Genomic DNA, 55289 nt, shown 5'->3' with positions numbered 1-55289 from the left:
AACCTGGGCGGCTGTATTAAACGCTGAACTCATCCTCGTTCTGGGCTACGTCGTCAACACGGCCCAGCCCGCAACGGACCCGTTCCTGTTGCTGTTCCCGTTCATCTGGCTCAACATCGCCGGTTTCGTTGCCCTGCGAGTGCGGCCGGAACTGACCGGCCGTCGTCGGACGGTCGGCAGTGCGGTTATGGCTCTCGGCTATCTGCTCGTGTTGGGGTACGTTGGCGGCGTGTACGGCATGGGCGGCCAGGGGACTGGTCTCCGACTGGTCACGCAAGCCCCACCGGGATTCTCGCCAACGGTCGTATTCAGCGGTGCGACACTCAGTGTGGTGCTCATTCCTTGGAAGGTCGCCGGCTACCTAGCGCTCTCGTATCTGGTGTTCGTGACTGCCGTCGACGCAAGCGGCGGTGCGGTGGGCGGGGTCGTCGGCCTCTTTTCGTGTGTCTCCTGTGTCCTCCCGATTATCGCGTCGATACTGGGCGGATTTGTGGGCGTCGGGGCGACGCTGTCACAGGCGGCCCTGTCTCAGTCGTACGGGCTCTCGACGGCGGTGTTCGTCACCTCGGTCGGACTGCTGTACGGCGTCCATCGCTTCGACGTGACACTCGTCGGTCAGCTCCGAACACTGATCGACCGGCCATAGAGCTTTCAGGCCGACAGGCGTAGAAGCCGATATGAGCTCTGTCGAAATCGAATACTGTGTTCCATGTGGGTTCCGCGAGCGGGCATTACGTGCCCAGCAGGCGATTTTATCCGGCCTTGAGCGGGAACTCGACAGCGTCAGACTAGTCATGGGCGACCACGGCGTGTTCAGAATCAGTGTCGACGACGAGACTGTCTACGACAAAGCCGAGGCCAGCGAGGAGTTCGACGTAGACGCTATCGTACGCGAGATCCGGTCCCACGTCTTGTAACAGGCCACAGTGATATCATCGGCGGACCGCCGCGGTGAAGCTGCCACCCATTTGTGACACCATACCGCACAACAAACTATTTATTGTTTTGCTGTGACATCTTCGGCAAATGGCGACAAAAACTGAGTTCTGTGACCACTGTGAAGAGACGAACCCAGTCGTCACGGACAAGCCGTGGCTCCCCGCTGTCTGTCTGGAGTGTGGCCGAAACGTGTAGCCACAGCCGCGTGAGAACGGAACTGCTTTCGGCCACCCGACCGGACGAGGGCGCATGGACGAGGTACTGGTCGCGTCAGATGTCGGGCGGCGCTACGGCGAGACGGTCGCACTTGACGGCGTTTCACTGACGGCGACTGCTGGCGAAGTGCTCGCGCTGGTCGGTCCCAACGGGGCCGGCAAGACCACGCTGGTACGGGCGCTGACCGGAACAACGGACGCGACTGGCGAGGTACAGCTGTTCGGCCAGTCACCCAGAGCGGTCGCTCGCGACCGAATCGGGCTGTTGCCACAGTCCTTTTCACCCCACGAGCGGCTGACGGCCCGGGAACTGCTGGAATACTATGCCGGCCTGTACGACGATACCCGCGACGTCGAGGCCGTCCTCGACGATGTCGGGCTGGCCGATACTGCTAGCACGACCTACGAGAATCTCTCGGGCGGCCAGCAGCGCCGGACCTGTGTCGCGACGGCGCTCATCAACGATCCGGATCTCCTCGTGTTGGACGAACCGACGACCGGCATCGACCCGGCCGGTCGGCGTGACCTCTGGCGATTGCTGGAGGGGCTTGCCGACCGCGGCGTGACGATTCTCGTCACGACACATTACATGGAGGAGGCCCAGCGCCTCGCGGACCGCGTCGGCCTCCTCGCAGACGGGTCGCTCATCGCACTCGACTCGCCGGACCAACTCGTGGCCGAGCACGGTGGCGACAGCCAGCTCATCGTCGATGGCTCCTTCGACGAAGCTGCCGTCTCAGTCATCGACTACCCGGCAGAGACAGCGATCCGGAACGGCCGGCTGGTCGTCTACGGCATCCGCCCGGAGTCTATCGGTAACATCACCGAGCAACTGGGGCAGGCGGGCATCGAGTACGACAGCCTGACCTGGAAACAGCCTGACTTAGAGGACGTGTACCTCGAACTCACCGGGACGGCCGTCGGCCAGCGTGGTGAACCACAGCAGACGGACCCGGTCGCGGGTGGTGCCCAATGAGCCGACTTGGCAGACTCACGGCGGAGACGCGCGCGGCGTCGCTGGCCTTCCTCCGCCGGCGGACGGCCGTCTTCTTCACGTTCTTCTTCCCGGTCATCATCGTCGTTATCTTCGGCGTGCTGGTCCAGACCCAGCCGGGCGGTGGCGGGCTGTTCACCGAGCCACCGAGCTTCTACGCACCGGGGTATCTGGCCGTCGTCGTCCTGTTTACGCCGCTCTCGCGTGTCGGCAGCGAAGTGGCGCGGCACCGGGACGGCAACCGCTTCGAGAAGCTGGCGACGACGCCGCTGACCCGCATCGAATGGCTGCTGGCACAGACGCTCGTCAACGTCGTCATCATCGGTATCGCCGGCCTCCTCATACTCGGGATGATGGTGTGGCTGACCGGCGCGACAATCCACCCCTCCGTGTTCCTGCTCCCCTTCGTCGGCCTCGGTGTCGCGCTGTTCTGTGCCGTCGGTGCGATGCTAGGTAGTCTCGCGGACTCACAGGACGGTGTCATCGCGGCGAGCAACGGTCTCGCGCTCCCGCTACTCTTTCTCTCGGAAACGTTCGTCCCACAGACACTTCTGCCCGCGTGGCTGCCGACGTGGCTCTCGCCGCTGACGTACTTCTCGCGTGGCGTCCGTGCGGCGACGACTGGCACTGGCGATGCGCTCGGCCCGCTCGCTGTTCTCACCGCCTGTGCTGTGGTCGGCTTTGTGATCGGTGCGCGACTCCTCCCGCAGACGGACTGAGCCTCGACGGGGCCTTTTATAAATGTGCGACTGACGACAGCAGGTCGGACAGCTCCGTTTCAGTTGCGTTCCCCGCTTCAATAGCGTCTTTGGGGTCACGACCCATCTCTTGAACGGTCTCGATGGCACGGTCGGGGCCGTAGTCGTAGTGATACACCAGCCATGCGGCGAGCACCTGTCCGGTGCGGCCGATACCGGCCAGACAGTGAACGACGACCCGCTCCTCTGACTCACAGGCATCAACCAAGAACGGCAGGATATCGTCATGGAGGCGGTCTTGAGGGATAAGTCGGTGGTCGGGAACCGGTACGTGACGGACTGATGACGCTCCGAAGGCCTCCCGATAGCGCTGGATGTTGGCCCCAGCGTCGTCGAGCTGTTGGCCGGGAAGCAGACAGCAGATCCGCTCGATGTCGTGTGCCTGCATGTGTGCGATCCAATCATCGAGAGCGTCCTGCTGCGTGGCGGCCGTATGCCAGCCTGGTGCACAGGAGCCGTAGACGTACTCTTCGTTGGAGGCTGCAGGCGCGAAGCGGTGTGGATTCACGATGGGCATAGCACCCGTTACCCTGCCTATCCTACCGACCCCCTTCACTCTACCCACCCAGTTCTCAGCTGTGATTCTTCGAATAGAAGTCGGTCTCTGTGAGACCGCGTTCCAGCCCTATCCAGTTTCAGTGACCACGTTTATACTGTCAGTTCCCCCTACGTCGAGACATGGTGACGTTTCTTGCCGGCGGGACGGGAACGCCGAAGCTCCTCGCCGGTGCCGACAACGTGTTTTCGCCGGCGGCGACGACTGTCGTCGCCAACACTGGCGACGATATCGAGCTGGGAGGCCACCTCGTCTGTCCGGATCTGGATACTGTCTTATTCCTCGACGGGGAAGTCCTCGACCGTGAGACATGGTGGGGTATCGCCGACGATACCGCCGAGACACACACCGAACTGACGCGGCTTGCCGACGCCGCCGGACTCGATAGCGGGCCACGATATCTCCCCGACGACGCACAGACTGCGGGCAGAGACATCGCCCGCTGGCGGCGCTTCTCCGGCGTTGCGGAGTTTATGCACATCGGTGATCGAGACCGCGCCGTCCACGTCACGCGGACTTCGCTGCTTGACGAGGGGGACTCACTGACAGACGCGACGCGGGCGCTTGCGGACGCGTTCGGGCTGGAGCGGACACTGTTACCGATGAGCGATGACCCTGTCGCGTCCATCATTCACACGCCCAGCGGCCCGATGCATTTCCAGGAGTGGTGGGTAGGACGCAATGGAAAACCGGCGGTCGAGGACGTGGAGTTCCGTGGCTCCGAAGCTGCCAGCGCGACGGACGCCGTTCTGACCGCGCTTGACGATACCGTTGTCATCGGTCCGTCGAACCCTGTGACCTCACTCGGGCCGATGCTCGCCATCGACGATATCGAACAGGCACTGCACGAAACAACGGTCGTCGCCGTCTCGCCGTTCATCGAAGACACGGTGTTCTCGGGGCCAGCGGCAGACCTGATGGCCGGCGTCGGACTTGAGCCAAGCACTGCCGGCGTGGCCGAGGCCTACCCCTTTACTGACGCGTTCGTGCTGGATGAGGCGGATTCGACGACACTCGATGTCCCGGTCGTCCGAACCGACACTACCCTCGACGACGCGGCCGACGCCGAGCGAGTGAACTGTGCCGTCGAGACGGCGCTGTCGGAGGTGGCCTGATGTTCGAGCCACGCGTTGCTCTCGCAAGTCTGAGCGGCGAGGCCGACGCGGCGTGGGCCCGTGCGGTCGAGTCCCACATCGGGTGTGCGTTCCTCGGCGGTATCGCACTCGACGAACGAACCCGTGAGGCCGCCCGAGCGATGACGGACCGCGACCGCTCCGAGTTCCTGCCCGACGACCCGGTTGCGTTCGTCGACGATCAGTTGGCTGCGCTTGCGGACGCACCGCTACGTCCTGCGTTCAACGTCCGAAGCGCGACGCCCGGGCCCGTCGAGCGCGCCGCCACCGTCTGTCAGCATCACGACGCTATCATCGAGCTCAACGCCCACTGCCGGCAGGACGAGATGTGTGCCGCGGGGGCCGGCGAATCGCTGCTCCGGGAACCGGACCGACTGGCGGCGTTCGTGGAAGCAGCAGCGTCGACAGGGGCCACGGTCTCGGTGAAGGGCCGCGCCGAACTCGACGGCGTCTCGCTCTCGGCCGTTGCACGGGCCATCGAAGACGCCGGTGGTGATGTGTTCCACGTGGACGCGATGGACTCGGAGTCGGTCATCGCCGACGTGGCCGACGCTACCGACCTGTTCGTCGTCGCGAACAACGGTGTTCGTGGGACGGCGACCACACGAGAGTACCTCTCGTACGGTGCTGACGCCGTTAGTGTCGGTCGTGCGAGCGACAGGCCGGAGCTACTCGACGAGGTCCGGGAAACGACAGCGGAGTGGTTCGCCTCGGAGGTGTCACCGTGACCGAGCGGTCTGTTGCACAGAACGCCCAGCTGGCACTGCTACTGGAGGTCTCCGGCACGCCGAAGCCCGGCAACGTCGACCGCGAGCGTGAGCACGATGACCTCCGGTTCGAGCATTTCATGGCCGGTGCCGTGGGGGCACGGTCAGGGCTCGACCGCGCGGCCGTCGGCGACTCTATCGGCCCCGCGTTCGAGGCCGCTGTCGAGGGGATGGCAGGCCAATCGGGCGGGAACACCCAGCTGGGAGCCCTGCTGGTTCTTACGCCGCTAGTGGCCGCGGCCGCTGACGAGCGACTGTCACCGGCCAGCGCGGACACCGTGGTCCGTGAGACGACCGTCGACGACGCGGCGTCGTTCTACCGCGCCTTCGAGCACGTCGACGTGGCCATCGACGACCCGCCGGACGGACTGGAGCCGCTTGACGTCCGCCGCGGGAGTGACGCGATCCCGGAACTCCGCGAGCGCGAGATGACGCTGTTTGACGTGATGGAGTCCAGTGCCGATGTCGACGGCGTAGCCGCGGAGTGGGTCTCCGGCTTCGAGCGCGTGTTCGAGGCCAGCAAGACGTTACTGGAGGGGTCGGGTCCAGTTGCAGACCGCGCGTCAGACCTGTTTCTCGAACTGCTCGCGGCGGAACCGGACACGTTCGTCGTCACGCGGCAGAACCGCGAAACCGCAGATGAAGTTCAGGAGCGGGCACAGGAGGTTCTCGACGGTGAGGAGGATGCGACGGCGCTCGCCGAGGAATTCGTCGAGCGGGACATCAACCCGGGAACGACCGCAGATCTGGTCGCCGGCGCGCTGTTCGTCGCGCTGGAACGGGGGCTCGAAGTGTGACGGCGGGTTCGGCTGACGATAGTGAGCCAGACGCTGATGGCTCCGGGACGGGGTGGCCCGTCGCCCTCGCCGGCGTTACCGAGACGGTCGTCACCACGCTGGGGCCGAACAAGCGCTGGAACGTCGCCGCTCTCGGGGTCCATGCCCCGGACGGCAACGGCCCAGTCACCGCGACGACGTGGGGCCGGACCCGGACCTGGCGGAACTTCCGAGAGCGCGGCAGCGGCTACGTTCAGTTCACGCGTGACCCGGTCGATTTCGCCGAGGCGGCGCTGTCGGTCCGGGAGGAGGACGAGCCGATTCTCGACAGCGCGGACGCCTGGGTAGAGGTCGATATCGAACAGCGTGACTCCGGATCGGAGGGTGACACGCAGTGGGTCGAGTGGGCGCTGCGCCCCGTCGACAGCACCGTCGAGCGGCGCGTGGTACCGACGACGAACCGCGGCCACGCCGCCGTCGTCGAGGCGACGGTCGCGGCCTCGCGGCTGGACGTGCCGAGCTATGACCGCGAGATGTTGCTGGACCGCCTCGCGTACTTCGAGTCCGTGGTCGAGACGGCTGGCGGCGAACGCGAGCGAGTCGCGTTCGAGCGCATACGTGACCTGATCGACGCCGAGTGGTAGGGACTCCGTACAGAATTAGAGCGAACAGGCGACACACCGCAGTCGGTGACAGGCTGTGTCGCACTCCCGCGAAACCTGCCACGCCGACGGTCAGCGCACGGCAGCGGTTGGTTCCACCCCTCCTGATAAACGTTCGCGTGCGTGGTCCGTTCCGAACCCTTTTTGAGTGCGACCAAGCAAGTAGCGCGCATGGCAATCAAACCCGCCTACGTCAAGAAGACCGGGACGCTCCTCATGGAGCGATACCCCGACGCCTTCGGTGCCGACTTCGAACACAACAAAGACGTCGTCGAGGAACTGACCAACATCGAGTCCAAGGGTGTCCGCAACCGCATCGCCGGCTACGTCACCCGGAAGATGAACAACCCCGTCGAAGCGTAACTCGGTTCTTTCTCTCTGTCTCCCCCGACACCTGAGCGATTGCTGTCTTCAGTTGCTGGTCCGCTACTGTTCGGGCTGGGCGCGCTGGCTGTCGCTCTGTCGCTTCCGGTGGATGATACCCTGCATGTTGGCGGTACGGGCGGCGATGTCGCGGAACGACTCGCCGACGTCGCTGTCCTCGTCGAGGACGAGCGGCTCGCCGGTGGCTCCGCCCTCTCTGACTTCGGGGTCGAGCGGGATCTCGCCGAGGAACGGCATCTCAGTCTCGTCGGCGAACTCGCGGCCGCCGCCGCTGCCGAAGATGTCGTGTGTGCCGCCACAGTCGGGACAGACGAACGACGACATGTTCTCGACGATGCCCAGGACGGGGGTTTCGTGGCGACCGAACATCCGCAGGCCCTTCCGGGCGTCGTCGAGGGCGACCTCCTCCGGCGTCGTGACGATGACGGCTCCGGAGACGGGCACCTGCTGGAGCATCGTCAACTGCGTGTCGCCGGTCCCCGGCGGCAGGTCCACGACCATGTAGTCGAGTTCGCCCCAGAGCACGTCATCCCACAGTTGCGTGAGGACGTTGTCGACCATCGGGCCGCGGAAGATGACCGGGTCATCCTTGCCGACGAGGAAGTCCATGCTCATCAGCTTCATCCCGTGTTTCTCGACGGGAATGATTTCCTCGTCCTCTGTCGCGCGCGGTTGCTCGTCGGCGTCGAGCATCCGGGGGACGTTCGGCCCGTACACGTCGGCGTCGAACAGACCGACGCGCGCGCCGAGCCGCGAGAGGCCGGCGGCGAGGTTCACCGCGACGGTCGACTTGCCGACGCCGCCCTTGCCCGAGGCGACTGCGATGACGTTCTTGACCTTCGGCAGTGGGTCTTCCGCTTCCGGGACGCCGCGGTCGACACTCGCCGAGAGGTCGATCTCGCGGTCGATGTCGCCCAGCGCCTCGCGGACCTCGTTCGCGATGCTCGTCTCCGTCGGCGAGTACGGGGCACCGAGCGCCAGGTCGATGCTGACCTCGTCGTCAGTCACGTCGATGCTGTTGATCAGCCCGAGCGAGACGATATCGTCCCCAAGGTCCGGGTCCTCGACCGCTCGCAGGCGCTCGCGTACGTCGTCTGTATTCATGCACAGGGATAGGCTCCGGAGATGCGATAAGGATTGTGACCCGGTGAACGCGGGCAATCGGCTGCGTGGTCCGAATACGGTGGATAGCCTGTCGATAAGTATTCGATTCTCGCGTGCGCACAGAATCTGAGACTACGGGCGGCGGAACACGTAGACATTCACTACGGGCGGCGGAACACGTAGACATTCTCATCACCCAGTTCGACCCGGAGCTCCCCGCTGTCGTGGTCGAACACCAGCCCCTCTGGCGCTCCGTCGAACGAATGGAGCGGCATTCCTGTCTCAACCGTGCCGTCGGGGGCCACCGTGACGTGGGTCCGGCCGCTGAAGTCCGCCCGGAGCGTCCCGTCATCCGCCTCGGTAACGGTGCCGGTCCCCGCGAACCGCTCCAGGTGGTCGCGGACCGCCGGTCGGTCGGTCGGGTCGACGCTGCTGCCGCCATCGGTGACGCGCCAGTGCATGTGTGGACGCACGCAGCCCCAGGACGAATAACGTTGGGCCGACGTCCGGCCGTGCTGTGAGGCTTGGTATTACATGTCTCAGTGGCCATGTCGAACACTCACGCGGCCGGCCCCCTTCGTTGCGTTTAAATACAACCCCGGAATAGAATCGGATAGACTCGTGTAGGGGGACCAGCCCCCGAGTCCGCGTGCCGCGGGCGCGAGTGTCATAGAACGCGTGTCGTGGTAGCCAAGCCTGGCCCAAGGCGCAGGGTTGCTAACTCTGTGGCGTACAGCCTCCGGGGTTCGAATCCCCGCCACGACGCTCACCCATCAGTACCTACATATGAGTGCAGAAGACCCCAACGCGGGCGAGGACGCGGATGCCGAAGAGGAGGAGGACATCCGCTATTTCGTCCGTATCGGACAGACAGACCTCGACGGGACGAAATCCGTCGAGCGAGCACTGACAGAACTGAACGGTATCGGCCACCGGGCCGCCCGAATTATCGCCCAGAAGGCGGACGTCGACCGGCGCGCTGTCTTCGGCAAGCTCGACGACGACGTCATCGAGCGCGTCGTCGACCACGTCGAGAACTTCGCCGACGAGGTGCCCGCGTGGATGACCAATCACCAGAAGGACTACTTCACCGGTGAGACCACCCACGAGACCGGCAACGACCTCCAGCTCACCCGCCGGCAGGACATCAACCGCATGAAGATGATCGACTCCTACCGCGGTGTCCGCCACAAGCGCGGCCAGAAGGTCCGTGGACAGCGGACCAAGTCCACCGGCCGGACGGAGGGGACCATCGGCGTCAACGTCGAGGCGATCAAGGAAGAGCAGGCCGAGGAAGCCGCTGCGGAGGATGACGAATAATGGCGCTTGGTTCAAACACGAAGTTCTACGAGACGCCGAATCATCCCTTCCAGGGCGAGCGTATTGCCGATGAGGCCAACCTCATCGGCCGCTACGGCCTGAAGAACAAAGAAGAGCTCTGGCGCGCGCAGTCCGAGCTCCGTGGCTACCGCCGTGAGGCCCGGAAGCTGCTGGGCAGCGCCGGCGAGCACGAGACCGAGTCCGAGGAGTTCCTCGCTCGGCTCAAGCGCTACGGCATCCTCAACGAGCAGGACCAGCTCGACGACGTGCTGTCGCTCGACGTGACCGACGTGCTGGAGCGTCGCCTGCAGACGGTCGTTTACCGCAAGGGCTACGCGAACACGCCCGAGCAGGCCCGCCAGTTCATCGTCCACGGACACATCGTGCTGGACGACGCTCGCGTCACCCGACCCGGTATGACGGTGGAGACCGCCGTCGAGAGCTCGGTCGGCTTCGACGAGCACAGCTCGCTGTCGGACGAACTCCATCCTGAGCGCGCGGAGGCCCAAGAATGAGCGAAGAAACCGAAGACATCTGGGGCATCGCCCACGTACACGCATCGTTCAACAACACGATCATCACCATCACCGACCAGACCGGCGCGGAGACGCTCGCAAAGAGCTCCGGCGGGACGGTCGTCAAGCAGAACCGCGACGAAGCGTCGCCGTACGCGGCGATGCAGATGGCAGAGGTCGTTGCGGAGAAGGCCCTCGACCGCGGCGTCGAAGGCGTCGATGTTCGGGTCCGTGGTCCCGGCGGCAACCTCCAGACCTCGCCCGGTCCGGGTGCGCAGGCGACGATCCGCGCACTCGCCCGAGCGGGTCTGGAGATCGGTCGCATCGAGGACGTCACGCCGACCCCGCACGACGGTACTCGTGCACCCAAGAACTCCGGATTCTAACCAATGACACAGGACTACGAGGTTGAGTTCGTCGAACGCGGCGAGCGCGAGGCCCGAATCCTCGTGCGCGGCATCACGCCGGCCTTCGCCAACGGCATCCGGCGAGCGATGGTCGCGGACGTGCCGACGTTCAGTATCGACACCGTCCGCGTCATCGAGAACACCAGCGTGATGTTCAACGAGCAGATCGGTCTCCGACTGGGACTGGTCCCGCTGACGACCGACCTCGACGACTTCGAGATCGGCGACGAGGTGACGCTGTCGCTATCCGTCGACGGGCCGGCCACGGCCTACTCCAGCGACCTCGTCTCCTCGGACCCGATGGTCGAGGCGGCCGACGACAACATCCCGATCATCGATCTCAAGGAGGGCCAACGTCTCGAAGTCGAGGCCGACGCCGTCCTCGATACCGGTCGGGAACACGCCAAACATCAGGGTGGCGTGGCCGTCGGCTACCGACACCTCCAGCAGGTGGAAGTCGTCGGCGACCTCGGCGAGTTCGAGGACGACGACCCGAACATCCTGCGTGGCGTCATCGAAGAGCAGGCAGCCGAACACGCTGCCGGCGACGCCACTAACGGCGAACTCGTCGCGACAGACGAGTTCGACAACGACCTTCGGAACCGCTACCCCGGCAAGGACGTCGAGGTTTCGGACGTGCCGAACGCGTTCGTGTTCCACGTCGAGACGGACGGGTCGTTCACCACCGAGGAACTGGTCCTGCGCGCGGTCGAGACGCTGCGTGACCGCGCGACCGAACTGAAAGACGCAGTCCAACTGTAACGACACAATGCCCCGACACACCCCACCACTACCGATGACCGCCCGCTCCCCGAGCGCGAGGACCGAAAGGGGTTTTACGGGGCACGCAAAACGAACAATCGCGCGCAGGGATAGCCAAGTTTGGCCAACGGCGCAGCGTTCAGGGCGCTGTCCCGTAGGGGTCCGCAGGTTCAAATCCTGCTCCCTGCACTTTTCCCACAACGGAGGAATCATATGAGTAAGACGAACCCGAGACTCAGTAGTCTCATCGCCGACCTGAAGTCAGCCGCCCGCAGTTCGGGCGGTGCTGTCTGGGGCGACGTCGCCGAGCGCTTAGAAAAGCCACGGCGCACACACGCGGAAGTCAACCTCGGCCGTATCGAACGATACGCCCAGGAAGACGAAACCGTCGTTGTGCCCGGCAAGGTGCTTGGCTCCGGTGTCCTGCAGAAGGACGTCACCGTCGCCGCTGTCGACTTCTCCGGAACCGCCGAGACGAAGATCGACCAGGTTGGAGAGGCTGTATCACTCGAACAGGCAATTGAAAACAACCCAGAAGGCTCCCACGTCCGGGTGATCCGATGAGCGTCGCAGAATTCGACGCGGATGTCATCGTTGATGCCCGCGACTGTATCATGGGCCGCGTCGCATCACAGGTCGCCGAACAGGCACTCGATGGCGAGACGGTCGCCGTCGTCAACGCCGAACGCGCCGTGATCACCGGCCGAGAGGAGCAGATCGTAGAGAAGTACGAGAAACGTGTCGACATCGGTAACGACAACGGGTACTTCTACCCCAAGCGACCGGACGGCATCTTCAAGCGCACCATCCGTGGCATGCTGCCCCACAAGAAGCAGCGTGGCCGCGAGGCGTTCGAGAGCGTCCGTGTCTACCTCGGCAACCCGTACGACGAGGACGGCGAGGTTCTAGACGGCACGTCGCTTGACCGACTGTCGAACATCAAGTTCGTCACGCTGGGCGAGATCAGCGAAACGCTTGGAGCGAACAAGACATGGTAACGAACACGTCTGGCAAGAAGAAGACCGCCGTCGCCCGCGCGACCGTTCGCGAGGGTGAGGGCCGCGTGCGTATCGACTCGCAGCCGGTCGAACTCGTCGACCCCGAGCTGGCGCAGCTCAAGATGCTGGAACCGTTCCGCATCGCTGAGGACGACCTCCGCGGCGAGGTCGACGTGGAAGTGTCCGTCGAAGGTGGCGGCGTCATGGGGCAGGCAGACGCCGCCCGAACCGCCATCGCTCGCGGACTTGTCGACCACACCAACGACGCCGAACTCCGTGACGCGTTCATGGAATTCGATCGCTCGCTGCTGGTCAACGACGTTCGCCAGTCCGAACCCAAGAAGTGGGGCGGCCCCGGTGCGCGGGCCCGCTACCAGAAATCGTACCGCTAAGGTGATTCAGGTATGATGGTACCGGTTCGGTGTTTCACGTGCGGTAACGTCGTCGGCGAGCACTGGGAAGAGTTCAAAGCACGCACCCGCGAGGCCGAGGAGCCCGAGGACCCGGAGAAGGTCCTCGACGAACTCGGCGTTGAGCGGCACTGCTGTCGCCGGATGCTCGTCTCACATAAGGACCTCGTCGACATCGTCTCACCCTACCAATGAACGCACAGGAAAGCCGCTACGAGAAGGCCCGCAAACTCGGCGCGCGAGCGCTGCAGTTGGCCCACGGTGCTCCCGTGCTTATCGAGACGGAACACACCCAGCCGATACTCATCGCCGCCGAGGAGTACGACGCTGGCGTCCTACCATTCACGGTCAACAGGAGTGATTAACGATGACGCTCATCACTGACGTACGACTCCGCCGCGTCCTCGACTCCCGCGGGAACGCGACTGTCGAGGCCGACGTCCTCACCGAGAGTGGGGGCTTCGGTCGTGGCAAGGCACCGAGCGGCGCAAGCACGGGCGAGTACGAGGCCATCGAGCTCCCCGCCAACGAGGCCATCGCCAAGGCCCGCGAGGAGGCACTCCCGCGACTCATCGGTGAGGTCCACGCCGGGAACCAGCGCGATGTTGACGCGGCGCTCCACGCCGCCGACGGCACCGACGACTTCTCCGGCATCGGAGCCAACAGCGCTGTCGCCATCTCGATGGCGGCCGCAAAGGCCGGTGCTGACGTGCTGGGCGCACCGCTGTACCAGCACCTCGGCGGCACGTTCCGGGGCAACGAGTACCCGACGCCGCTGGGCAACATCATCGGCGGCGGCGAGCACGCCGCGGATGCCACGAACATTCAGGAGTTCCTCGCAGCCCCCGTCGGCGCACCGAGCGTCGAGGAGGCTGTCTTCGCCAACGCCGCGGTCCACCAGGAGGTCCACGACATCCTGGCCGACCGCGACCTGCCAGCGGGCAAGGGCGACGAAGGGGCCTGGGCGCCATCGATTTCGGACGACGAAGCGTTCGAGATCATGGACGAGGCCGTCGAGACCGTCGCCGACGACTTCGGCTTCGCAATCTCCTTCGGCCTTGACGTCGCTGGCGCAGAACTCTACGACGACGAGGCGGACGGCTACGTCTACGACGACGGCGTCAAGTCCACCGAGGAGCAGATAGAGTACATCGCCGGGAAGGTCGAGGAGTACGACCTCGTTTACGTCGAGGACCCCCTCGACGAGAACGACTACGAGGCCTTCGCGGATCTGACCGCACAGGTCGGTGACCAGACGCTCGTCTGCGGTGACGACCTGTTCGTCACGAACGTCGAGCGCCTGCAGGCCGGTATCAACGCCGACGCCGGGAACTCCATCCTGATCAAGCCGAACCAGATCGGGACGCTCACCGACGCCGTCGACGCCATCGAACTGGCGACGGCAAGCGGCTACGAGTCCGTCGTCTCCCACCGCAGCGGTGAGACGGAAGACACGACGATCGCACACCTCGCTGTCGCCACTGACGCACCGTTCATCAAGACCGGCGCGGTCGGCGGCGAGCGCACAGCCAAGCTGAACGAACTAATCCGTATCGAGGACAACGCAGTATGAGCGGCAACGAAAAAGAAGGTCTCGACGCGTCCGATTCCGACTTCGACCCGTCCGATGAGGACGACGAAGCGGTCGACGCGGAGACCGAAACGGAAGCCGAACAGCCCGCCGACGACGCCGAAGAGGCGACAGAGGCCGAACCAACCGACGACACGGACGCCGACGAAGCGGCCGACGCCGACGAGGCCGCCGGCCCACAGCTGGACGAGGACGTCATGCCCGACGAGCAGTCGGAGGCCGACCTCCTCATCCCTGTCGAGGACTACCTCGGTGCCGGTGTCCACATCGGGACCCAGCAGAAGACCCAGGACATGGAGCGGTTCATCCACCGCGTCCGGACCGACGGGCTCTACGTGCTGGACGTCTCGATGACCGACGAGCGCATCCGTACCGCCGCGGACTTCCTGGCCAACTACGAGCCGGAGCAGATTCTGGCCGCGTCGTCGCGCCAGTACGGCCGGTTCCCGGCCGAGAAATTCGCCGAAGCTATCGGCGCGCGCGTCCGCACCGGCCGGTTCATTCCCGGCACGCTGACCAACCCCGACTACGACGGCTACATCGAGCCTGACATCGTGGTCGTCACCGACCCGATCGGTGATGCCCAGGCTGTCAAGGAGGCCATCACGGTCGGCATCCCGGTCATCGCGATGTGTGACTCCAACAACACCACGTCGAACGTCGACCTGGTCGTCCCGACGAACAACAAGGGGCGAAAAGCGCTGTCGGTCGTCTACTGGCTGCTGGCCAACGAGACGCTCGACCGCCGCGGTGCCGAGCCGACGTACGGACTCGACGACTTCGAGTCCGACCTCTAACGTCGCTGAACTGTTTCGTTTTCTCACTGTTTCGTCGCGAGTGGCGACGCCGGTGTCGCCAACACAAGACCTACCACGAGCCCCGGAGTAGCCCCGGGAAATGGGAGAGGGAGACACGTTCGTCAACGCCGTCATCGGAGCCGTTGCAACCGCGTTGCTGAGTGGGTTCGTCCCGCTCGCGCCGCTGCTGGGCGGCGGCATCGCCGGCTACCTTGAGGGCGGCGAGCGAGACGATGGGGTTCGCGTCGGGTTCCTGTCCGGCGTCATCGGACTGGCGATATCGCTGGTCTTCTTCGTGATCGTGTTCGTCTTTCTGGCCGCGGTTCTGACGTTCGTTCCCGAAGCACTGGGCGTGTTCGGTGCGATGGGGTTGCTCGTGCTCGTTCTGGGAACGCTCACGACGGCCGCGTACTTCCTCGGTCTGAGCGCCCTCGGCGGCTGGCTGGGTAACTACGTCAAGTACGACACGACCATCGGCGATTAGGGCCAGCCGCGCTGTCGGTAACTACATCACTGGGGATGCCACTACTGCGAACGCATATGCGTGAGTCGGTGACCAACGCCGGTATCGGGGCGCTCGTCACGATTGCCCTGTCGTTCGTTCCGTTCTCGTCGGTGGCCGGTGGCGCGGTAGCCGCGGCGAACAACGGCGGCCGCTACCGGACGGGGCTCTGGCTGGGAACGCTGGCCGGCATCTGTGCGATGGTTCCCTTGTTTGCCCTCTTCATTCCGGCGCTGTACATCGCCAGCCTCCTTGGATTCGGGATTCCACCCGGAGCGCCCGGATACGACCTGTTTCTGGCGCTCGTGTTCGCGTTCTTTCTGCTGTACACTGTCGGTCTCAGCGCCCTCGGTGGTCTCGGCGGTGTCTGGGTATCGGTACACACCGACTGGGATATGGACGCCGACCACTGGCTCTGAACGCGCCAGAAAGGCTCCCTTCCCGCCATTTGGCATACCATTCAAGCGTGTTCGACACTAACAGTTGCTGATGTCAAAGACGCCGCCCGGACCGAAGGGCGAACCGCTGTTCGGCAGTAGTCGCACGTACGCCCGGGACCCGTTCCGGTTCATCTCGGCGCTGGAGCGGGCCTACGGCGACGTGGCCCGATTCGACATGGGGCCGATGGACACGGTCATGCTGTGTGACCCGACGGCAATCGAGCGCGTGCTGGTCTCGGAGGCCGACCGGTTCCGCAAACCCGATTTTCAGGGCGATGCGCTCGGGGATCTGCTGGGTGACGGGCTGCTGTTGAGCGAAGGCGAGACGTGGGAGCAGCAGCGAAAGCTCGCGAACCCCGCGTTTTCGATGGCCCGACTGTCGGGGATGGCTGACCGAATCACCAGCCACGCGGAGGACCGGATCGCCGACTGGTCCCACGGCGATGTCATCGATGCCGAGCAGTCGATGACCCGAGTTACGCTGGACGTGATTCTGGACCTGATGATGGGTGTCGAACTCTCCGAGCAGCGAGTTCAGACCATCGAGGAGCAACTGTTGCCGCTGGGCCAGCGGTTCGAGCCGGACCCCATCCGGTTCGCCATGCCACAGTGGATGCCGATGCCCGACGACGCCGAGTTCAACCGCGCCGTGCGGACACTGGACGAGGTGCTGGACGACATTATCGAGGTCCGCGAGGACTCGCTCGGGACGGATGAGGATGGTCCGATGGACTTCCTGTCGGTACTCTTGCGTGCCCGAGACGACGGGAACCAGTCGCCCGAGCAACTACGCGACGAGATGATGACGATGCTGCTTGCGGGCCACGACACGACGGCACTGACGCTGACCTACACCTGGTTCCTGCTGTCGGAACATCCCGAGGTCGAACAGCGCGTCCACGAGGAACTGGACGACGTCATCGGCGACGACCGGCCGGGGATGGAACACGTCCGCGAACTGGACTACCTCGAATGGGTGATCCAAGAGGCGATGCGGCTCTACCCGCCCGTGTACACCATCTTCCGGGAACCGACCGAGGATGTGACGCTGTCGGGCTACGAGGTGGAGTCCGGGACGACGCTGATGGTTCCACAGTGGGGCGTTCATCGCTCCGAGCGGTTCTACGACGACCCAGAAACGTTCGACCCGGAGCGCTGGAAGCCCGACCGAGCCGGCGAACGGCCGCGGTTCGCCTACTTCCCGTTCGGTGGTGGCCCGCGCCACTGCATCGGGAAGCACCTCGCCATGCTCGAAGCACAGCTCATCACCGCGGTGACGGCCAGCCAGTACCGGCTGGAGTTCCAAGGGGAGACACCGCTGGAGCTGTTGCCGTCGCTGACCGCCCATCCTCGCCAGAAAATGTCGATGCGCGTGGAGAAACGCTAGCACCGGGCTTGAAGCCGTTCCTTCGGCGTCGACCGCCACAGAGACGTGACCTGACGGGTAATTCGGTCACCAGCTATTTACTGTAGAGTCCCCTGTGTGAGTGCAAACACAACGAGTCTGTGTGTCTCTCGGGTGACCGAGTGCTGCCGGCCACCGTCCGAGGCCACGCTCGCAGCCGCTGTTCGACCAGCATGATATCGATACGGAATTTCTTTGACCGGCTCCGCCCCCCGCTGTACAGGACGGTCCTGCGACAGCCCTCGTCGTGGGATAGCTCCCCGGGAGACACTCCGCTTGTCCGTCGGAGCGCCAGCTCCCATGGCACGACAGCCGGCGCTCGAACGAGGTACTGAATGTCATCTGATACCGTTCCTGACGGAGACGACCGGATTCGTGTCCTCTACGTTGGCACCGACTCGGACGACACCGAGACGTTGTCGACGGCTCTCGAACGCGAGAACGACTGTCTCTCGGTCAAAACGGTGCGAACCGTTGCCGAAGCTGTGGCGAGATTGGCTGCCGAGCCCGTAGACTGTCTGGTCTCCGAGTACGACCTGCCCGAAGGAGACGGTATCGAGCTTCTGGAAACGGTTCGCGATGGACATCCGGACCTCCCGGTCATTCTCTACGCCGCCAGAGGGAGCGAGGAGGTCGCCAGCGAGGCGATTTCGGCCGGTGTCACGGAGTACCTTCGGCGAGAGGCGGGTGCCGAACAGCATGCCGTACTGGCGGACCGAATCACGGACGCCGTTGACCACTACCGCTCACAGCAGGCGGTCAGCGAGCGGAATAGAGCCCTCTGGAGCTACGAGCGGATGGTCAACTCCATGGAGGAAACGGCCTGTATCTACGACGCTGAGGGGCGGTTCGAAACCGTCAACGAAGCGCTGGCGGAGTGGTACGACACGACGCGTGCCGAACTCAAAGGCCAGCTCAGTCGACTCGTTCCGAAAATTCGAACCGAGGGCGAGACGGACCGCTATCGGGAACTGCTTGACGGAACGCGGGAGGAACTCGGTGGCGAAATCGAAGCGGAGTTCCCCGGCCACGGACACGCGGTGCTCTCGTATCGATTAACGCCGCTACTTGTTGATGGCTCTATCGACGGTATCGTCGGCGTAGCTCGGGATGTTACCGAGCGGAAAGAGCGTGAACAGGAACTACTCCGGAACAAACGCGCGATAGACGAGGCACCGGTCGGCGTCACCATCACTGACCCCGACCAGCCGGACAATCCGCTGATTTACGCTAACGACCACTACCGCGACCTGACCGGCTACTCGCTCTCGGAGCTGCTGGGGAAGAACTGCCGGATACTCCAGGGCGAAAACACCGACCCGGCCCCTGTCACCAGGATGCGGGACGCCATCGACGCGGAGGAGCGCGTGACGGTCGAACTCCGGAACTACCGGAAGGACGGGACTGAATTCTGGAACCGGGTTCACATCGCGCCGGTTCGGGACGACGACGGAGCAGTCGTTAACTACGTCGGGTTCCAGCAGGATATCACGGAGCGGAAACGCCGTGAGCGACGGCTGGAAGAAACGTCGTCGAGGCTGGAAGCCCTCTTCGAGAACTCGCCGGACATGATCGACGTACTCGACGCTGACGGAACGATTTGTGACGTGAACCAGCGGTTCTGTGCGGAACTGGGGTACGACGAACGCGAGGTGCTTGGACGGTCGATCTGGGAGTTCGACCTGATGTTCGACGCCGAGGACGTGCAGACCCAGCTTTCCGGATTTAATGTCGACGAGCGCCGCAAGTTCGAAGGCCTGTACGAACGCCGCGACGGGTCGACGATGCCGGTCGAAGTACATCTGCTCCGATTCAATCTCGAAGGCGAGGATCGCTTCCTGGCGATCAGTCGTGATATCACGGAGCGAAAGGAGCGCGAGCAGGAACTCGAACAGCAAAACGAACAGCTCGAACAGTTCGCCAGTGTCGTCAGCCACGATCTGCGGAACCCACTGACTGTCGCGCGCGGACGCCTCAAACTATTGCGCGAGGAGTCCGATAGCGAGCACATCGACGCCATCGACGGGGCACACCAGCGAATGGATACGCTCATCGACGACCTGCTTACGCTCGCACGCGACGGTGCGTCACCCGCCTCGCTCGTCGCGGTCGACCTCGAACCGTTCCTCGCGTCGTGCTGGCAAAACGTCGATACGAAGGCCGCGACGCTCCAGACTGACATAGACCACCCCATCCGCGCCGACGAGAGCCGCCTCCGCCAACTGTTCGAGAACCTCATCCGAAACGCGGTTGAACACGGTGGTGACGGCGTGACCGTGACCGTCGGCGAACTGGCTGACGGCTTCTACGTCGCGGACGACGGCCCAGGCATCCCCGTGACTGACCGGGGGGACGTATTCGACGCCGGCTACTCGACAGCGGTCGAGGGGACCGGCTTCGGCCTGAGCATCGTGAAACAGGTCGCTGACGCCCACGGTTGGACAGTCCGTGTCGGCAGCGGAGCCGACGGCGGCGCACAGTTCGAGTTCACCGACGTTGATACTGTGTCCGAGTAGTCCCCCGGCGTTCTCCTGACCGACGACTCCGAAAACGCCTAACGCCCTGGGTGCACACGAGCGGGTATGGTCACGTCGAGCGCTCCCGGGAAGGTGTACCTGTTCGGGGAGCACGCGGTCGTCTACGGCGAGCCGGCGGTGCCCTGCGCCATCGAGCGTCGGGTGCACGTGACGGCAACCGAGATCGACGAGGGGTTGCGCATCCACGCGAACGACTTGCAACTGGACGGCTTTACCGTCGAGTACTCCGGCGACGGGGAGAGCCATCCCGACGTGGATGTCGCCGAATCGCTCGTCGAGGCCGGGATGGGATACGTCAACGAGGCAGTAGCACAGGCCCGCGACGCAGCCGATGCGCCGGAAGCGGGCTTCGAGATATCTGTCGAGGGCGACATCCCACTCGGGGCGGGGCTGGGCTCGTCGGCCGCGCTCGTCGTCGCCGCGATTGATGCGGCGACGAGAGAACTGGGCGTCGAATTATCGGCGATCGAGATCGCCGACCGCGCCTATCAGGTCGAACACGCGGTTCAGGACGGGCAGGCTTCGCGTGCAGACACGTTTTGCTCGGCGATGGGCGGGGCGGTCCGCGTGGAGGGCGACGACTGCCGGCGGCTGGAAGGTATCGACACGCTCCCCTTCGTCATCGGCTACGACGGCGGAGCCGGCGATACCGGGGCGCTGGTCGCTGGCGTCCGGGACCTTCGCGGGAAGTACGATTTTGCCGCCGACACCGTCACGGCAATCGGCGACATCGTCCGCGAGGGCGAGTCAGTGCTGGGAACGGGCGACCACGAGCGGTTGGGGGAGCTGATGGATTTCAACCACGGACTGCTCTCGGCACTGGGCGTTTCCTCGCGGACGCTGGACTCGATGGTGTGGGCAGCCCGCGACGCCGACGCACACGGCGCAAAACTCACCGGGGCCGGTGGCGGCGGCTGTATCGTCGTGCTGGACGAGACAGATGACGCGCTCACGGCGCTGAAGTACACACCGGGGTGTGAGGACGTCTTCCGGGCCGAACTGGACACCGACGGAGTCCGGAAAGAATGACGGTCGTCCTCAAACTCGGCGGGAGTGTCATCACTGAAAAAGACGAACCCGAGACGGTCGACCGGACTGCACTGTCGGCCGCGGTATCAGCTATCGCCGAATCGGCAGTCGGGGAGGATATCGTCGTCGTTCACGGCGGCGGGAGCTTCGGTCACCACCACGCCGCCGAATACGGCGTTAGCACGACCGAAGGGACCCACGATGTGGACGGCGTGCAGGCCATCCACGGCGCGATGTGCCGGCTCAACGCTGCCGTCGTAGATGCGCTCTCCGAGGCAGGCGTTCCAGCTGTTCCGGTCCACCCGTTCTCAGCAGCCGCACGCGACGCCGACGGCGACCTCTCGTTGCCGACGGCGCAGGTCACGACGCTGCTTGCGGAGGAGTTCGTCCCGGTTCTCCACGGCGACCTCGTTGCTCACGCCGGCGCAGGCGCGACGGTCCTGAGTGGCGATGAACTGGTCGTCGAACTCGCGTCCGCCGTCGACGCAAACCGCGTCGGCGTCTGCTCGACCGTTCCCGGTGTTCTCAATGAGGATGGAACCGTCATCGACCGAATCGAGGCATTCGAGGCTGTAGCATCGGCGCTTGGTGGGAGCGACGCGACGGACGTGTCGGGCGGGATGGCCGGCAAGGTCCGTGCGCTGCTTGCCCTCTCGGCCCCCGCTGTCGTGTTCGGTCCCGACGCGCTCCCCGCCTTTCTCGCCGGTGAGAGTCCCGGGACGACTATCGCTGGTGATGACGACTGGTGAGACTGTACTACTGTCGTCGACTGGCCCGTCCCCGAAAGCGATTTAGTCCATAGCGAGCCCAGGCTGGCTGATACAGCGGTATCTCTGCCCAGACCCGGCAGATTAGTAAATTAAATACCACTTCCTCGACCGTCGTAACATATTTGTCCTCTGTTATCAATTATGCGACTATGTCTGCAGTAGGTCTGACCGACGTCTATCGATACGGAACGAGGTTTCTCGGGATATTGCTTGTCGTCGCCGGCGTCGGTGGCGGCCTCATCGCTGCAGGGTACGTGTTGATACAGAACGGCTCGCTCGGCTCGCTCTCGGGGAACGCGGGCTATCGTGCGGTACTCGGCATCGTCGTCGGTGCGCTCGGTGGACTCCTGTTGTTCTCCGGCGTGCTCGGCCTGACCCACAAGCTCATCGCCGATGCGACGATGGCGGGAACGCTCGCGGCACAGACGGCACGGCGTGATGCGAGCGGTGTGGCAGCCGCCAGTTCCTCGGCGAGCGACCAGGCAGCAACTGACCCAACCGAGGACAGTGCTGCACCCGCTACCGAACCTGCTTCGGAGTCCAAGGACCCGACGCCAGAGCCGGCCGAATCCGGGCCGGCGGTTTCTCAGGATACCGAGCCGGCTGCTGACCCGGCGGCTGTCGAGCCGGCAACGGCCGAACCCGAGGTATCGGAACAGATCGTTGACTCCGACCCGGACGCCGACTCGTCCGGAGAAGCGGGAATCCACGCGTCCGCACAGGAATCCCCGGACCCATCCGACGCGGAAGCACCGTCCGCTACGTCTGACGCTGCGGCGGCTGGGACTGACGACGCACCGGTGACGGAAGCCGACGAAGATCCGCTGGCGGATGCTGACTCGATGACGGCTGATGAGCCGGCGGCAGATAATGGGCCAGTGACAGATGCGGATCTCCTGGATGCCGACGACGCTTCAGAACCACCGTCGGCCGACGAGACGATGGCTCCGGCGACAGACAAAGACGCAGTGGAGACGGCCACGGCGGCTCAGGACGAACAGATATCGAACCAACAGCCGACCGAAACCGTTGCTGGACCGGACCCTGAGGCGGTGGACGATACCACTGCGGAGCCATCCCCGACAGATCTCGCCGGTGACTCGGAAGCGGTAGAACCCCAGTCCGAACCCAGCGAGCAGTCGGACCGCGACCTACTTGCTGAGGACACCGCTGAGGAACCGGAGTCGAGCACGGAGCCACAGGAATGGACGCCGCCGGATCCTGCGGAGTTCGACACGGGGAGCGGGGAACCCGCGGCGGCTGACGACTGGGGAGCGGACGAGCCAGCACCAGCCGACGACTGGGAATCCGAATCAGAAGCCGATGCCGAACCCACTGGTGTCGGCTCACTCGATGCTGACGAGGCGGACCAGCACGACACCGTGACTCAGGACACTCGGTTACTCGATGAATCTGGTGAGGCAGACGCGTCCGGCGGCCCACGGACGACGGACGACCTGTTCGGCGGTACTGACGATGACCAATCCGGGACTGAACTTGACGAGAGCATGCAGGACGAGGCGGCGTCTCAGGACACGGATACACCTGCTGACGAGGACTCGACGCTCGCGGATGACGGTGTCACTGGCTTCGATGTTTCAGGTGACGACGACCCGCTCTCGGACCCCCTAGACGACGAGTAGGGACGAACCCACACCGTTTTAAGAAGCGCCGTTGTAGACCGACGTAACCGAGCGCACGGCCGCCCGTGGACTGCGGTTCGGCGGCCGGCAGACGGCGGATGTAAGTTGCGGGACGGAAGTCCCTCCCACTGCGGTTGCACAGGCTACGGGCGTACCCGACTGGCCTGGAGCGCCGACGCGGACGAAGTCGCCTACATTGCAGATACCGTCGTTGCCGTGCCCCACCGGATGCCCGCGGCCGGCTTTCCACTCGGAGCTACAACCATGGAAGTCGAAATTGCGACAATTGGCGGTTACGAGGCTGTAGGCCGACAGATGACGGCCGTCCGCGCAGGGGACGACGTCGTCATCTTCGACATGGGCCTGAACCTCTCGAAGGTACTGATTCACGACAACGTCGAAACGGAACGGATGCACTCGCTGGACCTCATCGACATGGGTGCCATCCCTGACGACCGGGTCATGTCCGACCTAGAAGGCGACGTGAAGGCTATCGTGCCGACACACGGTCACCTCGACCACATCGGCGCGATATCCAAGCTCGCCCACCGCTACGACGCACCTATCGTCGCGACGCCCTTTACGATCGAACTCGTCAAACAGCAGATCAAGAGCGAGGAGAAGTTCGGCGTCCAGAACGACCTCGTCAAGATGGACGCGGGCGAGACGATGTCCATCGGCGAGCGCAACGAACTGGAGTTCGTCAACGTCACGCACTCCATCATCGACGCTATCAACCCAGTCCTCCACACGCCGGAAGGCTCGGTTGTCTACGGGCTGGACAAGCGGATGGACCACACGCCGGTCATCGGCGACCCGATCGACATGAAGCGGTTCCGCGAGATCGGCCGTGAGGGCGAGGGTGTCCTCTGTTACATCGAGGACTGTACGAACGCGGGCAAGAAGGGCCGCACCCCCTCCGAGTCCGTGGCGCGTCGCCACCTCAAAGACGTGATGGACAGCGTCGCCGACTACGACGGCGGTATCGTCGCAACGACGTTCTCCTCACACATCGCTCGTGTCAAGAGCCTCGTCGAGTTCGCCGACGACATCGGCCGTCAGCCGGTATTGCTCGGTCGCTCGATGGAGAAGTACTCCGGCACCGCCGAACGGCTCGACTTCGTCGACTTCCCGGAGGACCTCGGGATGTACGGCCACCGCAAGTCCGTCGACCGGACGTTCAAGCGGATCATGAACGAGGGCAAGGAGAACTTCCTCCCCATCGTCACCGGCCATCAGGGCGAGCCACGTGCGATGCTCACCCGTATGGGCCGCGGCGAGACGCCCTACGAGCTAGACGACGGCGACAAGGTCATCTTCTCGGCTCGGGTCATTCCGGAGCCGACCAACGAGGGCCAGCGCTACCAGTCCGAGAAGCTCCTGGGAATGCAGGGCGCACGCATCTACGACGACATCCACGTCTCGGGCCACCTCCGCGAGGAGGGCCACTACGAAATGATCGACGCGCTCCAGCCGAAGAACATCATTCCGGCCCACCAGAGCCTCGAAGGGTTCGCACCGTACGTCGATCTCGCTGAAAACATGGGCTACAAAGCCGGACGGGACCTCCACATCACCCGCAACGGCAACATGATCAAGCTCACCGAGTAAATCGATGTCCGAACGCCATCAGCAGGTCGAAGACGCGATTGTCGCCCGACGAGACCGGGTCAACGACGCCCTCCCCGAGGACCTTCCGGTCAAGAAGCCGGACCACCTCTACGAGGCGTCGCGATACCTGCTGGACGCGGGCGGGAAACGGCTCCGCCCGACGGTCCTGCTGCTGGTCGCGGAGTCGCTGCTTGATGTCGACCCGCTGACGGCAGACTACCGTGACTTTCCGACGCTCGGCGGCGGGCAGGCCGACATGATGTCGGCCGCCCTCGCCATCGAGGTCATCCAGACGTTCACGCTTATTCACGACGACATCATGGACGACGATGCACTCCGCCGCGGGGTGCCCGCCGTCCACAAGGAGTACGACCTCTCGACGGCAATTCTCGCCGGCGACACGCTGTACTCGAAAGCGTTCGAGTTTCTGCTCGGAACGGGCGCAGCACACGAACGGACCGTCGAGGCCAACAAGCGACTCGCGACGACGTGTACCCGCATCTGCGAGGGCCAGTCGCTCGACATCGAGTTCGAGCAACGCGACGTCGTCACGCCCGAGGAGTACCTGGAGATGGTCGAACTCAAGACGGCCGTACTGTACGGCGCGGCCGCCTCGATCCCGGCCACGCTGCTCGGGGCCGACGCGGAGACGGTTGACGCGCTGTACAACTACGGGCTCGACGTGGGGCGTGCGTTCCAGATTCAGGACGATCTGCTGGACCTGACGACGCCCTCGGAGAAACTCGGCAAGCAGCGCGGGTCCGACCTCGTCGAGAACAAGCAGACGCTCGTGACGCTCCACGCCCGCCAGCAGGGTGTCGACGTCGGCGATCTGATCGACACGGACTCCGTCGAGGCCGTTTCGGAAGCCGAAATCGACGCGGCCGTCGAGCGCCTGCGCGAAGTCGGGTCCATCGAATACGCCCGCCAGACCGGGCAGGACCTCATCGCGAGCGGCAAGCAGAACCTCGAAGTCCTGCCGGACAACGAGTCGCGCTCCCTGCTTGAGGGGATCGCGAACTACCTCGTCGAGCGCGACTACTGAGCACGCCGACGGACCGTTTTTCCGCGTCGTTTCGACCCTGACTGGTGCTGGTCAGCAACTAAGACATGTCAGTCCCTAGGGGTTCGTGTGACCCGATTCCTCCTCTACGGCGGCAAAGGCGGCGTGGGCAAGACGACCGTGGCCGCGGCGACCGGCCACCGCCTGGCAGCGGTGGGCCACGAGACGCTGGTCGTTTCGACCGACCCCGCACACTCGTTGGGCGACGCCGTCGAAACCGATGTCGGCGGCGACCCGACGGAAATCCAGTCGGGGCTGTGGGGCGTCGAGGTCGACCCACAGACCGGTGTCGACAGCTACCGGTCACTGTTCGAGGCGCTCGCGTCGGAGTTCTCCGACGCCGGCATCCGGATGGACGAGGACGAAATCGCGGAGCTGTTCACCTCCGGCGTGATGCCGGGCAGCGACGAACTGGCGGCCATCGAGGGCATGGCGACGTACATCGAGAGTGACCGCTGGGACCGGGTGGTGTTCGACACCGCACCGACCGGCCACACGCTCCGCCTGCTCGATCTCCCGTCGGTGATGGACCGCGGCGTGGCGACCGCGATGGACCTGCGCGATCAGGTCCGCCGGAAGGTCAACACCGCCCGGACGATGATGTTCGGCCCGATGGCGAGCCGGCGCGACGACGGCCCGGACGACTTCACAGCGATGCGCGAACGGATGGAGCGGGTCGGCACGGTGCTGCGGAACCCCGAACAGACCGCGTTCCGGGTCGTCACCATCCCGGAGACGATGGCCGTCCGCGAGACGGAGCGGCTGGTCGGGAAGCTCCGCGAGTTCGACGTGCCGGTGACGACGCTGGTCGTGAACAAGGTCATCGAGGACGCCGGCGACTGTCAGCGCTGTCAGGGCAAGCAGGCGGTGCAGGAGGCGGCGATTGCACAGCTCCGGGATTCGCTTCCCGATCTGGATATTTGGACGATTCCCGACCAGTCCGGTGAGGTGACCGGGATTGAGGCGCTGGAACGGGTCGTGGACTCGTTGGGTGCTGTTGAATGACCACTCTTCGTTTTCGGGTGAACCGTCCTGCGTAGAATACACAGCCCGTCTGTGAACCTACCAACCGGAAGACACATGGGGCCAGAGATGAGTTGCTTGCGTCATGAATCTGCGTCCGCTTCTTGCGGTGTTTCTCATTATCACTGTCGGCATCGTAGCTTCGCTACTCCTGTTTCCTACACTTTCTGCCCACAGCGGCCCGCCTGATGTAACGACGACTGACACGCCGATGATTAATGCGTCCGTTCCCGCTCCGTACCACGGAACGAAAGCCGACCCCTCTGTCGTCATCCAAGTCGGTACAACTGGGAATGGGTTGCCGATTCAGGTTTGGAATGCTAGCCCGATGAATCAAACCGTATCAGTCGAACTAATACATAATGACAGTGATTCTTCAGTCGTAACCCGTACAGAAACACTCTCCCCGAACGGGACAGTTTGGCTGGAAATTCCGTCTCCAGGCTACCTCCTCACAGTGACGGACGAATCAACGCAGACGACTGGAACGTACCCAGTAACAACGGACCATTTCGACTGTAATTCTCGGTTTGCAGAAGTCCGTGTCGATAGTAACGGAACAGTCGATTCTCGGACCGTCTCCACAAGTATGGGCTGTTGACGGTGCTGGCTGTACTAACCAGTGTGACTGCACTCTGAGTGACGTGAATCATTGTAGACAGAGGGCTATGTGAACTGCTTGCTGACACCCCGCCCCCATAGCTGGCTGAACCCGACGGCGTTTTGACCCTCCCAGTCGCAGGTCCCGGTAATGGACGACGAGCTGCGAGACCGAATCAGGGAGGCGGCGGAGACGAACGCCCTTCTCAACGCGGTCAAACACGACAGCGAGGCACAGGTCGGGGCGATCATGGGACCGCTCATGGGCGAGAACCCGGAGTTCCGCGAGCACGGCGACGAGATTCCGGGCGTTATCGCCCCGGTCGTTGAGCGGGTCAATGGCATGAACGCCGAGGAGCGCCGCGAGCGGCTGGCGGAGTTAGCGCCGGACAAACTTGAAGAGCTTGAGAGCGAGGACGAGGGCGAGGACCACTCGCTACCGGACCTGCCCAACGCCGACGACTACGACACCGTCCGGATGCGCGTCGCGCCCAACCCCAACGGCCCGTGGCACATCGGCCACGCGCGGATGGCCGCCGTCGTCGGCACGTACAAACAGCGCTACGACGGGGAGTTCATCTGCCGCTTCGACGACACCGATCCCGAGACCAAGCGGCCGGATTTGGACGCCTACGACGCGATTCTGGACGCCATCGACTATCTGGGCTTCGAGCCCGACGACGTGGTCAACGCCAGCGACCGGGTCGAGACGTACTACGAGTACGCCCGCGAACTCATCGACAAAGGCGGAGCCTACACCTGCTCGTGCCCGCAGGGTGAGTTCTCCGATCTGAAAAACAGCGGCGAAGCCTGTCCCCACCGCGACAAGGACGCCGAGACCACGCGCTCGGAGTTCGAGGCGATGGTCGACGGCGAGTACGACAGCGGCGAGATGGTGCTGCGGGTCCGGACCGACATCACCCACAAGAACCCCGCGCTCCGGGACTTCGTCGCGTTCCGGATGGTCGACACGCCACACCCGCGTGAGACAGCCGCAGAGTACCGCTGCTGGCCGATGCTGGACTTCCAGAGCGGGCTCGACGACCACCTGCTGGGGGTCACCCACATCATTCGGGGCATCGACCTGCAGGACTCCGCGAAGCGCCAGCAGTTCGTCTACGACTACTTCGGCTGGGAGTACCCCGAAGTCATCCACTGGGGCCACGTCCAGGTCGACGCCTACGACGTGCCCCTCTCCACGTCGAGCATCGCCGAACTCATCGCGGACGGCGAACTCGCGGGCTGGGACGACCCGCGCGCGCCGACCGTCGCCAGCCTCGAACGGCGGGGCATCCGCGGCGAGGCCGTCGTCGACGCGATGATCGAACTCGGGACCTCCACGTCCAACGTCGATCTGGCGATGTCCTCGATCTACTCGAACAACCGCGACCTGATCGACGATGAGTCCGACCGGGCGTTCTTCGTTCGGGACAGCGACGACCACGGCGGCCTCGTCGAACGGCAGATCGTCGGCGGTCCCGAAGCCGGCGAACCGCCGCTGCATCCGGACTTCGAGGATCGGGGCCGCCGGGAGATTCCGGTGACCAGCGGCGTCGTCGTGGAAGGCGACGACCTGCCGGGCCACGGCGAACGGATCTGGCTCAAGGGGTACGGCTGCGTGCGCCACACCCGCGACGCCTTCGAGTACACCGGCGACGACATCGACGCCGTCCGCGAGGAAGGGGTCGACGTGATCCACTGGGCACCGGCCGACGGCCCGCAGCTCCGCCTGCGGACGATGGACGGCGACGTATCGGGTGTCGCCGAACCCGGCCTCCTCGGCTACGACGCCGATGACGTGGTCCAGTTCGAGCGGATCGGCTTCGCCCGCTTGGACGACGTTGCGGACGGTTCGGATACGGAGTCCGTCGCGTACTTCGCCCATCCCTGATCCGGAGAATCCCTGACCGTTCTGGCCGCAGTACTGCGCTCAGTACCGCGACGAGGGAATCGCCGCGAACGACACGAACGGTATCCTCGATGTGCGCCTGCCCGTCGTGATGGGCGCGACGGCCCGCGGCAAGCAGAGCGAAATCGAAGGCTACCCGTCGAGCTGCAGGCGTACCGTCCGACAACCGAGTCTTTTTGTTCCGTTCAGAGCGAATAGCGTCGGGCTTAAGCCCGTGACGGCCAGACTGTAGCCCGTGACAGACCGCGCCCCGGAGTCAGTGACAGTGCAGCGTGATATCCCGTTCCACGAGGTGGACGGCGAGACGCTGACGCTCGACCTGTACGACGCAGCGGCGACAAGTGCTCCGAAGCCGGTCGCCGTGCTCGTCCGCGGCGGCGCGTTCACGTTCGGCGACAAGGGCGAGTTCGCCCGGCACGCGCTCGACCTCGCCGCGGACGGATTTCTGGTCATCGAGCCACAGTACCGCCTCGCGCCGGAGTGGACGTTCCCGGCGGCGCTGGTCGACGTGAAAGCCGCTATCGAGTGGGCCAGAACGGAGGGGGAGAGCCACGGCGCGGACACCGACCGCATCGTCGGTGTCGGCCACTCGGCGGGCGCGAACCTCGTGCTCCTGGCCGCGCTGACGGCGGACGAGCCCGGCTTCGAACCCGAACTGTACCCCGGCGCGTCTTCCCATCTGTCGGCCGCCGTCGGCTACGCCGGCGTCTACGACTTCCACGCGCTCGACACCGCCACCGACGTCGAAGAGGGCGAGACCCACAGGGCGTATCTCGGCGGCGGACCCGACGACGAACCTGCGGCCTACGACCTCGCATCCCCGGTCGCACAGGTTGACGTCGACGCCCCGCCAACGCTGTTGCTCCACGGCACCGACGACGATGTCGTGCCGCCGTCCCAGTCCGAACTACTGGCCGACGCGCTCGCGCCGATGACCGACGTGGTTCACGAGACAGTGCCGGCCGATCACGGGTTTCCGTTCCACGGAGCGCACTACGACGACGTGTACGAACGGACCGTCGAGTTCATCCGGCAAGTTGGAACCGGTGGAGCGGACACTGGCGACACTAGTGCCACAGGCACGGACACCGGATTGCCCGGTGGCGACTTGCCGGGGCCGACCGACCGCATCGACGACCTCGAACCGGCGGATACTCGGGGACCGGATCGCCGCGACGGCTCCGGATTCTGACGGTCAGGTCGAAAAGTTAAGTAGCTCGCAAAAGTGAGATAAGATACCAATGGCCATAGACCCGGAGTTCGAGGAGAACCGCGACGTTGTCGAACAGCACGACGGTCACGACGTCTGGGGTCCGGTCGACGAGCCCGAGGAACTGGGCATCCACGGGACACACGTCGCTGTCGACTTCGACATCTGCATCGCCGACGGCGCGTGTCTGGAGGACTGCCCCGTCGACGTGTTCGAGTGGGTTGACACGCCGGACCATCCGGAGAGCGAAATCAAGGCCGACCCCGCCCACGAGGAGCAGTGCATCGACTGCATGCTCTGTGTCGACGTGTGTCCGGTCGACGCCATCGACGTGGACCCGGGCCGTGCCGGTCGTATCTGAGCTATCGGGCTGTCCTGTGTCTGCGGGATTGCAGCATTCTACACCCCAAGTATAAACGCCCCATAGCTGTCAGACTGCCGTCATACAGCGCGCTCCCGGATTCTACCACCCCTGAGACAGAGCCACTGACCTGTCATTCAGATTTGTAAACATACATTTATTATAGATTCTTGTGTGAGATACACTCACGAGGGTCGTGATACCATGCACACAGTCGTGATGACAAAAGGCGTACCGGACTTCCGCGAGGGACAGGTATCGTTCGACGAGGAGGGCCATCTCGAACGGGGGAAGACACCGACGGTGATGAACCCCAACGACAAGCACGCGCTCCGGGCAGCGTTCCAGACGAAAGTCCGCAACGGCGGGCACGTCTCGCTGATGAGCATGGGGCCGCCAGGGTACAAAGAGGTCTTACAGGAGGGGATGCGGGACGTGTACGCCGACGACCTGTATCTACTCTCGGACCGCGAGATGGGCGCGGCGGACACCTGGGCCACCGCGATGACCGTCGCAACGGGCCTCCAGAATCTCGACGACCGGCCCGACCTGGTGTTTGCCGGGTTCAAGACGGCCGACGGCGAGACGGGCCACACCGGCCCACAGACCTGCTGGTGTCTGGACTGGCCGATGATTACCCACGTTCTCTCGCTCGATATCGACGAGGACGCCGGCACCGTCCGGGCGAAGCGTCTGGTCGACGGCGATATCTCCGAGATCGAAACTGTCGAAGCACCGATGCCGTGTTTCATCGTCGCCGACCCGGAGTTCGAACCGACCTACCGGAAGGCGAGCCACCGGCTGAAACACAAGGACCTCCGCGAGGAGACCCAGGAGCGGGCCGAGGAGTACGAAGATCACGTCACGGTCTGGGACCACGAAGACCTCAATCTCGACCCGGACTACATCGGCCTGGACGGCTCGCCAACCATCGTCTCCGGGGTCGATCCGATTCCCAAGGCCCCCTCCGAGCGGGAGGCGACGATGATCGAGGCCGGCGAGAGCGAGGCGCTGGAACCGGTACTGGACGAACTCACGCCGTACGCGGCAGGTGACTGACAATGCCTGATATCGACCCCACAGACCACGAGATCGCCGAGCTGGGACCGAAAATCAAAGACGTCGACGACGCCGACGAACTCCGGGCGATGCTGGCGTTGGAGGAAGACGGCGAGGACCGGGTCCCCGTCAAGACGCTCATCGAGGACCGCATCGAAAAGGTCGAAAGCGAAGACGACGGCGAAATCGACCCGGAAACCGTCGACCTCTCGGAACTCACCGTCGCCGACGTGGCGAACATGGTTCGAGAGGTCGACGACGCCGACGTGCTCCGGGACCTGCTCGAACGCGAGAAGGCGGGTGAAGACCGGAAGACGGCGAAGTCACAGATCGAGAGCCGAATCGAATCGGTGGAGGGAACCGAGGAAGCCGAGGGCGAGGAGAGTGAAGCCGTCGAGTACGTCCCGCCCGAAGAGAAGTACCCGGACCTCGACCACCCGACCAACGACAAGCAGTGGGTCGAGGGGACCGTCGGCGCGGAGTACCGCGACATGTGGGTGTACTGCGAGACCCAGGCCGGCGAACTCGTCGACGTCTCGAAGGAGATGCTCGGGAAGGCCAGGACGCTGATGGACACCTATAACGAGGAATACGATGAGAGCGAGCGCGTCGTCGCCGTCCTCATCGGAGCCGACGCGGGCGACCACGTCGAGGACGTCATCGCCTACGGCGCGGACCTCGTCGTCTACCACGAGGACCCCCGTTTAGAGCGGTTCCGCCACCAGCCCTACACAGAAATCTTCTGTGACATGGCCCGCGCCGGCGGTGAACTCGCCGCGGAAGGCCGCGAAGACATCGACTGGAAAGAGTACCACGAACCGCGCTACACCGTCTTCCCGGCGACGAACAACGGCCGGGACCTCTCGGCGCTCGTCCAGGGCGAACTCGACTCCGGATTAGCGTCGGACTGTTCGGGGCTGTACATCGAGAACGCGATGATCTCGAACCCCGCGAAAGTCGGCACCGCCGGCGACAAGAAGGAGTTCGAGCGCGTGCTGCACATGAAGCGCCCGGACTTCTCCGGTTTCGAGTACTCGACGATCCTCTGTATCGACAAGCCACACCGCGACTTCCACCCGCAAGGGGCGTCCGTGATTCCGGGGAGCTTCGAGATGCCCGACCCGGACTACGAGCGCGACGGCGAGGTCGTCGACTACGAGATGGCCCTCGACGACGACTGGTTCAAAGTCGAGGTCGAGGAGTACGACCGCCTCTCGGGCGGCGTCGACCTCACCGGCCACGACGTCATCGTCGCCGTTGGCCGCGGTATCGGCGACGACCCGACGCGGGGCATTGAGCAGGCGCTGGACCTCGTCGACGCCTTCGAGGACGCCGACCTGGGACTGTCCCGCGGGGTCATCACCTCGTCGTACTCCTTCGACGGCCACGTCGAGCAGTACGTCACCGAGGAACGCCAGATCGGCGAGTCCGGCCAGGAGGTCGAGCCGGACGTGTACATCGCGGCGGGCATCTCCGGGGCCATCCAGCACAAGGTCGGCTGCGACGAGTCGGACACGATAATCGCCGTCAACACCGACCCGGACGCGGACATCCGAGACTTCTCGGACTATCTCATCGAGGGCGACCTGTTCGAGGTGTTGCCGCAGTTGACTGAGGCTGTCGAAGCCGGTGAACTCGGCGCGATGATGGAGGCAAGCGATGACTGACGGCGTCGAGGAGTACGAGGCCGTCGTTGTTGGCTGTGGCCCGGGCGGGGCCGCCGCGGCGGCGACGCTCGCTCGCAACGGCGTCGAGACACTGGTGCTCGAACGCGGCGTCGACGCCGGCTCGAAGAACGTCTCGGGCGGGCTCATCTACGCCGAGGAGTCGGCCCCCTACACCATCGACGGGCTGTTCCCCGACTTCCGAGAGGAAGCGACGGAGCGACCGGTGACGGAGAATGTCATCCACAACATCGCTGGCGATAAAGTGAAATCCTTCGACATCGGCGACCTGCACCACCACGACACGGCGTGGGCCGACGCCGTGCTCCGCCGGAAGATGGACTCCTGGCTCGCCCAGCAGGTCCACGAGCGCACCCGCGAGACCGGTGGCGGCCTGCTGACCGAAGTCCACGTCACCGGCCTGCTGCGCGAACGGGGCGAAATCGTCGGCGTGACGACCGAGGAGCTGGACCCTATCAGAGCCGACCTCGTGGTGGCGGCCGACGGCGTCAACTCCGAACTCGCCCGCGATGCCGGGCTGATGGACTGGGAGGAGCCAGAGGAGTGGTTTCAGGGCGTCAAAGCGGTCGTCGACATGGAACCGGAAGTCATCAACGACCGCTTCGACGTGGCTCCCGATGACGGCGCGGCCCACCTGTTCTCCGGCGACCTGTTCGACGGCGTCCGCGGCGGTGGCTTCCTCTACACTAACGAGTCGTCGCTGTCTATCGGGACTGTGTTCCACCTCGACTCCATCGCCGAGGAGCGGGCCGAGCCCCACGAACTGCTGGACAGCCTGCTCACCCATCCGCTCATGGCCCAGTGGCTCGGCGACGAGTACGATGAGCGCGAGTACAGCGCGAAACTGGTGCCGGACTCGAAAAAGGCGGCCCATCCCTCGCCGCACGAGGACCGCCTCGTGCTGGTCGGCGACGCCGCCGGCCAGATGCAGGCCCAGGGCCCCATCATCAAGGGGATGAATCACGCGGTCACCGCCGGGGCACTGGCCGGCGAGGCATTCGCTGACGCCCGGGCACGCGGGGACACCTCCCAGGCTGGGGAGCTGTACGAGAAGAAGCTCCACGACGAGGGTGTGATGGACAAGCTCCGGCCGACCGGGTACAAAGTGTTCGGGCGGCTCGGCGAGGTCGGTCCCGTCGACGACCTCTCGAACGCCATCGCAGAGTCCGCCGTCGGCCGGTTCGGGGTTCGCGCGGCGGCCGGACTGCTCGAACGGGCCTACTCGTCGCCGCGACTGGTGTCGATGATTCCCGACACCAAGTTGCCATACGTGACGCTCCCGACGGTCATCGCTGAGGAACTGGGCGAGCCCGTGACCGATGAGAACACCGTCTCGCCCCCCGACCTGGGCGACCGCATCGGCGGCCTGACCTACGACGTGGGCGACCCCCACATCGAACTCCTCGACAAGTCGTTCGAGGCCTCCGGCACCGCCGTCACTGCCTGCCCGGTCAGCGCCGAGGATTTCGGCGGCGGCTGTTACCGCGACGAGACGGTCCAGACCAACGGGAGCCAGGAACGCCTCGTGAGCCTCGACACCCAGCCATGCGTCGAGTGCGGGACCTGCGCCATCGTCGCCGACACCGAGTGGGAACACCCCGCTGGCGGCAAGGGCGTCGAGTTCAACCAGGGGTGACCCGGCCGATGACGAGCGGCCAGTACGACGACCGGGTTCGGACGCTCTCCCGCCGGGCCGAGCAGACTCGGGCGTCCCTGGACCCCGACCCGCCGGACGAGGAGCGCGCCATGGAGATCCTCCGGGAGGGGTTCGGTCCCACCGTCGCGCTGTACTGTGAGGGTCGGACCGGCGAATCGTGGGTCCGGTTCTCCGACGCGGAGTTCGGGCGACTGGAGGGCGCGATGAACGACTGGCTGGACTGCTACGCCGCCTGCTACGGCACGGAGTTAGCCGGCACCTACAGCGTCAGAGCGGCCGCGGAACTGCTCGTCGATACGCACAACGTTCGGGACGTTGCAGTGATTATGACCGGCGTTCCGGATCGGTAGCGGCTCTTTACTCGAAAGTAAACGGTTTTTGATAAAGGATTAAGTACTGTCTCGTGGTAACAGATATCATGGAGCTAACAGAGCCGCTGGCGTTCGACCACGAGGACCGACGGGACATCTACGAGTACGTCGAATCGCACGGGTCGGTCGAGCCGAGCGCCGCCCGGCAGTCCCTACAGATGGACCCGCGACCGTTCGGCCACCACGTCGCGATACTCAAACGCGACGGGGTACTGGAGGAGATCGACGGCGAACTCCGCATCGCTTACAACGACACGGTCGAGGAGGAGTTCGAGGCCGACGACATCGAGTTCTCGATCCGACAGGCCCGCCAGGAAGACCTGACCGGGCTCGTCGGGGCCATCAGGGCCGCCATCGGCGGCGGTGAGTACGTCGATGCGGAGACCGTCGCCGACGTGGTGGACTCGGAGGGCGTGCTGCTCCGGCACAACGAACTGGAGTCGCGCATCTTCTTCGTCGCCTGCATCAACGACGACGTGGTCGGGTGGGTCCACCTCAAGCACCCGGAGGTCGAGAAGCTCAGTCACACGGCGGAGCTGACGCTGGGCGTCCTCGAACAGTACCGGGGCCACGGTATCGGCTCCCAGTTGCTCGCTCGGGGCACCGAGTGGGCAGCGTCGAACGGCTACGAGAAACTGTACAACTCCGTGCCCTCGACGAACGAGGACGCCATCGAGTTCCTGGAGACCCACGGCTGGGACACCGAAGCCGTCCGCGAGAACCACTACAAGTTCGCCGACGAGTACGCCAACGAGGTGATGATGGCAATCGACCTGTAGCGCTCTACCTCCCCAGCTCTCGAATCGTCTTCCGAGCCAGCTCCCCGTCGACCTGCTGTGGCACAGTTAACAGAAGCCGGTCGATGACAGCTCTGTCCGCAATTCTATCCCGTTTCTCCCGCGCCTGTTCCGGCGTCCCAGCGATACCCAGGTCAGCAGTCATCTCGTCTGTGACCAGATCGGTCGCCCCGCCGCGGTCACCCGCCTGCCAGGCGTCGGCGATCCGCTCCGCCCGGTCCGGATACGTCTCCGCGACGGCCCGGCGGTACCCCTCGCCGCTGCCGACGTAGTAAGCGATGTGTTGTCGCAGTTCCTCGGTGGCCCGCTCGGCATCCTCGTGGACCACGGCCGGTACGTAGGGCGCGACGGTGATTTCGGCGGGGTCTCGGTCGGCATCGCGCGCGGTCTCGGCGATATAGTCGAACGACGCTTCGAGTTCGGAGAACGGAATCATGTGCGGGAGCCAGCCATCGGCGAGCCTGGCGACGACTCGCCTGTTCGCCGGCCCGAGGGCAGCGTGGTACACTGGTACGTCACGGTCTAAGGGCGGCACGCCCCCGACAGAGACCACCTCGCCGTCGTAGGACACCCGCTCGTCGCTCGTCATGAGCCGTTTCACGATGTCGATTGTCTCGTGGGCGCGACGGACCGGGCGCTCGAACTCCATGCTGTGCATATTCTCGATGGACCGGGCTGTACTCGTTCCCAGGCCCAGCACTGCCCGCCCGTCCGAGACCCTGTCGAGGGTCGCCGCTGTCATCGCCAGCACGGCCGGTGACCGCGAGAAGACGTTGAGTATCGCGCTCCCGATTTCAATGTCGTCGGTCCGGGTCGCGATGTCCGTGAGTTCGACGACGGAGCTTGCCCCCCACAGTTCGTTCAGCCAGACTGAGTCGTAGCCGTGGGCTTCGGCCTCGACGGCCAGGTCGATTGTGCTGTGATCCTCGACGCGTGGCACGACGACTCCCAGATGCATGGTGTGACCGACTGCTGGGAACCTAATAAAGAATCGTGTTAATACTGTCCCAGCGCCTCACAGCCACCGCCGCGTTCACTCCTGGCCGATCATCCGCTCCTGCTCTTGCCAGTACTCTTCGCGGAGTTCGTACTTCTGGATTTTCCCAGTCGCGGTTTCAGGAAGCGAGTCACGGAAGTCGATGCCTGCGGGGACCTTGTAGCTCGCGACGCGTTCTCTGAGGAATTCGAGAATATCCTGTTCGGTCACGTCGCTGTCAGCCGTCGGGACGACAATTGCCATCGGCGTCTCGCCCCAGTCCTCGCTCGGAGCCGGAATGACCGCGGCTTTCAGGACATCGGGGTGGTCGTACAGTTCGTCTTCGAGTTCTATCGAGGAGATGTTCTCCCCACCGGAGATGATGATGTCCTTCCGGCGGTCCATGATCTGTACCATCCCGTCTTCGTCCCACGTTGCGAGGTCGCCGGTGTGGAAGTACCCTTCGACGCGGTCGTTGAACGCCTCCTCGGTGATCTCGGGCTTGTTGAGATAGCGGTCCATCACCTGGTTGCCCTGTACCACGATCTCGCCGATGGCCGTCCCGTCGCGTGGCACGTCGTTCCCGTCCTCGTCGACGACCCTGATGTCGGTACACAGTGCCTGGGACCCTTGCTTGACCTTGAGTTCCCGGCCCCGTTCGGCGATGCGCCGCGGGGAGTTGCTGGTCGTGATAATCGGGGCGGTCTCGGTCAGGCCGTAGATGTGGATGATGCGCCAGCCGAACTCGTCTTCGACGCTTTCGATGGTCGCCGTCGCCGGGGCGCTCCCGGCCGTCGCAATTCGCACGTCGCGGTCGCCCTGCGTCACTACGTCGCCGTCGTTGGCCCGGTAGTGCTGAATGAGCTTGTTCAGCACCGTCGGCGCGCCACACATGAACGACACGTCGTACTCGCGGACCCGACGGAAGGTGTCTGCCGCGTCGAAGGTCCGCTGGCAGACGTGGGTGCCGCCGGTTCCGGTGATGGCGTATGTGTGGCCCCAGCCGTTGCAGTGGAACATCGGGAGCGTCCAGAGGTACGTGTCGTCGTCGCGTATCTCCATGTGCTGATTGAGCACCAGCGCGTGCCAGCTCTCGGTCCGGTGGGTTCTGACCACGCCCTTCGGGTCCCCCGTCGTGCCGGACGTGTAGTTGATGCTGGCGTCGTCGTCCTCGGTCATGTCCGGTCGGTCCGGTTCGGCAGTCGGCTGCCCGTCGAGGATACCGCTGTAGGCTTCCCATTCTCCGTCGATACGGTCCGGCTCGTAGCCGATGAACGTCTCCGCGGGGATGTCGTCCCGTACTGGCTGGACCTTCTCCGCGAAGTCGTAATCGGCGATTACCGTTGCGGCTTCACAGTCGTTCAGAATATACTCGATTTTCGCTGGATCGAGCCGGTAGTTCAGCGGGACGAACACCGCGCCGAGTTTGTTTGTCGCATACAGCGTCTCGATGAAGTAGTGTGTATTCGGCGCGAGGAGGGCCACGCGACTCCCCTTCGAGACACCCCGGTCCGACAGCGCGTGTGCCAGCCGATTGATCCGCTCGTTTACCTCCGCATACGTGTACTCGGTGCCGTCGTGGGCGACGATACCGGTCACGTCGTCATAAATATCCGCTGCACGGTCGATGAAGTCGGTGGTGAGCATCTCGCGTTTCATGATAACACGCCTCACTTGTCGTATTCAAACGCAATTATTATTATATTTTCTTCGTGAACGGTTGACAGCCTGCTGATTCGGTACCTACGTGTGAATTAAAGCGTCAATTCCGACGACAGCAGTCTATGGCCACTCGTCCTCGTGGCCGTCCATCGGCGCCGGGACGACGCCGTCCTTCTGCGCCCAGACGCGGGCGTGGTCCGGACAGACTTCGCGGTTCGCGTCCCAGGGGATGTGGAGTTCGACCGCAGCCTCGTTTTCGCAGTCGTCCTCGGCACAGCGGGTCATAGTACCGCGACAACGACCATCGTGACCAGTATCGACGCGGTCAACAGAGCCTGAACAATGCCGGAGGCCAACATTCCGACGGTGGTTACCAGCGCGGCCTTCGCGCTCCCCCTCGCATCCTCTTGGCGATAGAACTCGACGACAAACACCGTGCCGGCGACGCCCAGCAGGATGCCGAGCGGCCCGGTGATGAAAAAGAGGACGAGCGCCACCACGCCGGCCAGAACGGCCGTCCAGTTCGACGCCCCGCCAACGCGCGCGGCGACGGCTCCGCCTGCGATATCGACGGCCCACGTCAGCAGGCCGACCAGCGTCAATAGGGCCAGCAAGAGCGTCCCGGGTTCGGTCATACCGCTTGCAATCCAGTACAGATACACGCCGGCGAGTGAGACAAGCGCGCCGGGGACCTGAGGCGTGAGGCTGCCGACGACGCCCCCGACCAGCAGGGCGAACGCGAGCACGAACAGCAGCGTTTCGAGGCCGAGCAGGCTCATTGGTGTCTGTCGAGTTCCTCCTGTACCCAAGGGTCGCCGTACAGACGCGTCAACCTTTCGACTATTCCGCCGAGTGTGCGCATACACTCACGTTCAGAGACGAACTCTAGTTCTTCGGCGACAGTTGCCCAGGCATGTGATTGCAAGACTTTTCGGACAAGCAGGCGTTCCTCCCGCGGCGAGAGCGCGGTCGCGTCGGCCGGATTCGACAGGTGTTGCCGGGTGAGTTCACGGAACGGCTTCGGATTCGTGTCAAGAACCGACGCGCCACCGGGGACGCCCGCAACCAGCCGCCATTCCCACTCCGAGAGCGATACTGGCCGCTCGCCGTCGGTCGCTCGAAGGACGGCCCGAACCACGTCAGGGTCACAGTCGTCAAGTGGGTCCGATAGCACTGCAGCGATTCGGTCCTGAAACCACTCCCCGTGACGCGCCGCGAGCGCCGCCCCGTCGTCGGAACACGGGTCCAACATTACGACGGAGTACTCGCCGCTGGTCGCGTTCCGCGAGGTGGCGAGGTGCACGGTGTTGTAGCCGTTGTCCGCCCAGAAACGGACAAGGTCCGGTGTCGCGCCGTAGCTGACGCCCAGCCAGTCCACGTGATCGGCGAACTCCGCTTTTATTTCCGAGAGGAGCGTGGAGCCGAGCCCTCTGGACCGGACCGCGGCGTGGGTCGCGATGCGGAGGACCCGTTGACCGACCGGGATTCCGGCGGCTTCGTCACGGAGTTGCGTCGACAGCACGTCCGGAAGCATGTTACCTCGCACTCGCCCACCTTCGTACATCGTGGCGCGCGTGTCAGCCGAGAGCCCGCCTTCCTGTGCCAGCAGCGTCACTGCAACGACGTGGCCCTCGTGGGTCAGTGCTCGGACGGTGAGGTTCGGTGCATCGAGCAGTCGGGCCAGGTCCGAGGGTTCCGTCCGGTAATGCGCCAGCACGAGCAGGCCGAAGACCTCCCGGAGCAGATGCTCGTCAGCGAGCAGGTCCGCTGCCGAAAGCCGGCGGTACTCGACGGTCTCCGGCGTCGCATCCGTGATAAGCTGGTCGACCGGGGGGCGCGCGTCCAGCAACAGCGCCCGGAACGCCCATACTTCGACGGGGTCGGCGTCGCCGTATCGAATCGGCGTCGTCATCGACACGTCGGTGACGGCGTGGTCGCTTTCCGCGAGTCGGTCACGGAACCGGACGGAGAAGCCCCGGCCTGCCCCTTCGTAGCCGTGGACGGTCGTGGTGAAGGCGACTGCTGATGCCTCGAGGAACTGTTCGAGCCGTCTGACCGGCAGGGCCGCGGCCTCGTCGACGATGACTACGTCCGGGTCCTCCGGAAGCAGTGCAGCCTCGTCCGGCGGCGCATACCGCACACAGCCCGCGTCGGTAACGTCAAGCCGCTGGGGGTTCGACGCCCGGTCACGCGCGAAATCGACGCCCAACGCCTCCAGCAGATTCCCCGCCCGCGCGAACACCTCGGCGGCGCTCCGGTACTGTGGCGCGGTCACCAGCACGTCTCGGCCCCCGACAGCGAGGTTTCCGGCTGCCAGCCCGGCGGCGCTTGACTTGCCACGACCACGGTCCGCTTCGACCACGACTGCCTCACTGGTGGTTCGCAGGGACTCGAACGCCCGGACCGCGTCCTGCTGGTCGTCGGTGAGACACTGGGCATAGGTCTCGGAACGGAACCACGCGTCGGCGGGCAGTGTCGGGCTTGGCACTGGACGGCTCGGCGGCGGATTCGTCAGTCCGTCCTGCTCGACGGTCCCAGCATCGGCGTCGACGATGGCGATGCCACGGTGTGCCCGAAGCGTTTCGACGAACCGGCGGCGGAAGTGGCCGGTCACGTCCGCAACGTCGAACGGCGGGACTGCGAGTGAGGCGTCGAATCCGTCGCGCTCTTCGGGCCATGTATCCAGCGGCGGCGCGAGGAGTACGTAGAGGCCGCCGCCGTCGACCGCACCGACGGTCCGCCCGACCGCGTCCGGGCGGAGTTCCTCGTGCGTATCGAGGACGACAGCCGTCCGCGTCCGGCCGAGAAGTTCCTCGGCGCGGGACTGCTCGTGATGCTCACAGGCGAGGAACGGCTCCGGCCCGACGACGGTCGTCTCCGTATCGGCCACGTCTGCCGCGTCGAGCGCTGCTGCCGCTCGCTCCCGCGTCCGGTCGGGGTCGCCCGCCAGCACGAGCAGCCGGCGCTCGTTCGCACGGCGGGCCTCCGCTCGAAGCGAGCGCGCGATGTCCATACCGGTGGTGGCGGACGCGCCAGTATGGACCTGACGGTCACGGCGCTCCCCAGGTACGCTTTTTACTGGACCGGACACAGTAGCCGGCATGGTTCCCCTCCAGACCCCGCTTTGTTCCGAACTCGCTATCGACCATCCAATCGTGCAGGCACCGGTCGGGAGTGTTTCGACGCCTGCCTTGGCCGCGGCAGTCGCCGACGCCGGCGGCCTCGGGATGCTGGCGATGTCGTGGCGCGACGCCGACGCGATCCGCGACACGTACACGGACGCTGCAAACGCGACTGACGGCGTGGTCGGCGCCAACGTTGTCCTCGACGAGTCGACGGGCGTGCTCTCGCCGTCGGCGTGTCTCGATGCCTGTCTGGACGCGGGTGCGTCGGTCGTCTCATTCTCATTTGGCGATGCCGGGCCGTACATCGACCGGGTCCACGAGGCCGGCGGCACGGCGATGGTCACGGTTGCCAGCGCTGCCGAGGCCAGGGCCGCCGTCGACGCCGGGACCGATGTCGTGGTCGCTCAGGGCCGGGAGGCCGGCGGCCACGTCCAGAGCGACGTGACGACGATGGCGTTGCTCCCGCGGGTGGCCGACGCGGTCCCGGTGCCGGTCGTCGCAGCCGGCGGTCTGGGCGACGGGCGCGGCCTCGCGGCGGCGCTGACGCTCGGAGCCGATGGCGGCTGGTTCGGCACTCGGTTCGTGGCGACCGAGGAATCCGGCGCGCACGAGACATACCGGCAACGAATCGTCGACGCGCCCGAGACGGCGACGCGGTTCACCGAACTGTTCGACCGGGGCTGGCCGGACCAGCCACACCGAGTCCTCGAAACCGACGAGGTTCGACAACAGGCCGGACACGACTCGGATGAACTGGACGACACCAGCGACCACGAACAAATTGCACAGATGCCCGACGGCAAGCCGATAAGTCGGCTTGCTGATATGCCCCCGCTTGCGGGGATGACGGGGGATGTCGAAGCCCTGCCACACTACGCCGGCCAGAGCACCGGCCTCGCACAGGATGTCCGGCCCGCCGGTGAGGTAGTGGTCCGTCTCGTCTCGGACGCGCGGGCCGCGCTGGCCGATGCGTCGGCGGCCGCGGAGTAGGCAGACCCCCCGACAGCACCCGTGTGGCGGGCTGGCACGCGATTTCGGCTTCGAAAGCGCTTTTAGGGCCGGTGGCACAGAATGGGGTACAGCCTGCGCCGAGTTGATGATGCTCCCAGCCTTTTCAGGATACACACCATCACGGTGTGACGGGCCTCGCGGCCCGGACACGGCGGGGGAGCCTGAGCTCGCGCGCAGGAGGTGAACATACAAATGCCAGTATACGTAGATTTCGACGTTCCCGCGGACCTCGAAGACGACGCCCTTGAGGCGCTCGAGGTCGCCCGGGACACAGGCGCGGTAAAGAAGGGTACAAACGAGACGACCAAATCAATCGAGCGCGGCTCCGCCGAGCTCGTCTTTGTCGCTGAAGATGTCCAGCCCGAGGAGATCGTCATGCACATTCCGGAGCTTGCCGACGAGAAGGGCGTCCCCTTCATCTTCGTCGAGCAGCAGGACGACCTCGGACACGCCGCCGGGCTCGAAGTCGGCTCGGCTGCCGCAGCCGTCACCGACGCCGGTGAGGCTGACGCCGATGTCGAGGACATCGCCGACAAGGTCGAGGAGCTTCGGTGAGGTGACCTCGGATGAGCGCTGAGGAATCCGAAAGCAGCGGTTCCACGCCCGCCGAGGTTATCGAAGTCGTGGGCCGGACGGGGATGCACGGCGAGGCCATGCAGGTCAAGTGCCGCATCCGCGAAGGCGAGAACCAAGGGCGCATCATCACGCGCAACGTTCTCGGCCCGGTCCGCGAAGGTGACGTGCTCCAGCTCCGCGAGACGGCTCGCGAGGCCGACACCATCGGAGGGCAGTAACCATGCCCCGGACACGCGAATGTGACTACTGCGGCACGGACATCGAGCCCGGCACGGGCACGATGTTCGTCCACAAGGACGGTGCGACCACGCACTTCTGTTCCTCGAAGTGCGAGAACAACGCCGACCTGGGCCGCGAGGCTCGCAACCTCGAATGGACCGACACCGCTCGCGGTGACGCCGGTGAGGTCGAGGACGAGGCCGAAGAAGTGGAAGAAGTGGAAGCTGACGCTGCCGAGGAAGCAGACGCCGAAGAAGCTGATGCTGACGCCGACGAGGCCGACGCGGATGCTGAAGACGAGGCTGACGAGGAAGCTGAGGAGGCCGAGGCCTGATGTCCGAACACGAGCGCACGTTCGTGATGGTCAAGCCTGACGGCGTCCAGCGCGGCCTCATCGGTGACATCGTCTCTCGCTTCGAGGACCGCGGCCTGAAGATGGTCGGTGGCAAGTTCATGCAGATCGACCAGGAGCTCGCCGAGGAGCACTACGGCGAGCACGCGGACAAGCCGTTCTTCGACGGGCTCGTCGACTTCATCACCTCCGGTCCTGTGTTCGCGATGGTCTGGGAAGGCCAGGACGCGACCCGGCAGGTCCGAAACATGATGGGCGAGACTGACCCCGCCGAATCGGCGCCCGGCACCATCCGCGGCGACTACGGTCTCGACCTCGGTCGGAACGTCATCCACGGCTCCGACCACGAGGACGAGGGCGCAAACGAGCGCGAAATCGAGCTGTTCTTCGACGAGGACGAACTCGTCGACTGGGACCAGATCGACTCGTCCTGGCTGTACGAGTAACGCCAGGTCGATTGCTGCGTTTTTTCGAGCACAACCACCTTGAGGGCGGCGTCCGTACTGCTCAGTATGAGCCTGACGCTCTACCAGCTCGACGGCTGTCCGTACTGCGAGAAGGTTGCGGACCGATTGGACGAACTCGGCATCGAATACGACAGCGTCTGGGTCGAGGCGCTCCACTCAGAACGCGACGAAGTGAAGCGAGTCTCCGGTCAGCGCGGCGTCCCGGTTCTGGTTGATGAGGACCGCGGCGTCACGATGGCCGAGTCCGACCGCATCCTCGAACTTATCGAGACGACCTACGCGCCCGAAGCCCAATCGGTGTAGCGGTAGCGGGCGGCCGCGCCGAGACTCGCAAATAGCAGTGGGAGGAAGAACATCAGAATCAGGAGCCACAGCACTGCCGGTGCGGCTTGTCCCTCCCCCCCGCCGTCGAACATGACCGTCCGGACGAACACGAAGCTCCCCGCGAACCCCGTTGCGACGTAGCCGAAGCCGATGCCGGTCCCGACGAGCGCCGCCTCTTCGAGCAGGCTATCCGACCGGGCATCGCCGCGATAACGTTCGAACAGCGCGCCGACGACGAGCAGCGCGACAATCGGAATCAGGAAATAGACTATCGGCGGGACGCTCGCACCCTGTGCGCCGTACAGGACGTTCCGTGCGGCCGAGCCGTACACCTCTGCGTCCGATGCCGTCACCAGCGTCGGCACGTGATGGGCGTTGTACAGTATGAACCCGTACTGGACCAACCGGTCCGACAGTTCCGGCAGGTCAACCGCCGACGGGCCGACGAGAAACAGCAGTGCGACGAGCAGATACTCGACAGCCAGCGTCCCGGCTGCGACGCCGGCCGCGCGGAGCCACGGAAACGTTCGGAGGCTTTCGGCTAACAGGTGACTCTCCGGCTGTGGCTGTTCGGCGGTAGCAGTCGGTGGCTCGTCGACCAGCGACTCGTCGACCGATGTTCCGGCCCTGTCGTCGCCCGCCTCGTCGGTCCCGTGTTCAGTCACGTCTAGCCGTATCAACTTCAATGACGGAAAAAAGGGTTCCGGTGGTCGCTACTCCGACTCGAAGTCGAGCGCCGCGCCGTTGATGCAGTACCGCTTCCCGCTCGGCTCCGGTCCGTCGTCGAACACATGGCCAAGATGACCGCCACACTCGGCACAGACGACTTCCGTTCGCTCCATCCCGTGGCTGTTGTCCGCCCGTGTTTCGACATTACCTTCCTGATACACGTCCCAGAAGCTCGGCCAGCCGGTTTCCGATTCGAACTTCCTGTCGCTATCGAATAGTTCTGTCCCACAGCCGGCACAGGTGAACACGCCCTCGTCTTCTACGTCGATAAGGTCGCTGCTGAACCGCGGCTCTGTTCCAGACTCGCGGAGGATCCGGTACTCCTCGTCGGAGAGAATTTCGCGCCACTCTTCGTCGTTGTCCGGGAGTTCTTCTTCGGATTCACTCATGCTCTGCCGTACGCCCTCCAGCGGTAAAAGCGTAAAGCCAGGGGTGGGATTTGAACCCACGAACTCTCGATTACAAGTCGAGTGCTTGGACCACCCAAGCTCCCCTGGCGCGGTTGCATACCTGCGTTGTGTGGGGACCGTTTAGAGAGTATCGTTTTCGGTCGGCTTTTCGAGCTCGATCCGGTGTGGTGCGTAGCCGTGTGCTCGGTAGAACTGTCGGGCGGATTCGTTGTCCGCCATCGCTTCCAGCGCGAGGATATCCGCACCGGCATGGCGGAGTAGTTCCTCCGCCGTGTCGAGCAGTTCGCTGCCGATCCCCTGACTCCTGTGGACCGGTTCCACGAAAATGTTCTCGATGATGCCCCGCGTCTCGTCTTGTTCGTATCGGCCGCTGTCGATAGTCACCATGACGAACCCGACGACGTGTTGGTCTATATAGGCGATACGGACGTTTTCGGCGACGACACGCTGTACGACTGTCTCTCGGACCGCGGTTCGGTTCCGGTCTCCGAACAGATGTGACCCGTGGGTGCGCTGGCTCTCCGCCAGTCGGACCCACAGGTCGACGATGGTGTCCACGTCATCCATCGAGGCAGTGGCGATTTCCACGGTGGTACTCAGTGTCGTACGGTCAAAACAGTTCGGCTACCCCGCTGTGTCCGCGTCGCTGCCCGACCAGCGACACGAGAGAGGCGGTCACACGTCCCGACAGTCCGCACAGAGGAGCTGCCCGTTGAACGACGCCAAATCTCGTGTGAACGTGCTACAGGCGGAACAGATGCCCTGATTATCGAACGAATCCTCGGCGGCGGACTGCATCCCGTCGGTGGTGGCTTCCTGCCCGGTCGTCGCAACCGTCGAGGGTTGCTCGGCGACCTTCGTCGACTCGCTCTCTAATCTCGCAGTCGAGAGGATGTCGTGTTCGGTCAGCGTTCCGAGGGGCTCTCCGTCAGCCGTGACCAAGAGAAACTCGGCGGACCGTGTCGCCATTCGGTCCCGGGCCGCCGGGAGCCCAGCATCGGGTTCGATTGTCGGAATGGACTCACGCATCACGTCGCCGACGGTGGCAGTCTCCGGGTCGCCGCCGTCGACGATGTACGCCAGCACGTCCCTATCCGTCGCAACACCGATCGGTTCGTTCCCCCGTAACACGAGAATCGGATGCTGCTCCTCTCGGATCAGCAACTCCGTCGTTTCGAGGAGGTCGTCGGACTCGCTTGCGCCGACGTACTCTCTGTTCATAACCTCCCGCACAGTGACCTCACCGTTCATGCGTATGATTACCACATGGCTGGTCTAAAAGATACCTCCACTACGTTTATATCGCCTGACTCACAAATTACTCAGTTGTCCCGGTTTCGATGGTGACGGCCTCGCCAGTCGCCCGACAGGTCTCTAATGCGTGCTTGGCGTCCATCCCGGCCGTAGCTGCCGTCCGTCCGCGTCCGACACCGACTTTCAGCTCCACGTCGACTTCTTCGCGGACGTGGTTGATTGCGTCGTGGTAGTCCGCTTCGTCCAGGTCCGGGCAGACTGCGATGACGTTATCGCCGCCGACGAAAAACGACAGCGAATCGTGGGCCTCACGCATGTACTTCATGAGCGACGCGTAGCCCTGCTCGATCTGGATGAACGTGTCGAACTCGTTGAGCTGGTCGGTGTACTTCTCCGTGGCATCGTCGACGTCGAAGTGGGCCAACTGCACGTCCGTCTCTTTCCGGAACTGCTCGTCGATGGTCTGTCCGCGTAGCACTTCTCGTCGACCCTTGTCCTGCGCACTCCCGGCCTCCTGAAGTTGTTCCGTCGCCGTTCCCAGCGCCGAGACGGGTGTCGTTCCCGTCGCGACAGAGAGGCTCATCGTCACCGGGTAGCGATTGCCGACGGACTCCTGAATGAGCGCGTGTGCGGCCTCGTCCAGTCCGTTCGTCACGGCGATCATGTTGTCGAACCGCGAGAAGAAGATGTAGCCGTCGCGGTTCCCGAACAACTGTGCGAGGTCAGCGTACAACCGGGATTGGAGCGTCTGCAAGTCGACTTCACGGCGGGGCTCAGGCGTCACAGTCCACGGCCCGTAGTTATCAATCTGGATATGGGTGATCTGGGTGTTGGTCACTGTCCATCGTTCGTTTCGAAGCAACGGGTATTGCTCTGTCGAAATTAACCGGCAGAGTGGACTGAAGGACAGTCCGACCGGTATCGGATGCCGGAGATACGAGCCGATTCAACGGAGGTCAGTCGGTACTGCATCACGTCGCTGGATCTCGACAGTCCCGACCATCGAATCGTACGCGACGACATCCGTTGCCGTCAGTTTCGGGAGGTGTTCGGTGAACAGTTCCTCGGTGAGTTCGTCCCTGGCACTGTCAGGGACTGCCGCTGGCTCGATGTCACGCTGGGCCGCCAGAACCGCCGCCGCGAGGTCTGCTACGACCACTGGTTCACCCCGGTCTGCCAGTATCGAGAGCGCGCGACGGCGAGTGTCGTCCGACAACAGGTCAGCAACAACCTCCTCGGGGAGTCCCTGCTCGGTGCGGTCGCCGCTTGAAGATGTCGTCGCCATACGCGACGCTACACCGGCCTCCCACAAGTATGTGTCGTGCCCACACACTACACAATCAGGCCTGTTCGAGTCTGTACGGCCACCAGTCTGCCTCGCGCAGCGCGCGCCCGAGAGATTTGTGGAAGTCCGGGAAGTCCTCGAACTCCTCCTGGTCGACGTATTCGAAGATGTCTGCCACGCTGACGACCGTCTCGTAGTCGATCCGAACCGGGTGGTCCCCGTACTGTTCGACGTACTCCTCGGCAGTCAGTGGGAAGTCCTCGTCTTCGTCGACTTTCTTCGCCAGCACAGCGTGGCCGTACTTGCGCCGGCCCTCGCTTCCCTCCTCACCGTCCGGATCGTGTGGCCAATCCATACGCGACTCTCTGGACACTGGCACAAAAAGGGTTTCTCTCCCCGCCTACAGTTCGAAGCCGCTGTCGTTCCGGCTGCCACCCCGCCGGAGGAGCGCGATGACGACGCCGAACAGCAGCAACGCACCGAGAAGTCCGCCGATGACCAGTACCGTACTGATGCCCATGACTGTGGCTGGGAGCGGTCCGAGTCCGCCGTCACCGTCAACCGCGGGTTCGGTCTGGACCGCTGGTTCCGTCCCCGTCGGTTCCGTCTCTGGCTCGGCACCGCCGTCTTCGCCGGTCTGGACCTGGCTCTCGGTTACCTGAACCTCGCCGGCGTTGACGTCATTGAAGCCGATCTGGAACGTCCCCGGCGTCGTCATGACCGTCGACAGTGTCACCGTCTGTTCGGTGTCCGCCGGCACAGTCACCGATGTCTGGTTGACGACTTCACCGTCGACCAGCATCTGCGCGTCATACGTGCCTGGAGAACTGCCGGCGTTTTCGACAGTCCCCCTGACGGTGACACGATGTCCATCTGTCGCCTGTTCGTTGACGACCGACGTTCGTGTGACGGAGAACGACGGCTCGAGTTTCCCAATAGCGTAGGCCGTTGCCCCTGCGGTATCCGCCTCGTAAATGATCTGGTCGGGCTGCTCCGCAGCGACGGTCGTTTCGGCGGCTTTCCAGGATCCGTTGACGCGATGATACACGCGGACGTCCTGTGCGGCTATCCCGGCTGACTGGAGTGTTGAACGGTCCAGCGCGAACTGCATCGACGACGGCTCGACGCCGTCCGACGACCCGACAGTCACCACACCGAACACCGACGCGTCGTCACCGGATGGCACCGAGATGTCTGCCGCACTGGGATCGGTGTACTCCGTTACGTCCTGCGTGAACGCCTCCTGTGACGCGTTGACCGTCCAGGACTGGAGCGTAAACGAGCGATCCGTTGGCCCTGAGACGTTCATCACGTAGGGTTCGTTCGTCGGGACCATCCCACCGCGTATCTTGAGCTCCCGCATAGTCGAGTCCGTACGCGTGGTCTCGACTATTGCCGGTTTGACCTTGACTCGCCCGGCTGAATTCCCCGGGCTCTGGACCTTAATCCTGTACGTTCCGGGGGTATCGAACTTCAGCGCCCGCGTTCGCTCAACTGAGGAGCTGGCGTCGACGACTACCCGTTCGGTCGCTCTCGTTGTACCGTTTACTACGTACTCAATGCTCATTGCACCGCCCGAGCTGCCGGTGTTCTGGACTGTCGCGGTGACGTTCACTGAGTCACCGGCAAGTATCGTATTCGTGTCTTTCGACGCGCCGGAGACGAACAGACTCGGTTCAGCAACAGCGGGGCCCGCTGCCGTGGCTGCGAGGAGGAGGGAGACGACACAGACGATTAGGAGGCTCGGAAGGTGCTGTCTTGGGGACCTATCTTCACGTACCATTACATGGATATAACCCGGACCACCGACATAAAACCGCCTGATTGCCTGAATCCAGTATACTGTTCCTACAAGTCAGAAAGCGGTAAATTCTGTACTTCCCTCTTCTGTGCGTTCCTGAACTGGGCCGACTGTCGTGTGGGTCGTGTTCAAACCAGAGCATGACGGCCGAACGCACGTCGTTGCGTCGGCCGCGGCTCGCCGGTTCCTCATCACAGGTTGTGCACTCTACAAACAGACTCCCAAACTCAGTGGAACACCTACCTCCCCCGTCGAAACTACTGAGCGAACGGGTCCCACACTCCACTGGGGAGGGGGTGGATTTGAGGGCGAGACTTGTAACTCGTTGTTTCAGATTATATGGAAAGGATATCGGTATAAATTGTCACGGCCAACATCCCCACCAATATGATGAATGCCGACAACACCTTCACCCAATCATCAGCGGGAATTACATCCACAATTTGAGCGAGGACGAGGACAAAGGTGAAAAACACGAGTGACTGGTTGATGCGGTTATCTCGTCTTGACAGTTCACGCTCGTGGGCTACCTCAAACCCGTCTGTGGTTAGTTGGAGAGCGGCATATTCTTTATTATTATCATAGGACACAAGGCCTGTATTTTGAAGATGCTCCCGCATTTCTGCAATTTCTTGCGTTTCCTTGTTTAGCAACTCAACATTTTCACGCAAACCATCATATAATGCCTCCTCTTGGATTTCGGGTGTCACTTCCTCTTTGCTAAGTTCGTCGGATAATGCGGTCCGACGAATCTCTCCATTATTGTTATGAAGACATTTCAGAATCTTAGCCCAATCTGGCTCATTCATAGAGACCTATCCAGATTAGCAACTATCCTGTTTTAGAAGATTATCGTTCTTTGTGTCGTTTGGCTCACTGCGAACATACTTTGTCGTACCCCGCTTCACAGCATTAACGTCTGTTCGTTCTCCGTTATGCTCTACCACTACGTTATACCCCTCTTTTTCTATAAGGTCATATACTTGGGCGGGTGTTCGGGTAGCAATCCTTCCCTCTTCAGCGTCGAAGCCAATTGTTTCAATGTCTCGGCAGTCTTGCGGGTTGGTATCTACGTTTACGCATCGAACAATCAATGCCATGTGAAGGCATCTCTTGCAAGGGAGTGTAAAGGTCCGCAAACCACGGTGAAAGTGGTCGGTCAAGACAGGCCAGATTAGCCCCGAGGCTATCGTACCTAGGATTTATCACAATGAATCTAGATTACGTGGGTGTGAACGCTACGGGGATAGAGCGGCGAACCACCAAAAACCGCCAGTACGTACCGATAGCTCCTCGCGTATTCGCTCGGAGTAACACGGTGGGACTGGGATTTGAACCCAGGAATCCGTGAGGATACCTGCTTTCAAGGCAGGCGCAATAGGCCGCTCTGCCATCCCACCGCAGGCAAGCATATTCGGTGGGCCTTCTAAGACCTGTCGGTCTCTCGGACCACGGTCGGTTCGCCGTTGTCGTCGACAACACGGATTCCGAGGTCATCGAGAAACGCCATCGTCCGTTGCGGTACGACCCGACCAGCCCGATTCCGGGCGCGTAGCAGCGGAACCATCGTTTCGAGGTCAGATTGCGTTTCGAGGACGGGCGCTGAGGGGAGGAAGTCCACATCGAGACCAGCATCTGCGGCACGCTCGCCGATGGTTTCGACCGACGGGGTGGTGTAGCTGTCCTCGAAATCTATCGGCTCACCGAAGCCAGCGTAGTAGACCCGGCCGCCCGCAGCGGGGCCGAGAACCACGCCGCTGGAGCGGAGTTTCATCGCCGCGCTGTCGATGAGTTGGCGGTTCAACAGTGTCGCTGTCGGCTCGACGGCGGCAACGGTTGCGACGTCTTCCCGGTCGAGGAGGTGTGTGACAGTGTTCCCGACCCGACCGGCGAACGTCGAACCGACCTGTACCTCGAATCGGGCGTTGCCCGGTGATTCGAGGGCCGCTGTCACTGGCTCCCGAACCGCGGTTTCGGGGTCGACACCATCCGGGACCTGCTCCGATGGGCGGTAGTTCACCAACAGCTCGGCACCGCTGATCTCCACCGCCCGACAGACGTCGAGCAGCATGGCTTCGTATAGCTCGGCGGCCTCGGCGTCGTCTACGATGCCGCCCGCCAGATCCTGCAACACGAACCCTTCGACTGGCGGATCAGCCAGCACAGTTACCGTAGTCATACTGACTTCTCGGCCCGACTGTGATTAGTCGCTTGTGTTCCGGTGCAGCGACAGAACAATTATAAGATGTGAGCAGTATTTGATAACTAAGAGAAACTATATGGAGCAATCCCAGACCTACAGATGTGACGGATGTGGGTCGGAGTACCGTGTTCTTGGTGACTCGCAACCGAAGATCGTGTGTCGTGACTGCGAACGCGAAGCCACGCTGTCCGGGACCGCAGCAGCACAGCGGGCGTACCATGTCGGCTACATACGGTATCGTGAGGCACGCCGCCAGCTATCCGACGCATTGGCAACCGTCGAGGACGAGGAGATGGCGCTCGCTCGCGGTGGGTTCGACAGTGCCGCATCGGACTTCGAGGAAAGCGTCGAGGAGTTCACGACGGCTGTTCGTGAAGCGGACGATAATGCGCTGACCGAGTTGTCGGAACGAGCGCGCAAGAAAGCGACTTGTTTCTGGCAGGCTGCCGAGTGGCTCAGCGGTATGACCTACGCCAGCGAACAGGGTGAATCGACACAGGCGAGCCAGTACCGCCACGATGCCGAAAACCGGTTACAGGCAGCAACAGAGTACGGGACAGTGTCGAGCCCGGACGAGTTGCTCCAGACCACTGAGACCGAAGTCCAGTCTGATACCTGACTATCGTCCGCGTCGGCCCTTCGTCTGCCGGTAGTCTTGGCCAAGCGTTTCACTGAAGTGTTCTAGAAACGCCGTCCGTTCCTCGTCAGTCTGTTCGCTCGGCGGAATCATCGGGAGGATCTCGAATCCGCGGCCGCGGATCGTCGTCGCATGCCGGTCCTCGATATCGAGTTCGTCCTCGCTCATCGTCGTGTACTCGAAGGCTAACTCTTCGAGGGGGCGCTGCCCGACCGGCAGCAGGATTTCGGGGTTTATCATCCGTATCTCGCTGTTGAGATACGGTTCGCAGTTGACGATTTCCTCGTCAGTCGCATCCCTGTCTGGATGGCGGCAGCGAGTGACGTAGGTCAGGAAGGTGTTCTGTAACTGCGGTCTGTCGGCGTCCGGGTCCGAGCACATGTCGACCGCGGCGAGGATGTCGAGCAGTTCACGCTCCTGCTCGCCGATGAATGGGATTCCGGACTCGTCAGCGCCAGCTGCTGGCGAGTCGCCGAGGACGATGAACTCAGCGCCCACGTCGCCGTAGCCGTGGACGACGTTCTCGCGCGTCTCACACAGTGCCGGGCAGTTCTGGCACTCTTCGTCCATCCCGAACGGGTTCGACTTGGACTCCTGTTCGGCGTCCATCTTACTCCTCGTCGACGGTCTTTGCGTGGGTGTCCGCGTCCTCGGGGTCGTTCTGTGGACTGGACGGGTGGTAGTCGGTGTCGTACTCGCCCGGCCGGTCGTCGAGTCGGTCGGGGTTGATTCGGCCGCTCAGCAGCATGAAGTCGAGGACGGTACAGGCGAGCATGGCCTCCACGACCGGGACGGCTCTCGGCGGCAGCACCGGGTCGTGCCGGCCGGTGACGGTGATCTCCTTCTCCTCACGCGTCTCCCAGTCGACCGTCTTCTGGGTCTTGGGAATCGAGACGGGCGCGTGCCAGGAGACCTCGCCGTAGATGGGCTGGCCGGTCGTGATGCCGCCCTGGATGCCGCCGTGGTCGTTGCCGACGGGCGTGGGGTGGCCCGTCGCTCGCGGCTCGTCGCCGCTCGCGCTCTCCGAGGCTGTCGCCTCGCTGTCGTCGAACTCCCAGTTCTCGGTGTACTCGCTGCCCTTGGTCGTCCGAGCTTCGCGACCGATGCCGTACTCGAAGTCGTTGACCGCCGGGATGGAGTACATCGCCTGGCCCAGGCGGGACGGGAAGCTATCGAACCGCGGCGCGCCGAGACCGGAGGGGACGCCCCGACACTCGAAATAGATCGCGCCGCCGATGGAGTCACCCTCCTTCTGGTGCTTGTCGGCCAGGTCGCGCATCTCCTCGGCGGCCTCGGGGTCGGCACAGCGGACCTCGTTTTCCTCGCTGTGTTCGAGCATGTCCTCGAAGGTGACCGGGCCCGACTCGACGTCGCCGATCTGGCAGACGTGGGCCTTGATCCGGACGTCGTAGTCGGACTGTTCGAGGACCTGCTTAGCGACGCCGCCGGCGGCGACCCAGTTGACGGTCTCGCGAGCGGAGGAGCGGCCGCCGCCGCC

At 63.9% G+C, this 55289-nt stretch carries 66 protein-coding genes and 4 tRNA genes (2 of these 70 only partly in view); 47 read left to right on the top strand and 23 right to left on the bottom strand.

Annotated elements, in window-relative coordinates; genetic code table 11:
* The 4 genes from C444_RS13810 to C444_RS13795 all read left to right on the top strand — a co-directional run.
* A protein-coding gene (locus C444_RS13810; protein WP_004593576.1) for a DUF7546 family protein crosses the window boundary here: on the top strand, nt 1-646 show its 3' portion. Its footprint begins 56 nt before the window's first position; only the last 646 of its 702 coding nucleotides appear in the window; its start codon lies beyond the left edge, outside the window; it ends in the stop codon at nt 644-646.
* A 31-nt stretch (nt 647-677) separates the two neighbouring features.
* A complete protein-coding gene (locus C444_RS13805; RefSeq protein WP_004593575.1) occupies nt 678-917 on the top strand; it encodes a SelT/SelW/SelH family protein in 240 nt (79 codons plus the stop codon).
* Between the two features lie 271 nt (nt 918-1188).
* Nucleotides 1189-2130 carry an ABC transporter ATP-binding protein gene (locus tag C444_RS13800; RefSeq protein ID WP_004593573.1) on the top strand — a complete coding sequence of 314 codons (942 nt, stop codon included), beginning with the start codon at nt 1189-1191 and terminating at the stop codon, nt 2128-2130.
* Nucleotides 2127-2867, top strand: a complete 741-nt coding sequence (locus tag C444_RS13795; protein WP_004593572.1) for an ABC transporter permease — start codon at nt 2127-2129, stop codon at nt 2865-2867. Before C444_RS13800 ends, C444_RS13795 begins: the two co-directional genes overlap by 4 nt.
* 16 nt (nt 2868-2883) lie before the next feature.
* Here the strand turns inward: C444_RS13795 and C444_RS13790 are convergent, their stop codons facing one another.
* Nucleotides 2884-3423, bottom strand: coding sequence for a protein-tyrosine phosphatase family protein (locus tag C444_RS13790; RefSeq protein ID WP_004593571.1), 540 nt, complete (start codon nt 3421-3423; stop codon nt 2884-2886).
* 161 nt (nt 3424-3584) lie between these two features.
* Here C444_RS13790 and cofD point away from each other — a divergent pair, with 161 nt between their 5' ends.
* The 5 genes from cofD (at nt 3585) to C444_RS13765 (ending at nt 7163) form a co-directional block, all read left to right on the top strand.
* Complete coding sequence (cofD, locus tag C444_RS13785; protein ID WP_004593570.1) at nt 3585-4577, top strand: 2-phospho-L-lactate transferase; 993 nt, start codon at nt 3585-3587, stop codon at nt 4575-4577.
* The gene (locus tag C444_RS13780; RefSeq protein WP_004593569.1) at nt 4577-5323 is read left to right on the top strand and encodes a tRNA-dihydrouridine synthase; all 747 of its coding nucleotides are present in this window, start codon (nt 4577-4579) and stop codon (nt 5321-5323) included. The genes cofD and C444_RS13780 overlap by 1 nt, the downstream gene beginning before the upstream one ends.
* Nucleotides 5296-6159 carry a triphosphoribosyl-dephospho-CoA synthase gene (locus C444_RS13775; protein WP_004593568.1) on the top strand — a complete coding sequence of 288 codons (864 nt, stop codon included), beginning with the start codon at nt 5296-5298 and terminating at the stop codon, nt 6157-6159. The genes C444_RS13780 and C444_RS13775 overlap by 28 nt, the downstream gene beginning before the upstream one ends.
* Entirely contained in the window at nt 6156-6782 is a 627-nt protein-coding gene (locus C444_RS13770) for a DUF447 domain-containing protein (RefSeq protein ID WP_004593567.1), read from the top strand. Before C444_RS13775 ends, C444_RS13770 begins: the two co-directional genes overlap by 4 nt.
* Before the next feature lie 189 nt (nt 6783-6971).
* Nucleotides 6972-7163, top strand: a complete 192-nt coding sequence (locus tag C444_RS13765; protein WP_004516807.1) for a 30S ribosomal protein S17e — start codon at nt 6972-6974, stop codon at nt 7161-7163.
* A gap of 63 nt (nt 7164-7226) precedes the next feature.
* On the opposite strand, the gene C444_RS13760 is transcribed toward C444_RS13765, so the two are convergent.
* Nucleotides 7227-8288, bottom strand: coding sequence for an Mrp/NBP35 family ATP-binding protein (locus C444_RS13760; RefSeq protein ID WP_004593566.1), 1062 nt, complete (start codon nt 8286-8288; stop codon nt 7227-7229).
* Nucleotides 8289-8449: 161 nt separating this feature from the next.
* Nucleotides 8450-8749: a hypothetical protein gene (locus C444_RS13755; RefSeq protein WP_004593565.1), complete on the bottom strand. Its 300-nt coding sequence runs from the start codon at nt 8747-8749 to the stop codon at nt 8450-8452.
* 219 nt (nt 8750-8968) lie between these two features.
* Here C444_RS13755 and C444_RS13750 point away from each other — a divergent pair.
* From C444_RS13750 to C444_RS13600, 31 genes are all read left to right on the top strand, one after another.
* Nucleotides 8969-9053, top strand: a tRNA-Ser gene (locus tag C444_RS13750).
* Between the two features lie 21 nt (nt 9054-9074).
* Nucleotides 9075-9608, top strand: a complete 534-nt coding sequence (locus tag C444_RS13745; RefSeq protein ID WP_004593564.1) for a 30S ribosomal protein S13 — start codon at nt 9075-9077, stop codon at nt 9606-9608.
* Complete coding sequence (locus C444_RS13740) at nt 9608-10123, top strand: 30S ribosomal protein S4 (RefSeq protein WP_004593562.1); 516 nt, start codon at nt 9608-9610, stop codon at nt 10121-10123. Before C444_RS13745 ends, C444_RS13740 begins: the two co-directional genes overlap by 1 nt.
* Nucleotides 10120-10509: a 30S ribosomal protein S11 gene (locus C444_RS13735; protein WP_004516802.1), complete on the top strand. Its 390-nt coding sequence runs from the start codon at nt 10120-10122 to the stop codon at nt 10507-10509. The genes C444_RS13740 and C444_RS13735 overlap by 4 nt, the downstream gene beginning before the upstream one ends.
* A 3-nt stretch (nt 10510-10512) precedes the next feature.
* Nucleotides 10513-11292: a DNA-directed RNA polymerase subunit D gene (locus C444_RS13730; protein WP_004593560.1), complete on the top strand. Its 780-nt coding sequence runs from the start codon at nt 10513-10515 to the stop codon at nt 11290-11292.
* A 104-nt stretch (nt 11293-11396) separates the two neighbouring features.
* Nucleotides 11397-11481, top strand: a tRNA-Leu gene (locus C444_RS13725).
* A gap of 24 nt (nt 11482-11505) precedes the next feature.
* Nucleotides 11506-11856, top strand: a complete 351-nt coding sequence (locus C444_RS13720; protein ID WP_004516800.1) for a 50S ribosomal protein L18e — start codon at nt 11506-11508, stop codon at nt 11854-11856.
* Nucleotides 11853-12290, top strand: coding sequence for a 50S ribosomal protein L13 (locus C444_RS13715; RefSeq protein ID WP_004593558.1), 438 nt, complete (start codon nt 11853-11855; stop codon nt 12288-12290). The genes C444_RS13720 and C444_RS13715 overlap by 4 nt, the downstream gene beginning before the upstream one ends.
* The gene (locus C444_RS13710) at nt 12284-12682 is read left to right on the top strand and encodes a 30S ribosomal protein S9 (protein ID WP_004516798.1); all 399 of its coding nucleotides are present in this window, start codon (nt 12284-12286) and stop codon (nt 12680-12682) included. The genes C444_RS13715 and C444_RS13710 overlap by 7 nt, the downstream gene beginning before the upstream one ends.
* A 12-nt stretch (nt 12683-12694) precedes the next feature.
* Nucleotides 12695-12895 carry a DNA-directed RNA polymerase subunit N gene (locus C444_RS13705; RefSeq protein ID WP_004516797.1) on the top strand — a complete coding sequence of 67 codons (201 nt, stop codon included), beginning with the start codon at nt 12695-12697 and terminating at the stop codon, nt 12893-12895.
* On the top strand, nt 12892-13065 hold the full coding sequence (locus C444_RS13700; protein WP_004516796.1) for a DNA-directed RNA polymerase subunit K: 174 nt from the start codon (nt 12892-12894) through the stop codon (nt 13063-13065). Before C444_RS13705 ends, C444_RS13700 begins: the two co-directional genes overlap by 4 nt.
* 2 nt (nt 13066-13067) lie before the next feature.
* A complete protein-coding gene (eno, locus tag C444_RS13695) occupies nt 13068-14273 on the top strand; it encodes a phosphopyruvate hydratase (RefSeq protein ID WP_004593553.1) in 1206 nt (401 codons plus the stop codon).
* Entirely contained in the window at nt 14270-15088 is an 819-nt protein-coding gene (rpsB, locus tag C444_RS13690) for a 30S ribosomal protein S2 (RefSeq protein ID WP_004593551.1), read from the top strand. The genes eno and rpsB overlap by 4 nt, the downstream gene beginning before the upstream one ends.
* 100 nt (nt 15089-15188) lie before the next feature.
* Complete coding sequence (locus C444_RS13685; protein ID WP_004593549.1) at nt 15189-15572, top strand: DUF5518 domain-containing protein; 384 nt, start codon at nt 15189-15191, stop codon at nt 15570-15572.
* A gap of 56 nt (nt 15573-15628) precedes the next feature.
* Nucleotides 15629-16009, top strand: coding sequence for a DUF5518 domain-containing protein (locus C444_RS13680; protein ID WP_049909522.1), 381 nt, complete (start codon nt 15629-15631; stop codon nt 16007-16009).
* A gap of 70 nt (nt 16010-16079) precedes the next feature.
* The gene (locus C444_RS13675; protein WP_004593545.1) at nt 16080-17417 is read left to right on the top strand and encodes a cytochrome P450; all 1338 of its coding nucleotides are present in this window, start codon (nt 16080-16082) and stop codon (nt 17415-17417) included.
* A 353-nt stretch (nt 17418-17770) separates the two neighbouring features.
* Entirely contained in the window at nt 17771-19951 is a 2181-nt protein-coding gene (locus C444_RS13670) for a PAS domain S-box protein (RefSeq protein ID WP_004593543.1), read from the top strand.
* A 66-nt stretch (nt 19952-20017) separates the two neighbouring features.
* The gene (gene mvk, locus C444_RS13665; RefSeq protein WP_004593542.1) at nt 20018-21001 is read left to right on the top strand and encodes a mevalonate kinase; all 984 of its coding nucleotides are present in this window, start codon (nt 20018-20020) and stop codon (nt 20999-21001) included.
* Nucleotides 20998-21750, top strand: a complete 753-nt coding sequence (locus C444_RS13660) for an isopentenyl phosphate kinase (RefSeq protein WP_004593540.1) — start codon at nt 20998-21000, stop codon at nt 21748-21750. The genes mvk and C444_RS13660 overlap by 4 nt, the downstream gene beginning before the upstream one ends.
* 170 nt (nt 21751-21920) lie before the next feature.
* Nucleotides 21921-23414: a hypothetical protein gene (locus C444_RS13655; protein WP_004593538.1), complete on the top strand. Its 1494-nt coding sequence runs from the start codon at nt 21921-21923 to the stop codon at nt 23412-23414.
* Between the two features lie 264 nt (nt 23415-23678).
* Complete coding sequence (locus C444_RS13650) at nt 23679-25025, top strand: ribonuclease J (RefSeq protein WP_004593536.1); 1347 nt, start codon at nt 23679-23681, stop codon at nt 25023-25025.
* A 4-nt stretch (nt 25026-25029) separates the two neighbouring features.
* Nucleotides 25030-26070: a geranylfarnesyl diphosphate synthase gene (idsA3, locus tag C444_RS13645; RefSeq protein ID WP_004593534.1), complete on the top strand. Its 1041-nt coding sequence runs from the start codon at nt 25030-25032 to the stop codon at nt 26068-26070.
* Between the two features lie 87 nt (nt 26071-26157).
* A complete protein-coding gene (locus tag C444_RS13640; RefSeq protein WP_004593532.1) occupies nt 26158-27093 on the top strand; it encodes an ArsA family ATPase in 936 nt (311 codons plus the stop codon).
* Between the two features lie 769 nt (nt 27094-27862).
* On the top strand, nt 27863-29602 hold the full coding sequence (locus C444_RS13635; RefSeq protein WP_004593530.1) for a glutamate--tRNA ligase: 1740 nt from the start codon (nt 27863-27865) through the stop codon (nt 29600-29602).
* A 253-nt stretch (nt 29603-29855) separates the two neighbouring features.
* Nucleotides 29856-30812 carry an alpha/beta hydrolase gene (locus C444_RS13630; protein ID WP_004593528.1) on the top strand — a complete coding sequence of 319 codons (957 nt, stop codon included), beginning with the start codon at nt 29856-29858 and terminating at the stop codon, nt 30810-30812.
* Nucleotides 30813-30861: 49 nt separating this feature from the next.
* The gene (locus C444_RS13625; protein ID WP_004593526.1) at nt 30862-31191 is read left to right on the top strand and encodes a 4Fe-4S dicluster domain-containing protein; all 330 of its coding nucleotides are present in this window, start codon (nt 30862-30864) and stop codon (nt 31189-31191) included.
* 204 nt (nt 31192-31395) lie between these two features.
* Nucleotides 31396-32250 (top strand): electron transfer flavoprotein subunit beta/FixA family protein, encoded by an 855-nt coding sequence (locus tag C444_RS13620; protein WP_049909496.1) that lies wholly within the window; start codon nt 31396-31398, stop codon nt 32248-32250.
* 2 nt (nt 32251-32252) lie between these two features.
* Nucleotides 32253-33917 carry an electron transfer flavoprotein subunit alpha/FixB family protein gene (locus C444_RS13615; RefSeq protein WP_004593521.1) on the top strand — a complete coding sequence of 555 codons (1665 nt, stop codon included), beginning with the start codon at nt 32253-32255 and terminating at the stop codon, nt 33915-33917.
* Nucleotides 33910-35571, top strand: coding sequence for an FAD-dependent monooxygenase (locus tag C444_RS13610; RefSeq protein ID WP_004593519.1), 1662 nt, complete (start codon nt 33910-33912; stop codon nt 35569-35571). The genes C444_RS13615 and C444_RS13610 overlap by 8 nt, the downstream gene beginning before the upstream one ends.
* An 8-nt stretch (nt 35572-35579) precedes the next feature.
* The gene (locus tag C444_RS13605) at nt 35580-35942 is read left to right on the top strand and encodes a hypothetical protein (protein WP_004593517.1); all 363 of its coding nucleotides are present in this window, start codon (nt 35580-35582) and stop codon (nt 35940-35942) included.
* Between the two features lie 68 nt (nt 35943-36010).
* On the top strand, nt 36011-36742 hold the full coding sequence (locus C444_RS13600) for a GNAT family N-acetyltransferase (RefSeq protein WP_004593515.1): 732 nt from the start codon (nt 36011-36013) through the stop codon (nt 36740-36742).
* A gap of 4 nt (nt 36743-36746) precedes the next feature.
* Here C444_RS13600 and C444_RS13595 read toward each other — a convergent pair whose 3' ends face one another.
* The 5 genes from C444_RS13595 to tmcA all read right to left on the bottom strand — a co-directional run bounded on the left by C444_RS13595 (nt 36747) and on the right by tmcA (nt 42501).
* Nucleotides 36747-37718 carry an LLM class flavin-dependent oxidoreductase gene (locus tag C444_RS13595; protein ID WP_004593513.1) on the bottom strand — a complete coding sequence of 324 codons (972 nt, stop codon included), beginning with the start codon at nt 37716-37718 and terminating at the stop codon, nt 36747-36749.
* 75 nt (nt 37719-37793) lie between these two features.
* On the bottom strand, nt 37794-39395 hold the full coding sequence (locus C444_RS13590) for a class I adenylate-forming enzyme family protein (RefSeq protein ID WP_004593511.1): 1602 nt from the start codon (nt 39393-39395) through the stop codon (nt 37794-37796).
* A gap of 123 nt (nt 39396-39518) precedes the next feature.
* Complete coding sequence (locus C444_RS22385; RefSeq protein ID WP_004593509.1) at nt 39519-39683, bottom strand: hypothetical protein; 165 nt, start codon at nt 39681-39683, stop codon at nt 39519-39521.
* Nucleotides 39680-40177, bottom strand: a complete 498-nt coding sequence (locus tag C444_RS13585; protein WP_004593507.1) for a DUF456 domain-containing protein — start codon at nt 40175-40177, stop codon at nt 39680-39682. The genes C444_RS22385 and C444_RS13585 overlap by 4 nt, the downstream gene beginning before the upstream one ends.
* Nucleotides 40174-42501 (bottom strand): tRNA(Met) cytidine acetyltransferase TmcA, encoded by a 2328-nt coding sequence (gene tmcA / locus C444_RS13580; RefSeq protein WP_193363355.1) that lies wholly within the window; start codon nt 42499-42501, stop codon nt 40174-40176. Before tmcA ends, C444_RS13585 begins: the two co-directional genes overlap by 4 nt.
* Between tmcA and C444_RS13575 the strand changes: the two genes are divergently transcribed.
* The 6 genes from C444_RS13575 (at nt 42500) to C444_RS13550 (ending at nt 45451) form a co-directional block, all read left to right on the top strand.
* The gene (locus C444_RS13575) at nt 42500-43513 is read left to right on the top strand and encodes an NAD(P)H-dependent flavin oxidoreductase (RefSeq protein WP_004593503.1); all 1014 of its coding nucleotides are present in this window, start codon (nt 42500-42502) and stop codon (nt 43511-43513) included. The genes tmcA and C444_RS13575 overlap by 2 nt on opposite strands.
* Before the next feature lie 213 nt (nt 43514-43726).
* On the top strand, nt 43727-44089 hold the full coding sequence (gene rpl7ae / locus C444_RS13570) for a 50S ribosomal protein L7Ae (RefSeq protein ID WP_004593501.1): 363 nt from the start codon (nt 43727-43729) through the stop codon (nt 44087-44089).
* Between the two features lie 11 nt (nt 44090-44100).
* The gene (locus C444_RS13565) at nt 44101-44328 is read left to right on the top strand and encodes a 30S ribosomal protein S28e (RefSeq protein ID WP_004516764.1); all 228 of its coding nucleotides are present in this window, start codon (nt 44101-44103) and stop codon (nt 44326-44328) included.
* Nucleotides 44329-44330: 2 nt separating this feature from the next.
* Nucleotides 44331-44663 carry a 50S ribosomal protein L24e gene (locus C444_RS13560; RefSeq protein ID WP_004593499.1) on the top strand — a complete coding sequence of 111 codons (333 nt, stop codon included), beginning with the start codon at nt 44331-44333 and terminating at the stop codon, nt 44661-44663.
* A complete protein-coding gene (gene ndk / locus C444_RS13555; RefSeq protein WP_004593498.1) occupies nt 44663-45127 on the top strand; it encodes a nucleoside-diphosphate kinase in 465 nt (154 codons plus the stop codon). The genes C444_RS13560 and ndk overlap by 1 nt, the downstream gene beginning before the upstream one ends.
* Nucleotides 45128-45193: 66 nt before the next feature.
* Nucleotides 45194-45451 carry a glutaredoxin family protein gene (locus C444_RS13550; RefSeq protein ID WP_004593497.1) on the top strand — a complete coding sequence of 86 codons (258 nt, stop codon included), beginning with the start codon at nt 45194-45196 and terminating at the stop codon, nt 45449-45451.
* On the opposite strand, the gene C444_RS13545 is transcribed toward C444_RS13550, so the two are convergent.
* The 13 genes from C444_RS13545 to C444_RS13490 form a co-directional block, all read right to left on the bottom strand.
* A complete protein-coding gene (locus C444_RS13545) occupies nt 45424-46137 on the bottom strand; it encodes a hypothetical protein (RefSeq protein ID WP_004593496.1) in 714 nt (237 codons plus the stop codon). The two genes, C444_RS13550 and C444_RS13545, sit on opposite strands and share 28 nt — an antisense overlap.
* A gap of 48 nt (nt 46138-46185) precedes the next feature.
* Nucleotides 46186-46590 (bottom strand): peptide-methionine (R)-S-oxide reductase MsrB, encoded by a 405-nt coding sequence (msrB, locus tag C444_RS13540; protein WP_004593495.1) that lies wholly within the window; start codon nt 46588-46590, stop codon nt 46186-46188.
* 35 nt (nt 46591-46625) lie between these two features.
* Nucleotides 46626-46699: transfer RNA gene (locus C444_RS13535), tRNA-Thr, on the bottom strand.
* A gap of 32 nt (nt 46700-46731) precedes the next feature.
* On the bottom strand, nt 46732-47199 hold the full coding sequence (locus C444_RS13530) for a GNAT family N-acetyltransferase (protein WP_004593494.1): 468 nt from the start codon (nt 47197-47199) through the stop codon (nt 46732-46734).
* A gap of 87 nt (nt 47200-47286) precedes the next feature.
* A complete protein-coding gene (locus C444_RS13525) occupies nt 47287-47862 on the bottom strand; it encodes a CBS domain-containing protein (RefSeq protein ID WP_004593493.1) in 576 nt (191 codons plus the stop codon).
* A gap of 67 nt (nt 47863-47929) precedes the next feature.
* Nucleotides 47930-48703, bottom strand: coding sequence for a GTP cyclohydrolase III (locus C444_RS13520; protein WP_049909494.1), 774 nt, complete (start codon nt 48701-48703; stop codon nt 47930-47932).
* Nucleotides 48704-48811: 108 nt separating this feature from the next.
* Nucleotides 48812-49150 carry a DUF7344 domain-containing protein gene (locus C444_RS13515; RefSeq protein ID WP_004593491.1) on the bottom strand — a complete coding sequence of 113 codons (339 nt, stop codon included), beginning with the start codon at nt 49148-49150 and terminating at the stop codon, nt 48812-48814.
* A gap of 55 nt (nt 49151-49205) precedes the next feature.
* Nucleotides 49206-49505: a DUF5785 family protein gene (locus tag C444_RS13510; protein ID WP_004593490.1), complete on the bottom strand. Its 300-nt coding sequence runs from the start codon at nt 49503-49505 to the stop codon at nt 49206-49208.
* 45 nt (nt 49506-49550) lie between these two features.
* Nucleotides 49551-50933 carry a PGF-pre-PGF domain-containing protein gene (locus C444_RS13505; RefSeq protein WP_004593489.1) on the bottom strand — a complete coding sequence of 461 codons (1383 nt, stop codon included), beginning with the start codon at nt 50931-50933 and terminating at the stop codon, nt 49551-49553.
* Nucleotides 50934-51286: 353 nt separating this feature from the next.
* Nucleotides 51287-51760: a hypothetical protein gene (locus C444_RS13500; protein WP_004593488.1), complete on the bottom strand. Its 474-nt coding sequence runs from the start codon at nt 51758-51760 to the stop codon at nt 51287-51289.
* Between the two features lie 15 nt (nt 51761-51775).
* Entirely contained in the window at nt 51776-52051 is a 276-nt protein-coding gene (locus C444_RS23125) for a DUF3892 domain-containing protein (protein ID WP_080509711.1), read from the bottom strand.
* A gap of 216 nt (nt 52052-52267) precedes the next feature.
* Nucleotides 52268-52351: transfer RNA gene (locus C444_RS13495), tRNA-Ser, on the bottom strand.
* A gap of 26 nt (nt 52352-52377) precedes the next feature.
* Complete coding sequence (locus C444_RS13490; RefSeq protein WP_004593487.1) at nt 52378-53130, bottom strand: hypothetical protein; 753 nt, start codon at nt 53128-53130, stop codon at nt 52378-52380.
* A 100-nt stretch (nt 53131-53230) separates the two neighbouring features.
* Here C444_RS13490 and C444_RS13485 point away from each other — a divergent pair, with 100 nt between their 5' ends.
* Nucleotides 53231-53773 (top strand): hypothetical protein, encoded by a 543-nt coding sequence (locus tag C444_RS13485; RefSeq protein WP_004593486.1) that lies wholly within the window; start codon nt 53231-53233, stop codon nt 53771-53773.
* Here the strand turns inward: C444_RS13485 and C444_RS13480 are convergent, their stop codons facing one another.
* Both C444_RS13480 and aroC read right to left on the bottom strand, forming a co-directional pair.
* Nucleotides 53774-54400, bottom strand: a complete 627-nt coding sequence (locus tag C444_RS13480) for a uracil-DNA glycosylase (RefSeq protein ID WP_004593485.1) — start codon at nt 54398-54400, stop codon at nt 53774-53776.
* A gap of 1 nt (nt 54401) precedes the next feature.
* On the bottom strand, nt 54402-55289 hold the 3' portion of the coding sequence (gene aroC / locus C444_RS13475; protein ID WP_004593484.1) for a chorismate synthase. 360 nt of this gene lie beyond the right edge of the window; 888 of the gene's 1248 nt are visible here — the last part of the coding sequence; the start codon falls outside the window, past its right edge; it ends in the stop codon at nt 54402-54404.

This window comes from Haloarcula japonica DSM 6131 (genome assembly GCF_000336635.1).
GTDB lineage: Archaea > Halobacteriota > Halobacteria > Halobacteriales > Haloarculaceae > Haloarcula > Haloarcula japonica.
Note: the sequence above shows the minus strand (reverse complement) of the source record. Positions and strands in the feature narration are given on the sequence as shown.

Coding starts and splice junctions, on each gene's coding strand:
- C444_RS13805 (WP_004593575.1), top strand. CDS start 678: ATGAGCTCTGTCGAAATCGAATACTGTGTTCCATGTGGGTTCCGCGAG.
- C444_RS13800 (WP_004593573.1), top strand. CDS start 1,189: ATGGACGAGGTACTGGTCGCGTCAGATGTCGGGCGGCGCTACGGCGAG.
- C444_RS13795 (WP_004593572.1), top strand. CDS start 2,127: ATGAGCCGACTTGGCAGACTCACGGCGGAGACGCGCGCGGCGTCGCTG.
- C444_RS13790 (WP_004593571.1), bottom strand. CDS start 3,423: ATGCCCATCGTGAATCCACACCGCTTCGCGCCTGCAGCCTCCAACGAA.
- cofD (WP_004593570.1), top strand. CDS start 3,585: ATGGTGACGTTTCTTGCCGGCGGGACGGGAACGCCGAAGCTCCTCGCC.
- C444_RS13780 (WP_004593569.1), top strand. CDS start 4,577: ATGTTCGAGCCACGCGTTGCTCTCGCAAGTCTGAGCGGCGAGGCCGAC.
- C444_RS13765 (WP_004516807.1), top strand. CDS start 6,972: ATGGCAATCAAACCCGCCTACGTCAAGAAGACCGGGACGCTCCTCATG.
- C444_RS13760 (WP_004593566.1), bottom strand. CDS start 8,288: ATGAATACAGACGACGTACGCGAGCGCCTGCGAGCGGTCGAGGACCCG.
- C444_RS13755 (WP_004593565.1), bottom strand. CDS start 8,749: ATGCACTGGCGCGTCACCGATGGCGGCAGCAGCGTCGACCCGACCGAC.
- C444_RS13745 (WP_004593564.1), top strand. CDS start 9,075: ATGAGTGCAGAAGACCCCAACGCGGGCGAGGACGCGGATGCCGAAGAG.
- C444_RS13740 (WP_004593562.1), top strand. CDS start 9,608: ATGGCGCTTGGTTCAAACACGAAGTTCTACGAGACGCCGAATCATCCC.
- C444_RS13735 (WP_004516802.1), top strand. CDS start 10,120: ATGAGCGAAGAAACCGAAGACATCTGGGGCATCGCCCACGTACACGCA.
- C444_RS13730 (WP_004593560.1), top strand. CDS start 10,513: ATGACACAGGACTACGAGGTTGAGTTCGTCGAACGCGGCGAGCGCGAG.
- C444_RS13720 (WP_004516800.1), top strand. CDS start 11,506: ATGAGTAAGACGAACCCGAGACTCAGTAGTCTCATCGCCGACCTGAAG.
- C444_RS13715 (WP_004593558.1), top strand. CDS start 11,853: ATGAGCGTCGCAGAATTCGACGCGGATGTCATCGTTGATGCCCGCGAC.
- C444_RS13710 (WP_004516798.1), top strand. CDS start 12,284: ATGGTAACGAACACGTCTGGCAAGAAGAAGACCGCCGTCGCCCGCGCG.
- C444_RS13705 (WP_004516797.1), top strand. CDS start 12,695: ATGATGGTACCGGTTCGGTGTTTCACGTGCGGTAACGTCGTCGGCGAG.
- C444_RS13700 (WP_004516796.1), top strand. CDS start 12,892: ATGAACGCACAGGAAAGCCGCTACGAGAAGGCCCGCAAACTCGGCGCG.
- eno (WP_004593553.1), top strand. CDS start 13,068: ATGACGCTCATCACTGACGTACGACTCCGCCGCGTCCTCGACTCCCGC.
- rpsB (WP_004593551.1), top strand. CDS start 14,270: ATGAGCGGCAACGAAAAAGAAGGTCTCGACGCGTCCGATTCCGACTTC.
- C444_RS13685 (WP_004593549.1), top strand. CDS start 15,189: ATGGGAGAGGGAGACACGTTCGTCAACGCCGTCATCGGAGCCGTTGCA.
- C444_RS13680 (WP_049909522.1), top strand. CDS start 15,629: ATGCGTGAGTCGGTGACCAACGCCGGTATCGGGGCGCTCGTCACGATT.
- C444_RS13675 (WP_004593545.1), top strand. CDS start 16,080: ATGTCAAAGACGCCGCCCGGACCGAAGGGCGAACCGCTGTTCGGCAGT.
- C444_RS13670 (WP_004593543.1), top strand. CDS start 17,771: ATGTCATCTGATACCGTTCCTGACGGAGACGACCGGATTCGTGTCCTC.
- mvk (WP_004593542.1), top strand. CDS start 20,018: ATGGTCACGTCGAGCGCTCCCGGGAAGGTGTACCTGTTCGGGGAGCAC.
- C444_RS13660 (WP_004593540.1), top strand. CDS start 20,998: ATGACGGTCGTCCTCAAACTCGGCGGGAGTGTCATCACTGAAAAAGAC.
- C444_RS13655 (WP_004593538.1), top strand. CDS start 21,921: ATGTCTGCAGTAGGTCTGACCGACGTCTATCGATACGGAACGAGGTTT.
- C444_RS13650 (WP_004593536.1), top strand. CDS start 23,679: ATGGAAGTCGAAATTGCGACAATTGGCGGTTACGAGGCTGTAGGCCGA.
- idsA3 (WP_004593534.1), top strand. CDS start 25,030: ATGTCCGAACGCCATCAGCAGGTCGAAGACGCGATTGTCGCCCGACGA.
- C444_RS13635 (WP_004593530.1), top strand. CDS start 27,863: ATGGACGACGAGCTGCGAGACCGAATCAGGGAGGCGGCGGAGACGAAC.
- C444_RS13625 (WP_004593526.1), top strand. CDS start 30,862: ATGGCCATAGACCCGGAGTTCGAGGAGAACCGCGACGTTGTCGAACAG.
- C444_RS13620 (WP_049909496.1), top strand. CDS start 31,396: ATGCACACAGTCGTGATGACAAAAGGCGTACCGGACTTCCGCGAGGGA.
- C444_RS13615 (WP_004593521.1), top strand. CDS start 32,253: ATGCCTGATATCGACCCCACAGACCACGAGATCGCCGAGCTGGGACCG.
- C444_RS13610 (WP_004593519.1), top strand. CDS start 33,910: ATGACTGACGGCGTCGAGGAGTACGAGGCCGTCGTTGTTGGCTGTGGC.
- C444_RS13605 (WP_004593517.1), top strand. CDS start 35,580: ATGACGAGCGGCCAGTACGACGACCGGGTTCGGACGCTCTCCCGCCGG.
- C444_RS13600 (WP_004593515.1), top strand. CDS start 36,011: ATGGAGCTAACAGAGCCGCTGGCGTTCGACCACGAGGACCGACGGGAC.
- C444_RS13595 (WP_004593513.1), bottom strand. CDS start 37,718: ATGCATCTGGGAGTCGTCGTGCCACGCGTCGAGGATCACAGCACAATC.
- C444_RS13590 (WP_004593511.1), bottom strand. CDS start 39,395: ATGAAACGCGAGATGCTCACCACCGACTTCATCGACCGTGCAGCGGAT.
- C444_RS22385 (WP_004593509.1), bottom strand. CDS start 39,683: ATGACCCGCTGTGCCGAGGACGACTGCGAAAACGAGGCTGCGGTCGAA.
- C444_RS13585 (WP_004593507.1), bottom strand. CDS start 40,177: ATGAGCCTGCTCGGCCTCGAAACGCTGCTGTTCGTGCTCGCGTTCGCC.
- C444_RS13575 (WP_004593503.1), top strand. CDS start 42,500: ATGGTTCCCCTCCAGACCCCGCTTTGTTCCGAACTCGCTATCGACCAT.
- tmcA (WP_193363355.1), bottom strand. CDS start 42,501: ATGCCGGCTACTGTGTCCGGTCCAGTAAAAAGCGTACCTGGGGAGCGC.
- rpl7ae (WP_004593501.1), top strand. CDS start 43,727: ATGCCAGTATACGTAGATTTCGACGTTCCCGCGGACCTCGAAGACGAC.
- C444_RS13565 (WP_004516764.1), top strand. CDS start 44,101: ATGAGCGCTGAGGAATCCGAAAGCAGCGGTTCCACGCCCGCCGAGGTT.
- C444_RS13560 (WP_004593499.1), top strand. CDS start 44,331: ATGCCCCGGACACGCGAATGTGACTACTGCGGCACGGACATCGAGCCC.
- ndk (WP_004593498.1), top strand. CDS start 44,663: ATGTCCGAACACGAGCGCACGTTCGTGATGGTCAAGCCTGACGGCGTC.
- C444_RS13550 (WP_004593497.1), top strand. CDS start 45,194: ATGAGCCTGACGCTCTACCAGCTCGACGGCTGTCCGTACTGCGAGAAG.
- msrB (WP_004593495.1), bottom strand. CDS start 46,590: ATGAGTGAATCCGAAGAAGAACTCCCGGACAACGACGAAGAGTGGCGC.
- C444_RS13525 (WP_004593493.1), bottom strand. CDS start 47,862: ATGAACGGTGAGGTCACTGTGCGGGAGGTTATGAACAGAGAGTACGTC.
- C444_RS13515 (WP_004593491.1), bottom strand. CDS start 49,150: ATGGCGACGACATCTTCAAGCGGCGACCGCACCGAGCAGGGACTCCCC.
- C444_RS13510 (WP_004593490.1), bottom strand. CDS start 49,505: ATGGATTGGCCACACGATCCGGACGGTGAGGAGGGAAGCGAGGGCCGG.
- C444_RS13505 (WP_004593489.1), bottom strand. CDS start 50,933: ATGGTACGTGAAGATAGGTCCCCAAGACAGCACCTTCCGAGCCTCCTA.
- C444_RS13500 (WP_004593488.1), bottom strand. CDS start 51,760: ATGAATGAGCCAGATTGGGCTAAGATTCTGAAATGTCTTCATAACAAT.
- C444_RS23125 (WP_080509711.1), bottom strand. CDS start 52,051: ATGGCATTGATTGTTCGATGCGTAAACGTAGATACCAACCCGCAAGAC.
- C444_RS13490 (WP_004593487.1), bottom strand. CDS start 53,130: ATGACTACGGTAACTGTGCTGGCTGATCCGCCAGTCGAAGGGTTCGTG.
- C444_RS13485 (WP_004593486.1), top strand. CDS start 53,231: ATGGAGCAATCCCAGACCTACAGATGTGACGGATGTGGGTCGGAGTAC.
- C444_RS13480 (WP_004593485.1), bottom strand. CDS start 54,400: ATGGACGCCGAACAGGAGTCCAAGTCGAACCCGTTCGGGATGGACGAA.